This window comes from Variovorax sp. E3, from assembly GCF_016082275.1.
In the GTDB taxonomy this organism is placed as follows: domain Bacteria; phylum Pseudomonadota; class Gammaproteobacteria; order Burkholderiales; family Burkholderiaceae_C; genus Variovorax.
In genome coordinates this window covers 1-45455 of the sequence record NZ_MOWM01000052.1, presented here as the reverse complement: position 1 = coordinate 45455, position 45455 = coordinate 1, and the positions used below count along the sequence as shown (strand labels likewise).

The 45455-nt window shown below is 68.2% G+C and carries 41 protein-coding genes and 12 pseudogenes; 23 read left to right on the top strand and 30 right to left on the bottom strand.

The features are described from left to right. The 3 genes and pseudogenes from BMG07_RS19225 to BMG07_RS19215 form a co-directional block, all read right to left on the bottom strand. A partial coding sequence (locus tag BMG07_RS19225; RefSeq protein ID WP_198085898.1) for a lytic transglycosylase domain-containing protein occupies window positions 1-880 on the bottom strand: 880 nt, incomplete at its 3' end. A gap of 14 nt (window positions 881-894) precedes the next feature. Then, a pseudogene (locus tag BMG07_RS19220) lies at window positions 895-2890 on the bottom strand (DNA topoisomerase IV subunit B). A 57-nt stretch (window positions 2891-2947) separates the two neighbouring features. Continuing rightward, window positions 2948-3837, bottom strand: a pseudogene (locus BMG07_RS19215) (LysR family transcriptional regulator). Between the two features lie 50 nt (window positions 3838-3887). Here BMG07_RS19215 and BMG07_RS19210 point away from each other — a divergent pair. The 7 genes and pseudogenes from BMG07_RS19210 to BMG07_RS19180 all read left to right on the top strand — a co-directional run bounded on the left by BMG07_RS19210 (window position 3888) and on the right by BMG07_RS19180 (window position 10217). Then, window positions 3888-5140: pseudogene (locus BMG07_RS19210) on the top strand (MFS transporter). 110 nt (window positions 5141-5250) lie between these two features. Next, a complete protein-coding gene (locus BMG07_RS19205; protein ID WP_198085897.1) occupies window positions 5251-6474 on the top strand; it encodes an MFS transporter in 1224 nt (407 codons plus the stop codon). An 18-nt stretch (window positions 6475-6492) separates the two neighbouring features. After that, a complete protein-coding gene (locus BMG07_RS19200) occupies window positions 6493-6633 on the top strand; it encodes a hypothetical protein (protein ID WP_198085896.1) in 141 nt (46 codons plus the stop codon). Window positions 6634-6661: 28 nt separating this feature from the next. Continuing rightward, entirely contained in the window at window positions 6662-7234 is a 573-nt protein-coding gene (locus tag BMG07_RS19195) for a bifunctional 2-polyprenyl-6-hydroxyphenol methylase/3-demethylubiquinol 3-O-methyltransferase UbiG (protein WP_198085895.1), read from the top strand. A gap of 43 nt (window positions 7235-7277) precedes the next feature. Beyond that, window positions 7278-8204 (top strand): 4-hydroxy-tetrahydrodipicolinate synthase, encoded by a 927-nt coding sequence (dapA, locus tag BMG07_RS19190; protein ID WP_374221300.1) that lies wholly within the window; start codon window positions 7278-7280, stop codon window positions 8202-8204. A gap of 140 nt (window positions 8205-8344) precedes the next feature. After that, window positions 8345-9435, top strand: a pseudogene (bamC, locus tag BMG07_RS19185) (outer membrane protein assembly factor BamC). Window positions 9436-9440: 5 nt separating this feature from the next. Beyond that, window positions 9441-10217, top strand: a complete 777-nt coding sequence (locus BMG07_RS19180; RefSeq protein WP_198085894.1) for an MBL fold metallo-hydrolase — start codon at window positions 9441-9443, stop codon at window positions 10215-10217. An 85-nt stretch (window positions 10218-10302) separates the two neighbouring features. Here the strand turns inward: BMG07_RS19180 and BMG07_RS19175 are convergent, their stop codons facing one another. The 3 genes and pseudogenes from BMG07_RS19175 to BMG07_RS19165 form a co-directional block, all read right to left on the bottom strand. After that, the gene (locus BMG07_RS19175; protein WP_198085893.1) at window positions 10303-10590 is read right to left on the bottom strand and encodes a hypothetical protein; all 288 of its coding nucleotides are present in this window, start codon (window positions 10588-10590) and stop codon (window positions 10303-10305) included. 94 nt (window positions 10591-10684) lie between these two features. After that, window positions 10685-11187: pseudogene (locus BMG07_RS19170) on the bottom strand (hypothetical protein). Continuing rightward, a pseudogene (locus tag BMG07_RS19165) lies at window positions 11177-12324 on the bottom strand (JmjC domain-containing protein). Before BMG07_RS19165 ends, BMG07_RS19170 begins: the two co-directional pseudogenes overlap by 11 nt. A gap of 14 nt (window positions 12325-12338) precedes the next feature. On the opposite strand from BMG07_RS19165, the gene BMG07_RS19160 reads away from it, so the two are divergent. Further along, on the top strand, window positions 12339-12863 hold the full coding sequence (locus BMG07_RS19160) for a peptidylprolyl isomerase (RefSeq protein WP_198085892.1): 525 nt from the start codon (window positions 12339-12341) through the stop codon (window positions 12861-12863). 80 nt (window positions 12864-12943) lie between these two features. Here BMG07_RS19160 and BMG07_RS19155 read toward each other — a convergent pair whose 3' ends face one another. The 4 genes from BMG07_RS19155 to coaBC form a co-directional block, all read right to left on the bottom strand. Beyond that, entirely contained in the window at window positions 12944-13444 is a 501-nt protein-coding gene (locus BMG07_RS19155) for a glycine zipper 2TM domain-containing protein (protein WP_198085891.1), read from the bottom strand. 172 nt (window positions 13445-13616) lie between these two features. Further along, window positions 13617-14063 (bottom strand): dUTP diphosphatase, encoded by a 447-nt coding sequence (dut, locus tag BMG07_RS19150; RefSeq protein WP_081267218.1) that lies wholly within the window; start codon window positions 14061-14063, stop codon window positions 13617-13619. After that, window positions 14064-14540 carry a hypothetical protein gene (locus tag BMG07_RS19145; RefSeq protein WP_269759167.1) on the bottom strand — a complete coding sequence of 159 codons (477 nt, stop codon included), beginning with the start codon at window positions 14538-14540 and terminating at the stop codon, window positions 14064-14066. Next, window positions 14540-15763, bottom strand: a complete 1224-nt coding sequence (gene coaBC / locus BMG07_RS19140; protein WP_198085890.1) for a bifunctional phosphopantothenoylcysteine decarboxylase/phosphopantothenate--cysteine ligase CoaBC — start codon at window positions 15761-15763, stop codon at window positions 14540-14542. Before coaBC ends, BMG07_RS19145 begins: the two co-directional genes overlap by 1 nt. Before the next feature lie 123 nt (window positions 15764-15886). On the opposite strand from coaBC, the gene BMG07_RS19135 reads away from it, so the two are divergent. From BMG07_RS19135 to BMG07_RS44960, 8 genes and pseudogenes are all read left to right on the top strand, one after another. Next, the gene (locus tag BMG07_RS19135) at window positions 15887-17566 is read left to right on the top strand and encodes a CTP synthase (protein ID WP_198085889.1); all 1680 of its coding nucleotides are present in this window, start codon (window positions 15887-15889) and stop codon (window positions 17564-17566) included. Continuing rightward, window positions 17563-18420, top strand: coding sequence for a 3-deoxy-8-phosphooctulonate synthase (gene kdsA / locus BMG07_RS19130; protein ID WP_198085888.1), 858 nt, complete (start codon window positions 17563-17565; stop codon window positions 18418-18420). Before BMG07_RS19135 ends, kdsA begins: the two co-directional genes overlap by 4 nt. Then, on the top strand, window positions 18417-18707 hold the full coding sequence (locus BMG07_RS19125) for a DUF1330 domain-containing protein (protein ID WP_198085887.1): 291 nt from the start codon (window positions 18417-18419) through the stop codon (window positions 18705-18707). The genes kdsA and BMG07_RS19125 overlap by 4 nt, the downstream gene beginning before the upstream one ends. Before the next feature lie 29 nt (window positions 18708-18736). Then, window positions 18737-20020: a phosphopyruvate hydratase gene (gene eno, locus BMG07_RS19120; RefSeq protein ID WP_198085886.1), complete on the top strand. Its 1284-nt coding sequence runs from the start codon at window positions 18737-18739 to the stop codon at window positions 20018-20020. Window positions 20021-20039: 19 nt separating this feature from the next. Next, a complete protein-coding gene (gene ftsB, locus BMG07_RS19115; RefSeq protein WP_198085885.1) occupies window positions 20040-20318 on the top strand; it encodes a cell division protein FtsB in 279 nt (92 codons plus the stop codon). Between the two features lie 165 nt (window positions 20319-20483). Beyond that, window positions 20484-21073: pseudogene (gene pnuC, locus BMG07_RS19110) on the top strand (nicotinamide riboside transporter PnuC). Continuing rightward, window positions 21070-21741: an AAA family ATPase gene (locus BMG07_RS19105; protein ID WP_198085884.1), complete on the top strand. Its 672-nt coding sequence runs from the start codon at window positions 21070-21072 to the stop codon at window positions 21739-21741. Before pnuC ends, BMG07_RS19105 begins: the two are co-directional and overlap by 4 nt. A gap of 43 nt (window positions 21742-21784) precedes the next feature. Continuing rightward, window positions 21785-22749 (top strand): annotated as a pseudogene (locus BMG07_RS44960) (hypothetical protein). A gap of 29 nt (window positions 22750-22778) precedes the next feature. On the opposite strand, the gene BMG07_RS19095 reads toward BMG07_RS44960, so the two are convergent. The 7 genes and pseudogenes from BMG07_RS19095 to BMG07_RS19065 form a co-directional block, all read right to left on the bottom strand. Then, window positions 22779-23753 (bottom strand): MurR/RpiR family transcriptional regulator, encoded by a 975-nt coding sequence (locus tag BMG07_RS19095; RefSeq protein WP_198085883.1) that lies wholly within the window; start codon window positions 23751-23753, stop codon window positions 22779-22781. Next, on the bottom strand, window positions 23713-24756 hold the full coding sequence (locus tag BMG07_RS19090) for a C45 family peptidase (RefSeq protein ID WP_198085882.1): 1044 nt from the start codon (window positions 24754-24756) through the stop codon (window positions 23713-23715). The genes BMG07_RS19095 and BMG07_RS19090 overlap by 41 nt, the downstream gene beginning before the upstream one ends. 1 nt (window position 24757) lies before the next feature. Then, window positions 24758-25486, bottom strand: a complete 729-nt coding sequence (glnQ, locus tag BMG07_RS19085) for a glutamine ABC transporter ATP-binding protein GlnQ (protein ID WP_307867015.1) — start codon at window positions 25484-25486, stop codon at window positions 24758-24760. Further along, a pseudogene (gene glnP / locus BMG07_RS19080) lies at window positions 25483-26138 on the bottom strand (glutamine ABC transporter permease GlnP). The gene glnQ and the pseudogene glnP overlap by 4 nt, the downstream one beginning before the upstream one ends. 22 nt (window positions 26139-26160) lie before the next feature. Beyond that, window positions 26161-26910: a glutamine ABC transporter substrate-binding protein GlnH gene (glnH, locus tag BMG07_RS19075; protein ID WP_198085881.1), complete on the bottom strand. Its 750-nt coding sequence runs from the start codon at window positions 26908-26910 to the stop codon at window positions 26161-26163. A 349-nt stretch (window positions 26911-27259) separates the two neighbouring features. Beyond that, window positions 27260-28258, bottom strand: a complete 999-nt coding sequence (locus BMG07_RS19070; RefSeq protein WP_198085880.1) for an Hsp33 family molecular chaperone HslO — start codon at window positions 28256-28258, stop codon at window positions 27260-27262. 124 nt (window positions 28259-28382) lie between these two features. Continuing rightward, window positions 28383-28907, bottom strand: coding sequence for a gamma carbonic anhydrase family protein (locus tag BMG07_RS19065; protein ID WP_198085879.1), 525 nt, complete (start codon window positions 28905-28907; stop codon window positions 28383-28385). Between the two features lie 38 nt (window positions 28908-28945). On the opposite strand from BMG07_RS19065, the pseudogene BMG07_RS19060 reads away from it, so the two are divergent. Beyond that, a pseudogene (locus BMG07_RS19060) lies at window positions 28946-29757 on the top strand (ferritin-like domain-containing protein). Further along, window positions 29754-30440, top strand: a complete 687-nt coding sequence (locus BMG07_RS19055; RefSeq protein WP_198085878.1) for a pentapeptide repeat-containing protein — start codon at window positions 29754-29756, stop codon at window positions 30438-30440. Before BMG07_RS19060 ends, BMG07_RS19055 begins: the two are co-directional and overlap by 4 nt. Window positions 30441-30454: 14 nt before the next feature. On the opposite strand, the gene BMG07_RS19050 is transcribed toward BMG07_RS19055, so the two are convergent. From BMG07_RS19050 to BMG07_RS19020, 8 genes and pseudogenes are all read right to left on the bottom strand, one after another. Beyond that, window positions 30455-30937, bottom strand: coding sequence for a MaoC family dehydratase (locus tag BMG07_RS19050; protein WP_198085877.1), 483 nt, complete (start codon window positions 30935-30937; stop codon window positions 30455-30457). A 38-nt stretch (window positions 30938-30975) separates the two neighbouring features. Continuing rightward, window positions 30976-32108 (bottom strand): annotated as a pseudogene (locus tag BMG07_RS19045) (acetyl-CoA C-acyltransferase). A gap of 96 nt (window positions 32109-32204) precedes the next feature. Beyond that, the gene (locus BMG07_RS42415; protein ID WP_269759164.1) at window positions 32205-32393 is read right to left on the bottom strand and encodes a hypothetical protein; all 189 of its coding nucleotides are present in this window, start codon (window positions 32391-32393) and stop codon (window positions 32205-32207) included. After that, window positions 32390-32791 carry a TetR/AcrR family transcriptional regulator gene (locus tag BMG07_RS19040; RefSeq protein ID WP_269759163.1) on the bottom strand — a complete coding sequence of 134 codons (402 nt, stop codon included), beginning with the start codon at window positions 32789-32791 and terminating at the stop codon, window positions 32390-32392. Before BMG07_RS19040 ends, BMG07_RS42415 begins: the two co-directional genes overlap by 4 nt. 73 nt (window positions 32792-32864) lie before the next feature. Beyond that, a complete protein-coding gene (locus BMG07_RS19035) occupies window positions 32865-33857 on the bottom strand; it encodes a tripartite tricarboxylate transporter substrate binding protein (RefSeq protein WP_198085876.1) in 993 nt (330 codons plus the stop codon). A 37-nt stretch (window positions 33858-33894) separates the two neighbouring features. After that, window positions 33895-34869: a tripartite tricarboxylate transporter substrate binding protein gene (locus tag BMG07_RS19030; RefSeq protein ID WP_198085875.1), complete on the bottom strand. Its 975-nt coding sequence runs from the start codon at window positions 34867-34869 to the stop codon at window positions 33895-33897. Window positions 34870-34907: 38 nt separating this feature from the next. Then, window positions 34908-35819 (bottom strand): site-specific tyrosine recombinase XerD, encoded by a 912-nt coding sequence (gene xerD, locus BMG07_RS19025; RefSeq protein WP_198085874.1) that lies wholly within the window; start codon window positions 35817-35819, stop codon window positions 34908-34910. 67 nt (window positions 35820-35886) lie between these two features. Further along, a pseudogene (locus BMG07_RS19020) lies at window positions 35887-36860 on the bottom strand (tripartite tricarboxylate transporter substrate binding protein BugE). 118 nt (window positions 36861-36978) lie between these two features. On the opposite strand from BMG07_RS19020, the gene BMG07_RS19015 reads away from it, so the two are divergent. Then, window positions 36979-37884 (top strand): AEC family transporter, encoded by a 906-nt coding sequence (locus tag BMG07_RS19015; RefSeq protein ID WP_307867014.1) that lies wholly within the window; start codon window positions 36979-36981, stop codon window positions 37882-37884. 21 nt (window positions 37885-37905) lie between these two features. Here the strand turns inward: BMG07_RS19015 and BMG07_RS19010 are convergent, their stop codons facing one another. From BMG07_RS19010 to BMG07_RS18990, 5 genes are all read right to left on the bottom strand, one after another. Continuing rightward, window positions 37906-38670 (bottom strand): carotenoid oxygenase family protein, encoded by a 765-nt coding sequence (locus tag BMG07_RS19010; protein WP_198085873.1) that lies wholly within the window; start codon window positions 38668-38670, stop codon window positions 37906-37908. Continuing rightward, entirely contained in the window at window positions 38664-39362 is a 699-nt protein-coding gene (locus BMG07_RS19005; RefSeq protein WP_198085872.1) for a carotenoid oxygenase family protein, read from the bottom strand. The genes BMG07_RS19010 and BMG07_RS19005 overlap by 7 nt, the downstream gene beginning before the upstream one ends. 25 nt (window positions 39363-39387) lie before the next feature. Continuing rightward, complete coding sequence (locus tag BMG07_RS19000; RefSeq protein ID WP_198085871.1) at window positions 39388-40431, bottom strand: MerR family transcriptional regulator; 1044 nt, start codon at window positions 40429-40431, stop codon at window positions 39388-39390. A 104-nt stretch (window positions 40432-40535) separates the two neighbouring features. Beyond that, the gene (locus tag BMG07_RS18995; RefSeq protein WP_198085870.1) at window positions 40536-41288 is read right to left on the bottom strand and encodes a sulfite exporter TauE/SafE family protein; all 753 of its coding nucleotides are present in this window, start codon (window positions 41286-41288) and stop codon (window positions 40536-40538) included. A 37-nt stretch (window positions 41289-41325) separates the two neighbouring features. Then, complete coding sequence (locus BMG07_RS18990; RefSeq protein ID WP_198085869.1) at window positions 41326-42576, bottom strand: MFS transporter; 1251 nt, start codon at window positions 42574-42576, stop codon at window positions 41326-41328. Between the two features lie 88 nt (window positions 42577-42664). Between BMG07_RS18990 and BMG07_RS18985 the strand changes: the two genes are divergently transcribed. The 4 genes from BMG07_RS18985 to BMG07_RS18970 all read left to right on the top strand — a co-directional run bounded on the left by BMG07_RS18985 (window position 42665) and on the right by BMG07_RS18970 (window position 45405). Further along, window positions 42665-43513, top strand: coding sequence for a helix-turn-helix domain-containing protein (locus BMG07_RS18985; protein ID WP_198085868.1), 849 nt, complete (start codon window positions 42665-42667; stop codon window positions 43511-43513). 63 nt (window positions 43514-43576) lie between these two features. Continuing rightward, entirely contained in the window at window positions 43577-44311 is a 735-nt protein-coding gene (locus BMG07_RS18980; RefSeq protein WP_269759161.1) for a phosphatase PAP2 family protein, read from the top strand. Window positions 44312-44404: 93 nt separating this feature from the next. Next, window positions 44405-44647: an acyl carrier protein gene (locus tag BMG07_RS18975; RefSeq protein ID WP_198085867.1), complete on the top strand. Its 243-nt coding sequence runs from the start codon at window positions 44405-44407 to the stop codon at window positions 44645-44647. Continuing rightward, window positions 44644-45405: a beta-ketoacyl synthase N-terminal-like domain-containing protein gene (locus BMG07_RS18970; protein ID WP_307867013.1), complete on the top strand. Its 762-nt coding sequence runs from the start codon at window positions 44644-44646 to the stop codon at window positions 45403-45405. The genes BMG07_RS18975 and BMG07_RS18970 overlap by 4 nt, the downstream gene beginning before the upstream one ends. Window positions 45406-45455 lie beyond the last annotated feature (50 nt).

Below are 45455 nucleotides of genomic sequence, written 5' to 3'. Positions count from 1 at the left end.
TCGTGGACGAGACCGGCACTTCGGGCATGTAGGGAGAGGTGGGCACGTCGGAGGGCACCGGCAATGACGGCAATGACGGCAGGGGCGTGGGCTGCTCGGGCGGCATGTTGCCGCGGCCGACGGCGCCGCCCATTTCCATGCGCACGCGCCCCGGCGACTTGCCGCCGATGCGCCCCGTGGTCACGCCGGGCTTCAGGTACGCATACAGCTGCAGCACGGTCTGCACGTAGTTCTGCGTTTCCTTGTAGTTCGGGATCTTGTTGCCCGCGCGCTGCACGGCGCCCTCGCCCGCGTTGTAGGCCGCGAGCGCCAGCTCGATCTGGCCCGGGAACATGGCGATCAGGTCGCGCAGGTAGCGCGAGCCGGCGGCAATGTTGATGCGCGGGTCGAACAGCTTTTTCTCGATGGTCGTGCGCTTGTCGGCCGACACGCCGTAGCGCTGCGCGGTGGCGGGCATGAGCTGCATCAGGCCCATCGCGCCCTTGGGCGAGACGGCCTGCGCATCGAAGCCCGACTCGGTGGCGACCAGCGCCTGCAGCAGCTCGTAGTCGATGGCGTGCTTGCTCGACGCGTCGCGCAGCGCGGCCTTGGCGGTCTTGTAGCCGGGCGAGGCCTCGAACATGGCCAGCAGCGACTGCGAGGCGGCCGGCACCTTGCCGTCGATGCCGCGCACGCCGCGCCCCAGCGGAGAGATGCCTTGGGCGGTGTCGAAGCTCTGGCCGCCACGAAAGAAGATCTGGTAGCGCTCGTCGATCTTCTCGGAGGCGAAGTGCGCCACGCCCTTGCTGTCGATGTAGCCGTAGATGTCAGCGGCGTGCGCAAGTCCCTGCTGCGTGAGCAACAGGAAAGCCAATAGCAACGAACGCTTGAAAGCTGACATGCGTGGTGGAGAAATCAAACATCGATGTCGACATCGTCGGCGCGCAACTCCATGAGTTCGCGCCGCGCGGCCGCTTCGCCCTTGCCCATGAGCTTGGTGATCTCGCCCTGGGTGGACGTGAAGTCGAACCGCCCCAATTGGACCTGCATCAGGCGGCGGGTGTCTGGATTGAGCGTGGTTTCCCACAATTGTTCCGCGCTCATTTCGCCCAGGCCCTTGAAGCGGCTGATGCTCCAGGCGCCTTCGCGCACGCCGTCTTTACGCAATTTGTCGAGCGTGGCGGTCAGTTCGCCCTCGTCCAGCGCATAGACCTTGGAGGCCGGCTTCTTGCCGCGCGCGGGCGCATCGACCCGGAACAATGGCGGCTTCGCGACATAGACGTGGCCGGTTTCGATGAGCTTGGGAAAGTGGCGGAAGAACAGCGTGAGCAGCAGCACCTGGATGTGCGAGCCGTCCACGTCGGCATCGCTCAGGATGCAGATCTTGCCGTAGCGCAGGCCGCTCATGTCGGGCGAGTCGTTGGGGCCGTGGGGGTCGACGCCCACCGCCACCGAGATGTCGTGGATTTCGGTGTTGGCAAAGAGCCGGTCGCGCTCGACTTCCCAGGTGTTGAGCACCTTGCCGCGCAGCGGCAGGATGGCCTGGCTTTCCTTGTCGCGGCCCATCTTGGCGCTGCCGCCGGCGGAGTCGCCCTCGACCAGGAAGACTTCGTTGTGGCTGATGTCCTTGCTCTCGCAGTCGGTCAGCTTGCCGGGCAGCACGGCCACGCCGGAGCCCTTGCGCTTCTCGACCTTCTGGCCGGCGCGCTGGCGCGTCTGCGCGGCCTTGATGGCCAGTTCGGCCAGCTTCTTGCCGTAGTCGACGTGCTGGTTGAGCCACAGCTCCAGCGCAGGGCGCACGAAGCTGGACACCAGGCGCACGGCGTCGCGCGAGTTCAGGCGCTCCTTGATCTGGCCCTGGAACTGGGGGTCGAGCACCTTGGCGCTGAGCACGTACGAGGCGCGCGCGAACACGTCCTCGGGCAGCAGCTTCACGCCCTTGGGCAGCAGCGAATGCAGCTCGATGAAGCCCTTCACGGCGGTGAACAGGCCGTCGCGCAGGCCGCTTTCGTGGGTGCCGCCGGCGCTGGTGGGAATCAGGTTGACGTAGCTCTCGCGCACCGGTTGGCCGTCTTCGGTGAAGGCCACGCACCAGTCGGCGCCCTCGCCTTCGGCGAAGTTGTCGGCGTTCTTGTCGGCATGGCCGCTGCCTTCGAACAGCGGAATGACCGGGTCGCCGTTGAGCGTCTGCATGAGGTAGTCGCTCAAGCCGCCCTTGTAGAGCCACTGCTGGCTTTCCTTGGTCTTCTCGTTGGTGAGCGTGACGCTCACGCCGGGCATCAGCACGGCCTTGCTGCGCAGCAGGTGCGTGAGCTCGCCCATGGGCAGCGCGGCGGTCTCGAAGTACTTGGCGTCGGGCCAGGCGCGCACGGTGGTGCCCTGCTTGCGTTCGCCGGCTTCGAGCTTGCGGATTTCGAGCGCCTCGATCACGTCGCCGGCGCTGAAGGCCAGCTTGGCGACGGAGCCTTCGCGGTGCGAGGTGACTTCGAGCCGCTTGGACAGCGCGTTGGTCACCGACACGCCCACGCCGTGCAGGCCGCCCGAGAAGCTGTAGGCGCCGCCCGAGCTTGTCGAACTTGCCGCCGGCGTGCAGCCGCGTGAACACAAGCTCGACCACGGGAGCCTTTTCTTCGGGGTGCAGGCCGAAGGGAATGCCGCGGCCGTCGTCTTCGATGCTGACGGAGCCGTCGATGTGCAGCGTGACCTTGATCTTCTTGCCGTAGCCCGCGAGCGCCTCGTCGGCGGCGTTGTCGAGCACTTCCTGAATGATGTGCAGCGGGTTGTCGGTGCGGGTGTACATGCCCGGGCGCTGCTTGACGGGCTCGAGGCCCTTGAGCACGCGGATGGAGCCTTCCGAGTAGCCGGAAGATTCGGACGATGAATTGGGGGGAGTCTTGGGGGGAGTCGCCATGGGGGCGGATTGTAGTCAGTGGCCGGGAAATAACTGGATACCCATACAGGAAACGTCTTACGGCACGAACATGCGGGCGCCGAGAAAGTCGATGAAGGCCCGCAGCTTGGGCGACGGATGCCGCCCCGAAGGCCACAGCACGCCCAGGCCGATGCTGTGCGGCCGCACATGATCGACCAGCACGCTTTGCAGTTGGCCCGAGGCCAGCGCCTCGCGCACGCAAAAGTCCGGCAACAAGGCGATGCCGCGGCCGCGCAGCGCGAAGCACAGGCGGGTTTCCATGTTGTTGCAGATCATCGAGACGGGGGGCCGGGCCTCGGCGCCGTCGGGCGCGGGCTCCAGCGGCCAGACCTCCACCTTGCCGGTGGCCGGGTAGCGGTAGTGAAGGCAGGCGTGGGCCGCGAGGTCGGCCGGCACGAGCGGCGTGCCACGGCGCGCCAGGTAGTCGGGCGAGGCCACCAGCAGCTGCGAGAACTGGCCGAGCCGTCGCACCGAGAGCCGCGAATCGGCCAGCTCGCCGGTGCGCACCACGCGTCGAAGCCTTCCTCGATGACGTCGACCAGCCGGTCGCTGAAGTCGAGGTCGAGCTCGACCTCGGGGTACTCGCGCATGAAGTCGGCCAACAGCGGCAACACGAGCGAGCTGACCAGCGGCAGGCTCACGCGCAGCTTGCCGCGCGGCGAGCCGGCCGACTGCGACAGCTCCTGCTCGGCGGCCTCGATCTCGGCCAGCACGCGGCGGCTGCGCGCCAGGAACAGCGCGCCCTCGGCGGTGAGCGTGATGCTGCGCGTGCTGCGGTGGAACAGCCGCACGCCCAGCCGCTCCTCGAGCCGGGCCACGCGCTTGCCGACTGCGGACGCGGACACGCCGAGCGCGCGGCCGGCGGTGACGAAGCTGCGGGTCTCGGCCACCTGGACGAAGACGGTGAAGCCGCTGAGGGTGTCCATGAATGAAGGCTTCCATTGCGGACTTTCATGTCCGCATTGAGTGGAACTGTATCCCCCTTTTTCCGGAGTCGGCTTCTTCCTATCGTTGGCCGCATGTCATTCCCCAACGAAACCCCCACCCCTTCCAGGCCCGGCTCCCGCTGTCGGGCCTGCTCGCGCTGGCCGCCGCGAGCTTCATCACCATCCTCACCGAGGCCATGCCGGCCGGCCTGCTACCGCAGATCGGCGCGAGCCTGGACATCACGCCCGCACTGGTCGGCCAGCTGGTGACGGTGTACGCGCTCGGCTCGCTGGTCGCGGCCATTCCGCTGGTGGCGTTCACGCGCGGCTGGCGGCGGCGTCCGCTGCTGATGCTGGCGATCGGCGGCTTCGCGATCGTCAACACCGTGACCGCGCTGTCGCACAGCTACCCGCTGACGCTGGCCGCCCGCTTCTTCGCCGGCGTGTTCGCCGGCCTGCTCTGGGCGCTGGTGGCCGGGCACGCGGGGCGCATGGTGCCGCCGTCGATGCAAGGCCGCGCCATCGCGGTGGCCATGCTGGGCGCGCCGCTGGCGCTGTCGCTGGGCATTCCGGCGGGCACGCTGCTGGGCACGGGCGTGGGCTGGCGCCCGGCGTTCCTCGTGATGTCGGCGCTGTCGGTGCTGCTGCTGGGCTGGGTGCGCTGGCAGGTGCCCGACTTTCCCGGGCAGGAAGCCGGCCGCCGGCAAAGCGTGAAGCGCGTGTTCCTGCTGCCGGGCGTGCGGCCGGTGCTGGGCGTGATGCTGGCCTTCGTGCTCGCGCACAACATCCTGTACACCTACATCGCGCCGTTCCTGGTGCATGCCGGGCTGGGCGCGCGCGTCGACCTGGTGCTGCTGGTGTTCGGCACCGCGTCGCTGGCGGGCATCTGGGTGACGGGCGTGCTGATCGACCGCTGGCTGCGCGAGCTGGTGCTGGCGAGCACGGCCGTGTTCGGGCTCACGGCGCTGCTGCTGGGCACGGCGGCGGGGTCGGCGGCGGCCGTGTACCTGGGCGTGGCCGTCTGGGGGCTGGCCTACGGCGGCGCGGGCACGCTGTTCCAGACGGCTTCGGCGCAGGCGGCCGGCGAGTCGGCGGACGTGGCGCAGTCGATGGTGGTCACGGTGTGGAACATCGCCATCGCGGGGGCGGGCTGATCGGCGGCGTGCTGCTGCAGGGCGGCGGCGCGGGCGTGCTGCCGTGGTCGCTGCTGGTGCTGCTGGCGCCGGCGTTGTGGCTCACATGGCGGGCCTGCGCGCACGGCTTCCCCGGCGCGCGCGCTGTCGCCGGCGCGACAGCACCCTGACGCCGCGCGGCTTTGATGCGCCCACCGCATTGAAACCGCGCCGATAAATCATCAATGGCTTTGGCCGCCGGGGCGCCTGCCAAAGCAGCCAAGTCGCTACATTCGACGCCATGCAAGCCGCCGCCCGCCCCCTCTCGATCAAGCAAGTCCTGTTCTGCGGGGCGATGATCGTCACGCTCTCGATGGGCATCCGCCACGGCTTCGGCCTCTGGCTGCAGCCCATCACGCAGGCGCAGGACTGGAACCGCCAGACCTTCTCGTTCGCGCTGGCGATCCAGAACCTGTCGTGGGGCATCTTCGGCGTGTTTGCGGGCATGCTGGCCGACCGCTTCGGCGCGTTCAAGGTGCTGATCGGCGGCTCGGTGCTCTACGCACTGGGGCTGTTCGGCATGGCGCATTCACCGACGCCGCTGCTCTTTACGCTGAGCGCGGGCGTGCTGATCGGCGCGGCGCAGGCGGGCTCGACCTACGCGGTGATCTACGGCGTGATCGGGCGGCAGATTCCGGCCGAGCGGCGCTCGTGGGCCATGGGCGTGGCAGCCGCTGCCGGCTCGTTCGGGCAGTTCCTGATGGCACCCATCGAGGGCCGGCTGATCGGCCACCTGGGCTGGCAGACGGCGCTGGCCGTGCTGGCGGTGCTGGTGCTGGTCATCATTCCGCTGGCCTTCGGCCTGCGCGAACCCCGGACCGAGGCGCTGGCCGGGCACCGCGACCAGTCGGTGCTGCAGGCCGTGGGCGAGGCCTTCCGCTACCCGAGCTTCGGGCTGCTGATGGCGGGGTACTTCGTGTGCGGCTTCCAGCTGGCGTTCATCGGCATCCACATGCCGACCTACCTGCGCGACAAGAGCCTGCCGGCCGACGTGGCGGGCTATGCGCTGGCGCTGATCGGGCTGTTCAACGTGTTCGGCACCTACACCGTCGGGCTGCTGGGGCAGACGCTGGCCAAGCGCAAGATCCTGGCGGCGATCTATTTCGCGCGGGCGGTGTCGATCGCGCTGTTCCTGCTGGCGCCGATCTCGCCCATGAGCGTGTACGTGTTCTCGGCGGCCATGGGCTTCCTGTGGCTGTCGACCGTGCCGGCGACCAACGCCATCGTGGCGGGCATCTTCGGGGTGGCGCACCTGTCGATGCTCAGCGGCTTCGTGTTCCTGAGCCACCAGGTCGGCTCGTTCCTGGGCGTGTGGCTGGGCGGCTACCTGTACGACACCACGGGCAGCTACGACATCGTCTGGTACATCGCCATCGCGCTGGGCGTGTTCGCGGCGCTGATCAACCTGCCGGTGAAGGAAAGCGCCATTGCCCGGGTGCCCCGGCCGCTGGGCGCCGCCGGCTGATTGCGTATAAAGAGGGCCATGACTCCGCAGATGCGCCACCACATCGTTCACGCCGGCTGGCTGGCCGCCGCGCTGGCAGTGCTGGGCGGCGTGTTCGCGATGTACGTGCATCCGGACTTCCTGGTGACGCTGGTCGACCAGATCTGGTCGTGCTTCTGACCCCTCCTCTCTTTTCCTCCGATCGGCAATGACAGACGCTGCAGCAACCGCGCACGGCACGGGCGCGCCTTCCGCATGGATCGTGCGCTGGTCGCACCTGCTCGCACCGGGCGCCACGGTGCTGGACGTGGCCTGCGGGTCGGGGCGGCACATGCGCTGGTTCGCGGCACGCGGCCATGCCGCGACCGGTGTCGACCGCTCGCCCGAGGCCGTCGCGGCGGCGGGCGCCTTCGGCCAGGTGGTCGAGGCCGACATCGAATCGGGCCCATGGCCCTTCGCGGGCCGGGGCTTCGGCGGCGTGGTCGTCACCCACTACCTCTGGCGCCCGCGCCTGGCCGACATCGTGGCCGCCGTGGCGCCGGGCGGCCTGCTGCTCTACGAGACCTTCGCCGCGGGCAACGAAACCGTGGGCAAGCCCTCGCGCCCCGACTTCCTGCTGCAACCGGGCGAGCTGCTCGCCGCCTGCGCCGGCCTGCGAGTGGTGGCTTACGAAGACGGCTTCGAGCCCGAACCGGCCCGCTTCGTACAGCGTATCGCCGCCATCCGGGAAGCCGCAAGCGCCCCGGGCCAGCCGCCCCGCCGCCTCCTTAAGGGAAACTGAGGGGGGCGGCCCCCGTGTTTTCGCGGGCCCTGGAGTAAGTAGAATCGGCGCTTTCGTCCACCGACAAAGAGATTCCCCCTTGGAGCAACTGACAGGCAGCATCGTCGCGCTCGTCACGCCGATGCACGACGACGGCAGTGTCGACTACCCCGCCCTGCGGCGGCTCATTGACTGGCACATCGACGAAGGCACCGACTGCCTCGGCGTGGTCGGCACCACCGGCGAGTCGCCGACGGTCGATGTCGAAGAGCACTGCGAAATCATCCGTGTCTCGGTCGAGCAGGCCAAGGGCCGCGTGCCCGTCATGGCCGGCTGCGGCGCCAATTCGACCAAGGAAGCCATCGAGCTCGCCAAGTTCGCCAAGGGCGTGGGCGCCGACTCGCAGCTCCAGGTCGTGCCGTACTACAACAAGCCGACGCAAGAAGGCCAGTACCAGCATTTCAAGGCCATCGCCGAAGCCGTGGGCGACCTGCCCGTGGTGCTCTACAACGTGCCCGGCCGCACCGTGGCCGATATGGCGCACGACACCGTGCTGCGCCTGGCGCAGGTGCCCGGCATCATCGGCATCAAGGAAGCCACCGGCAACATCGAGCGGGCCCAGTGGCTCATTCGCGACCTGCCGAAGAACTTTGCCGTCTACTCCGGCGACGACCCGACCGCGGTCGCGCTCATGCTCTGCGGCGGCCAGGGCAACATCAGCGTCACGGCCAACATCGCGCCGCGCAAGATGCACGAGCTGTGCGTCGCCGCGCTGGCGGGCGACGTCAAGCGCGCCATGCAGATCCAGTTCGAACTGATGCCGCTGCACCGCAACCTGTTCGTCGAGCCCAATCCGATCCCGCTCAAGTGGGCCATGGCCAGGCTCGGCCTGTGCGGCGGCGCGCTGCGGCTGCCGCTCACCGAACTCGGCGAAGCGAGCCGTCCGGCGGTCGAGGGCGCCCTGCGCGCCACCGGCCTGCTCAAGAACTGAGCCCCACCCCCAACCCATTTCCGATCTGCCTTTTCCCTGGCCGCAACAAGGTTAAGCAACCTTTTGCCCGAACCGTGCTCTGAGATGGCGGGCACTGCGGCCCATAGATTGACCGAACCATTCCAACAAGGAAGACGACGTTGAAGAACCTTTCGCAACTTTCGCGATTTGCACTGCTGGCCACCCTGGTTGCCAGCCTTGCCGCCTGCTCCGTCCTCGAGGGCGACAAGATCGACTACAAGAGCGCGGGCAAGGCCCCGACGCTCGAAGTCCCACCCGATCTCTCGCAACTCTCGCGCGACAACCGCTACGCAGTCCCCGGCGGTGCCGTGACGGCCAACGCCTACCAGGCCGGCATTGCCAACGCCCCGGGCATTCCCACCGCCGTGAGCAACATCGGCGACGTCAAGATGGAGCGCTCGGGCACGCAGCGCTGGATCGTCGTCAACCGCACGCCCGACCAACTGTGGGAACCCGTGCGCGACTTCTGGCAGGAAAGCGGCTTCCTGCTGACCACCGACCAGCGCAACCTGGGCATCATGGAAACCGACTGGGCCGAGAACCGCGCCAAGCTGCCGCAGGACATCATCCGCGGCACGCTGGGCAAGCTGGTCGACTCGGTCTACTCGACCGGCGAACTCGACCGCTTCCGCACCCGCCTGGAACGCACGCCCACCGGCACCGAGATCTTCATCAGCCACCGCGGCATGCAAGAGGTCTACAACAACTCGCGCCAGGACCAGACCGTGTGGCAGCCGCGCCCGAGCGATCCTGAACTCGAGACCGAATTCCTGCGCCGCCTGATGGTCAAGCTCGGCGTCTCGCAAGAGCAGTCGAAGATCCTGGCCGCCACCACGCACCGGCGCGCACCGCCACCGTCGCCAAGGTCGGCAACCAGCCGGTCGTGCAGATCAGTGAAGGCTTCGACCGCGCATGGCGCCGTGTCGGCCTGGCCCTGGACCGCACCGGCTTCACCGTCGAAGACCGCGACCGCAGCGCCGGCCTGTACTACGTGCGCTACGTGACGCCGAACCCCGACAAGAAGGAGCCCGGCTTCTTCGGCAAGCTGTTCAGCGGCTCGAGCAAGGCGGAAGCGCCGATCAAGTTCCGCATCGCGGTCAAGAGCCAGGGCGAAAGCACCACGGTTGCCGTGTTGAACGAAGCCGGCGCGCCCGAAACCTCGGCCAACGCCGAGCGCATCGTCAAGGTCATCGCCGACGACCTGAAGTAACCCGCATGCTCCGCTTCCGAAGTCTCGGCAGCGGCAGCACGGGCAATGCCGCGCTGGTCGAAGCGACCAGCGGCGGCCGCACCTCTCGCATGCTGGTCGACTGCGGCTTCGGCCTCAAGCAGCTCGACCTGCGGCTGGCCCAGGCGGGCCTTGCCGCCAGCGACATCGATGCCGTCTTCGTCACGCACGAGCATGGCGACCACATCGGTTGTGCCCACTCGCTGTCGCGGCGCAGCCGCATTCCCGTCTGGATGAGCGAAGGCACGTGGCTCGCCACTGGCGGGCGCGATTTCGAAGGCCGCCTGAACCTCGCGCGCGACGACGCCGAGTTCGCGGTCGGCGACATCTGCGTGCAGCCCTTCACCGTTCCCCACGACGCGCGCGAGCCGCTGCAGCTGCGCTGCACCGACGGCAATCGCACGCTCGGTGTGCTGACCGATCTCGGCCATGCCACGGCCCACGTGCTGGCGCGCCTGAGCGGCGTGCACGCGTTGCTGCTGGAGTTCAACCACGACAGCGACCTGCTCGCGAACTCGGCCTACCCGGCCTTTCTCAAGCACCGCGTGGGCGGCAACTACGGCCACCTGTCGAACACCGCAGCCGCCGACATCGCGCGCGCGGTGCTGCACGACGGGCTGCGCCATGTGGTCGCGGCCCATCTCAGCGAGCAGAACAACCGGCCCGAGATCGTGCGCCGCCTGATGGCCGAGGCACTGGGCGGCAACGAGGCCGAGATGCTCACCGCCAGCGCGGCCGAGGGCTCGCCCTGGCTCGACGTCTGAGCCGCGCCGCCCTCTTCCTCACGCTGCGCTAATAAAAAAAGCCGCCTCATGGCGGCTTCTTTCATGGCGAATGCCAGGGCCTTGCTTATTGCTTGGGCGCTTCATTCTTCTTTGCGGCCTCGGTGGCTGCGTTCGCGGCGTCGAGCGCGGACGAAGCACCAGGTGCCGGCGTTGTCGATGCGGCCGGATCGGCGGCGGCGGGCACGGGTGTCGCGTCGGAAGACGGCGCGGGCGCTGGAGCGGGCGCGGGTTCGGTCACGGGCGCAGGAGGCGGCGTCACGACAGCCGGCGCTGCATCCTCCTTCTTTCCGCAGGCGACGAGCGCGGCAGCGGCAATCAGCGAGGCGATCAGGACGGACGATGACTTCTTCATGGAATCTCCTTTGGCAATGAAGGTCTGGAACGAAAAAATTCTAGACCTGCATCTCCGCGCGAATATGTCTCGCGGCCGGATTCGCGGCATTGGCTTACAAGCCGAGCGTCGATGCCGCGAAGGCGGGCCGCGCGATGCGCCAGCATTCGTCAATCGTCTCGCGCAAGGCGCGGCGCGCCTGCGCATCGGTGCCGCTCACGCCACGGCCGCGCTCGGGATCGATGCGATGCACGAACCACGTGGGCGTCCAGATGGCACTGGGCACTTCAGCGCCCGCGGCCTTGCCGGTGGCGCGGCATTCGACGATGTGGTCCCACATGCGGCGCCACGGCACGAAGCGCGCATGACCGCGTTCGAGCACGTCGAAGCGCTGCGCCAGCATCACGAAGCGGCGGCCGCTGCCCGACCAGGCCTGCAGCGCCTCGATGCTCGCGCGCTCGCCGAGCGGCCAGTCGGCGAAGTCGGGGTCGCTGAAGACGATCTCTTTCCAGCCCTCGCGCGCGGCGGCCGACAGTGCCGTGCGCAAGATTGCATCGAGGCCTCGCGGCCGTCGAAGCGCCCTTCGCTCAGTGGCTGTACGGCGTCGTCACTCGGCATGGAGCCAGCCTGACTCGCACCACTCGCCGAGCAGCGCCAGCGCGCCTTCGCTGGCACGGGCCAGCTCGCGCGGGCCCAGCGCGCGCTGGTCGGCCAGCCGGCGCATCAGCGTGGCATCGGCCCCGCCCGCGCGGAAGCTCTCGCCGTTGATGTAGATGTGCCGCGTGTCGTAGAGCATGCGCGTGCGCCGGTCGAGCGCCACGCGCTGCATGGCATCGGGCACGGGCACTTGGCCGCCCTCGCCGAACCACACGTTGGCCTTGGGCTCGGTGAGCGATTCGCCGAGCGCGCGGTCGACGGCGTCTGCATCGCGCAGCGCGGCCTCGATGGCCTTGCGCGCGAAGCCCTGCAACGCGGCGGGCATCTGCGCGGGCGCGTCGACGGCCGGCTGCGCGGGGTCGCGATAGCGCGCCAGCTCGGCCGGGCCCGCGTCTCCAGGTCTTCCGAATAGGCCTGCGCCATGCGCGCCAGCAGATCGGCGCCCAGCTCGCCCAATGCGGACGAGCGCAGGCCGATCGAGCAGGTCATGCAGTCGTCACCCACGGCCACGCCGTCGTGCGCGTAGCGCGGCGGCAGGTACAGCATGTCGCCGGGCTCGAGCACGAAGGTCTGCTCGGGCTCGAAGTTCTCGAGGATCTTGAGCGGCACGCCCGGCTGCAGCCGCAGGTCGCTCTGCTTGCCGATGGACCAGCGCCGGCGCCCCTGCGCCTGCAGCAGGAACACGTCGTAGCTGTCGAAATGCGCGCCCACGCCGCCGGTGTCGCTCGCGTAGCTGATCATCAGGTCGTCCAGGCGGGCGTCGGGCAGGAAACGAAACTGCCGCAACAGTTCGTGCACGCCCTCGTGGTGCAGGTCGACGCCCTGCACCAGCATCGTCCAGCCCGGCTGCTTGAGCGGCGGCAGGGCGCGGCGCGGCAGCGGGCCGTGCTTGAGCGTCCAGCCGGCCTTGCCATGCCGGATCAGGCGAGACTCGACTTCTTCCTGTTCGGCCAGCGCGAACAGCGCGCCGCGCTCGATCGGTGGCACCATGGCGGGAATGGCCTGGCGAACCAGCAAGGGCTTTTTCTGCCAGTACCGCCGCATGAACTGCGCGGCGCTCAGGCCGCCGAGCAACGGCAGCGGTTGATTAATCTCCATGGGAGAATTCTGCAATGGAAATCTCTGAACAATGCGTGGTCGGCTTGACCTGGACGATGAAAGACACGCTCGGCGACGTGCTGGACGTGCTCGAGGAGCCGGTGGAATTCATGGTGGGCGGCGACGATCTCTTCGACGTGATCGAAGCGGCCCTGCAGGGCCATGAGCCCGGCGCCCGGGTGCAACTGCAGGTCGAGCCCGAACAGGGCTTCGGCGACTTCAACGACCAGTTGCTCTTCCTGGAGCCGCGCTCGCTGTTTCCCGAAGGCACGGAAGAAGGCATGACCTTCGACGGCTCCGCGCTGCCCAAGGGCGTGAACCCCGACATCCCCAAGGACGCGATCTACACCGTGGCCGAAATCTACCCCGACCACCTGGTGCTGGACGGCAACCATCCGCTGGCCGGCATTGCGATCCGGCTCGACATCACGGTGCGCTCGGTGCGCGAGGCCACGGAAGAAGAAGTCGGCCGCGGCACGGCGGGCACGGGTTTCTTCAAGATCGCGCCCATGGCGCCGGGCAGCGAAACGCTGCACTGACGGCGGCGGGCAAGGCCCGACGCCCATGAAAAAGCCGGGCAGTGCCCGGCTTTTTCATGCCCCGAAGGGTGGTCGGATGCTCACATGCGCGAGATCTGGCCGTTGTCGATGCGCACGCGATCACCAATGCGCAGGTCGCCGGGGCTTTGCACGTCGAACGCGCGGTAGCCGCCGCGATCGGTCTGCACCGACACGCGGTAGGTCTCGTAGGCACGGGGGCCGTTCTGCTGGGCTTCGATGGTGTTGCCCAGCAAGGCGCCGCCGACGATGCCCAGCGCGGTGGCCGCGGCACGGCCGTTGCCGCGGCCGAACTGGTTGCCCACCACGCCGCCGATGACGCCGCCCGCGACAGCGCCGCCGCCGGTCGTGCCGGTGCCGGCCGTTTCGCTGCGCAGCACCTCGATGTTGGCCACATGGCCGTATTCCACGTAGGAGGCTTCGCGGTACTGGATTGCCTGGGGCGGGGCCTGGTAGGGGTAGCGCGAGGTCTGGTAGACCGGCGCCGGCGCCACGCACGCCGAGAGCGTGGCCACGGCCAGCACGGAAGCGGTGACGGAAACGAAGCGCATTGAAATCTTCATGTTGAGAGGCTCCTCGGATAGAACGGTGCAGGAAGGAATGCACCTGCGCGTGTCTAACGCCGCAGCCATCGCCGCGATGACGCAAAACACACGTTGAAACCTTCGAGGCAAACCGGGTCCGGCGGGTTCCGTTCTTTACCGCTCGGACACTCAGTTTCCCTTCAGGATCGGCTCAGTGCTTGCCGGTGGAGCCGTAGCCGCCCTCGCCGCGTTGCGTGGGTGCAAATTCTGTGACCACACGAAACTGCGCCTGCACCACCGGCACGATCACCAGTTGCGCGAGCCGCTCCATCGGGTTCAGCACGAAGGGCGTGTCGCTGCGGTTCCAGGCGCTGATCTTCAGCTCGCCCTGGTAGTCGCTGTCGATCAGGCCCACGAGGTTGCCCAGCACGATGCCGTGCTTGTGGCCCAGCCCCGAGCGCGGAAGGATCATGGCCGCATAGGCCGGATCGGCCAGGTGGATCGCGATGCCGGTGCCCACCAGCTGCCAGCCGTTGGGCTCCAGCGTGATGGGGGCATCGAGGCAGGCCCGCAGGTCGAGGCCGGCGCTTCCGGGGGTGGCATACGCGGGCAATTGATCCACCATGCGTGGATCGAGGATACGGACGTCGACTTTCACTTACTTGCTGCCTTGCTTGTGTTGCTGTTCTCGTTGCTTGCGGGCTGCTTCTTCCAGCACCTGCTGCCATTTGGCGACGCCGGGGGTGAACTTCACGCCCTTCAATCTCTTGCCGAACCACACGGCCACGCCCAGGAGGAGCAGCAGCACGCCGAAAGGCACGCCCGACGCCCACAGGACGAGGAACACCAGCGCGCCGACGACGCCCATCACCTTGAGCACCACCGGGTCGAACCCGCCGGGCTGGGCCTTGGGCATTTCGCCGTCGGGGAACTGGTTCGGCTGCTGCTGTTGTTGCTGCTGCATGGCCGTCGTCACGGGGCCCTGTTGGCCGGGCGAGGTCGTGATGCCGACATCCAGCCCCGGCTCGCCCTCCTTGGCCGCGCGCCTGGGCAGCGCGGCCTGCGCCGACAGCCGCTCGACATAGCGGGCGAAGTCGCCGTCGGGCGGCGTGTTCCATTGGGGATTCAGGTTCATCAGACCCTCCAGTCGGGAAGCCGCGCGGCAATTTCGGTCATCAGTTCGCGCGCCAGCGTGAGCTTGGGCGCGCGCGGCAGTTCGCGCACGCCGTTGGCGTCGACCAGCAGCAGCGCGTTGTCGTCCTGCCCGAAAGTCAGCGGGCCGATGTTGCCGACCAGGAGCGGAATGCCCTTGCGCTCGCGCTTGGCCTTGGCGTGCGCGGCGAGGTTCTCGCTCTCGGCGGCAAAACCCACGCAGAAGAGCTTCTTGGCCTGGGCCCGCTCGCTCTTGGCGACCGTGAGCAGGATGTCGGCGTTCTCCACGAACTCCAGCACCGGCGTCTTGCCGCTGCCGTCCTTCTTGATCTTCTGGTCGCTCTGGGTGGCCGGGCGCCAGTCGGCCACGGCGGCAGTTGCTACGAAAATGCTAGCAAACTCCGCTGCACGGGTGGTGGCTTCGAGCATGTCCTGCGCCGACAGCACGTCGACGCGCGTCACGCCGCGCGGGGTCGGCAGGTGCACCGGGCCGGCCACCAGCGTGACCTCGGCGCCCGCCTCGCGGGCCGCGCGGGCAATGGCAAAGCCCATCTTGCCGGACGAATGGTTGGTGATGCCGCGGATCGGGTCGAGCGCCTCGAAGGTCGGCCCGGCCGTGACCAGCACCTTCTGCCCCGCCAGCAGCTTGGGGCTGAAGAAGGCGGTGATGTCTTCGAGCAGTTGCGCCGGCTCGAGCATGCGCCCGTCGCCGGTCTCGCCGCAGGCCTGCCAGCCGCTGCCCACGCCCAGCACGGTGGCGCCGTCGGCCGACACCTGCATCAGGTTGCGCTGCGTGGCCGGGTGGGCCCACATCTCGCGGTTCATGGCCGGCGCGATCAGGAGCGGAATGCGGTCCATCGGGCGGGCCAGGCACATCAGGCTCAGCAGGTCGTCGGAGCGGCCCTGCACCAGCCGCGCGATGAAGTCGGCGCTGCACGGCGCCAGCACGATCGCATCGGCCTCGCGGCTCAGGTTGATGTGCGGCATGTTGTTGGGCTCGCGCGTGTCCCACTGCGAGGTGTAGACGGTACGCCCCGAAAGCGCCTGCATCGTGACCGGCGTGATGAACTGCTCGGCCGCCTCGGTCATCACGACCTGGACGGTGGCGCCCGCCTTGACGAACAGGCGGCACAGCTCGGCCGACTTGTAGCACGCGATGCCTCCGGTGAGGCCCAGGACGATGTGTTTGCCGGCGAGATCTTGCATGGCCCGTATTGTTGCTCATAGGCCATCGAACAATCGGCAACAAGCCCTTGAGCGCAGGTGTCGCGAAGGGCACACCTATAATCGCAATTTCCCACTGCCCGGATTCACGTATCCGGAACTGGCATGACCAAATTTGTCTTCGTCACCGGTGGTGTCGTATCTTCCCTTGGCAAGGGAATCGCCTCCGCCTCGCTCGCCGCGATCCTCGAATCGCGCGGCCTCCAAGTCACCCTCATCAAGCTCGATCCGTACATCAATGTCGACCCCGGCACGATGTCGCCCTTCCAGCATGGCGAGGTGTTCGTCACCGATGACGGCGCCGAGACCGACCTCGACCTCGGCCACTACGAGCGCTTCATCAACACGCGGATGCGCAAGGCCAACAACTTCACGACCGGCCAGATCTACAAGACCGTGCTCGAGAAGGAACGCCGCGGCGACTACCTGGGCAAGACGGTGCAGGTCATTCCGCATATCACCAACGAGATCCAGGAATACATCAAGCGCGGCGCCGGCATCGGCACGGCGCACGAGGTGGACGTGGCCATCGTCGAAATCGGCGGCACCGTGGGCGACATCGAGTCGCTGCCCTTCCTGGAAGCCGTGCGCCAGATGAGCCTGCGCATGGGCCCGAACAACTCGGCCTTCGTGCACCTGAGCTACGTGCCCTGGATCGCCGCCGCCGGCGAGCTCAAGACCAAGCCCACGCAGCACACCGCGCAGAAGCTGCGCGAAATCGGCATCCAGGCCGACGCCCTGCTGTGCCGCGCCGACCGCCCGATTCCCGACGACGAGCGCGCCAAAATCTCGCTGTTCTCGAACGTGCCCGAGTGGGGCGTCATCTCGATGTGGGACGTGGACACCATCTACAAGGTGCCTCGCATGCTGCACGAACAGGGCCTGGACGGCCTGATCTGCGACAAGCTGCGCATCAACACCCCGCCCGCCAAGCTGCAGCGCTGGGACGACCTGGTCTATGAAGTCGAGCATCCGCAGCAGGAAGTGTCGATTGCCATGGTCGGCAAGTACGTCGACCTGTCGGACAGCTACAAGTCGCTGAACGAAGCCCTGCGCCACGCCGGCATGAAGAACCATGCGCGCGTGAAGATCGACTACATCGACTCCGAGACCATCACCGCGCAGGACGTGTCGCGCCTGGCCAAGTACGACGCCATCCTGGTGCCCGGCGGCTTCGGCCAGCGCGGCGTGGAAGGCAAGATCTCGGCCGCCCGCTTCGCCCGCGAAGGCAAGGTGCCCTACCTGGGCATCTGCCTGGGCATGCAGGTGGCCACCATCGAATACGCCCGCCACGTGGCCGGCCTGAAGAACGCCAACAGCACCGAGTTCGACCCCGAGACGCCCACCCCCGTGATCGCGCTGATCACCGAGTGGAAGGACCGCGACGGCACCGTGAAGACGCGCGACGAAAAGTCCGACCTCGGCGGCACCATGCGCCTGGGCGCGCAAAGCTCCGACGTCACGCCCGGCACGCTGGCCCACAGCATCTACGGCGACGTGGTCACCGAGCGCCACCGCCACCGCTACGAAGCCAACGTCAACTACCTGGACGAGCTGCGCAGTGCCGGCCTCGTGATCTCGGCGCTCACGCAGCGCGAGCACCTGACCGAAATCGTCGAGCTGCCGCAGGACGTGCACCCGTGGTTCATGGGCGTGCAGTTCCACCCCGAGTTCAAGTCGACCCCGTGGGGCGGCCATCCGCTGTTCAACGCCTTCATCAAGGCGGCGCTCGAGCACAAGGACAAGGGCGCCGGCAGCACCAAGACGCTCAAGGCCGTTGCATGAAGCTTTGCGGGTTCGACATCGGGCTGGACAGGCCGTTCTTCCTGATCGCCGGGCCTTGCGTGGTCGAATCGGAGCAATTGCAGATGGACACCGCCGGCACGCTGAAGGAAATCACTTCGGCGCTCGGCATTCCGTTCATCTTCAAGAGCAGCTTCGACAAGGCCAACCGCTCGTCGGGCACCAGCTTTCGCGGCCCGGGCCGCGACAAGGGCCTGGAGATCCTGGCGAAGGTCAAGCGCGAACTCGCCCTGCCCGTGCTGACCGACGTGCACACGCATGAAGACATCGCCGAGGCCGCCAAGGTGGTCGACGTGCTGCAAACGCCCGCCTTCCTGTGCCGCCAGACCGACTTCATTCACGCGGCGGCCCAGTCGGGCAAGCCGGTGAACATCAAGAAGGGCCAGTTCCTCGCGCCGCACGACATGAAGAACGTGATCGACAAGGCACGCGCGGCGGCCCGCGAAGCCGGCCTGCCCGAAGACAACTTCATGGCCTGCGAACGCGGCGCCAGCTTCGGCTACAACAACCTCGTGTCGGACATGCGCTCGCTGGCCATCCTGCGCGAAACGCGGGCGCCGGTGGTGTTCGACGCCACCCACTCCGTGCAACTGCCCGGCGGCCAGGGCACCAGCTCGGGCGGCCAGCGCGAGATGGTGCCGGTGCTGTCGCGCGCCGCGGTGGCGGTGGGCGTGGCCGGTCTCTTCATGGAGACCCACCCCGACCCGGACAAGGCACTGAGCGACGGCCCCAACGCCGTGCCGCTCAAGCACATGAAGGCCCTGCTCGAGACGCTGCTGGCGCTCGACCGGGTCACCAAGAAGAACCCCTTTCTAGAGGACAGCTTTCAGGCATGAGCAGCGGATACGTCATCGCCCACGTCGAGGTCACCAACCCGGCGCAGTACGAGGAATACAAGAAGTGGTCCAGTGCCGCCATGCAGGCGCACGGCGCCGAAGTGTGCGTGCGCGGCGGCCAGGTTCAAGCGCTGGAGGGCGACTGGGCGCCCTCGCGCATCGTCATCCTGAAGTTCCCCAGCTTCGAGAAGGCCAAGGCCTTCTACGAAACGCCCGAGTACCTGAAGGCCCGCGAAGCGCGCGCGGGCGCGGCGGTCATGCGAATGATCGCCGTCGAAGGTTTGTGAACCCGTTTTATTAGAGGAAAGAGAAGAAGATGAGTGCAATCGTTGACATCGTCGGCCGCGAAATTCTCGACAGCCGAGGCAACCCCACCGTCGAATGCGACGTGCTGCTCGAATCGGGCACCATGGGCCGCGCGGCCGTGCCCTCGGGCGCATCGACCGGTTCGCGCGAAGCCATTGAACTGCGCGACGGCGACAAGAGCCGCTACCTGGGCAAGGGCGTGCTGAAGGCGGTGGAGAACATCAACACCGAAATCTCCGAAGCCGTGCTCGGCCTGGACGCCAGCGAACAGGCCTTCCTCGATCGCACCATGATCGACCTGGACGGCACCGACAACAAGGCCCGCCTGGGCGCCAACGCCACGCTCGCCGTGTCGATGGCCGTGGCCCGCGCCGCGGCCGAAGAGTCGGGCCTGCCCCTGTACCGCTACTTCGGCGGCATGGGCGGCATGCAACTGCCGGTGCCGATGATGAACGTCATCAACGGCGGCGCGCACGCCAACAACAGCCTCGACCTGCAAGAGTTCATGATCATCCCCGTGGGCGCCAAGAGCTTCCGCGAGGCCGTGCGCTACGGCGCCGAAGTGTTCCATGCGCTCAAGAAGATCCTGGGCGACCGCGGCATCAGCACGGCGGTCGGCGACGAAGGCGGCTTCGCCCCCAGCGTCGAGAGCCATGAAGCGGCGATCCTGCTGATCCTGGAAGCCATCGACAAGGCCGGCTACACGGCGGGCGAGCAGATTGCCCTGGGCCTGGACTGCGCGGCCAGCGAGTTCTACAAGGACGGCAAGTACGTGCTGTCGGGCGAAAACCTGTCGCTGTCGGCCGAAAGCTGGACCGACATGCTCGCGACCTGGGTCGACAAGTACCCGATCATCAGCATCGAAGACGGCATGCACGAAGGCGACTGGGACGGCTGGAAGCACCTGACCGAACGCCTGGGCAAGCGCGTGCAGCTGGTGGGCGACGACCTGTTCGTCACCAACACCAAGATCCTGCAGGAAGGCATCGACAAGGGCATCGCCAACTCGATCCTGATCAAGATCAACCAGATCGGCACCCTGACCGAGACCTTCGCCGCCATCGAGATGGCCAAGCGCGCGGGCTACACGGCCGTCATTTCGCACCGCTCGGGCGAAACCGAAGACAGCACCATCGCCGACATCGCGGTGGGCACCAACGCCGGCCAGATCAAGACCGGCTCGCTGTCGCGCTCGGACCGCATCGCCAAGTACAACCAGCTGCTGCGCATCGAAGAAGACCTGGGCGACATCGCCTTCTACCCGGGCCGCGGCGCGTTCTACAACCTGAAGTAACGCACTGGACGCCTCGCGCATGCGCGCCCGCCTCGTTCCACCGATCATCCTGCTGCTTTTGCTGGGCGTCCTGCAGTGGCAGCTGTGGAACGGGCGCGGCAGCGTGCGCGACGTCACGCAACTGCGCACCAAGCTGGCCGACCAGAAGGAAGCCAACGCCAAGGCCGCGCTGAACAACGAGCGCCTGACTTCCGAGGTCAACGACCTGAAGGACGGGCTCGAAATGGTCGAGGAACGCGCGCGGGCGGAACTCGGCATGGTCAAACCGAACGAAGTGTTCGTACAAATCGCGCATTAGGATGACCCCCAGTCTTCGCGCACTTCGTGTCGCTTCGCCAACCCCCTTGCAGGGGGCGACACCTGCGGCCCGGCAAAGCCGGTTCCGCGGTGTCTCACGAACAGACTGCGATGGCGCCCCCCGGGGGCAAACCTGATTCTCGAGCTTCTCTCGGCCCCCGCATTCCTGCTCTGGGGCTCTCCTGTCAGCTGGCTCGAACTCGTGGCCGCGCTGATCGCGCTGGCCATGGTCGGCTGCAACATGCGCGAGATCCACTGGGGATGGCCGCTGGCCATCGTCAGCTCGCTGCTCTACGTGGCTGTGTTCGCCAAGGCGCGCATCTACGGCGACGCCTCGCTCCAGGTCTTTTCGCTTGCGTCGCCCTGTGGGGCTGGACGCAATGGCTGCGCGGCCACCGGGCCGACGGCAGCGCGCTGCATGTCAGCCGGCTCTCGCCGCGCGGCATCGCCCTCACCCTGGCCGCCTGCGCGTTCGCGTGGCCGGCCGTCGCCCTCTTCCTGCGCCGCTTCACCGACACCGACGTGCCGTGGTGGGACGGCTTCGCCACCGGGCTGAGCGTGGTCGGGCAGTTTCTGCTCGGGCGCAAGTTCATCGAGAACTGGCTGATCTGGCTGGCCGTGAACGTGGTCAGCGTGGGCCTGTTCATCCACAAGGGCCTGTGGCTCACCGTCGGCCTCTATGCGGTGTTCGCGCTGCTCAGCGTGGCCGGCTACATCGCTTGGCGGCAGCGCTTGCCCGAGGCGGTGCGCGCATGACGCCCAACCTGCCGACCGGCTGCGTCATTGCGCTGCTGGGCGCCGAAAGCACCGGCAAGACCGAGCTGGCCCGCGCCATCACGCAGCGCCTGCGCGACCGCGGCACGCCGGTGACGCTGGTGGGCGAATACCTGCGCGAATGGTGCGAGCGCGAAGCCCGCACGCCGCGCCCCGACGAGCAGCAGGCCATCGCCGACGAGCAGACGCGCCGCATCGACATGGCCGCGGCCTCGGGCGTGGTGGTGGCCGACACCACCGCGCTCATGACGGCGGTCTACAGCGAGCAGCTGTTCGCCGACACCTCGCTCTACGCCAGCGCCCTGGCCGCGCAGCGGCGCTACGCCATCACGCTGCTCACCGCGCTCGACCTGCCCTGGGTGGCCGACGACATGCGCGACGGCCCGCACGCGCGCCAGCCGACCGACACGCTGGTGCGCGCCGCGCTCACGGGTGCGAAGCTCTCGTTCGCCGTGGTGCACGGCAGCGGCGGCGAACGGCTCGCGAGCGCCTGGAACGCGATCAACGCGATCGCCGGCAACGAAGGCCGCACGCGCGCGCGCGGCCGGCTCGAAGCCAAGCCCGCCTCGTGGTCATGGCCTTGCGAGAAGTGCTCCGACCCGGAATGCGAACATAAGCTCTTCAGCGACCTGATCGCGCGCCGCGAATAAGCACGAAGCGGCGCGCGCCCTCCATCCCTTCACCGGAGACCCGATGCCCCTTTCGACCGCCGCGCGCCTCGCCCCTTTCACGGCCCTCATCGCCCTGCTGCTGCTGGCCGCCGGCCATGCCGCCGCCGCCCCCGTCGCGGCCACCGTCGAGAACGGCACCACGACCACCGCCTGCGCCGAGGAAGACAACGTCTCGCTGACCTTGCGCGGCGACGGCATCCGCCACATGCGCATCGAGGCGCTGCAGCCCGACTACCTCGACAAGATCGGCAACGACGTCACCGCGCCCGATTTTTCAGGCTGCAACTTCGACGGCGGCGCCCACCCCACCGACCCCGCCCACCGCTTCAAGAAGCGCACCGTGGTGCTGCTGGACAACGCCGAGTGGCGCATCGTCGGCATGACGCTGCCGAGCTTCTGGCGCCCGCAGAGCGTGCCCGTCACCGTGGGCCAGCGCAGCGATCGCGGCTTTCACCTGCTGCAGGTGTTCAAGAAGGAGAACGGCAAGCGCTCGAGGCCATCGTGCTGTATCCGTCGGACGGCTACTGGCGGCTCAAGCCGCTGCCGGACCCGCGCTTCGGCGACGGCGTGTACGGCTCGTCGTTCCTGCTCGGGCCGGTCGAGGCGGCCGCGCGGCCGGTGGTGAACATCGCGTCGATCCGCATCGTGCCGAAGCCGCTGGCGATCCATGTGCGCTTCACCAACGGCGGCAGTGCCGTGGCGCGTGTCGACGAAATCAGCCGCACGCGCACGGCGCTCGACGTGACGCTGTCCAAGCCCACGGCGGCCGCACAGCCCTTCGCGGTGCTGCGCTCGATGTACGTGACGCCGGACAACGCCGACGTGAGCGAGGTGCGCTGGCAGGCCTCGCCCCAGGCCGCGCAGCAGGTGCTGCCGCTGCCCGAGGTGAAGACCCTGCAGGCCACGCAGGTGCGCTTCGGCCGCAGCCTGCCGTCCAAACACAACACCAGCGCACCGGACATCATGTTTGGCGGCTTCGACGATTGAACGCTGAGCGCGCGCCTCGAGGCGCAGCGCTACTCGATGCCCAGGTCTTCGATGAATCGCTCGCGCCTTTGCAGCGCCTTCAGTGCCTTCTTGCCCAGATCGGTGGCGACCAGGTTCAGAAGGCCTTCGCAGAAGATGACGTACGCGCCCATCGAATTGCTGAAGAAAGTGCTGCCGTGCGGCACGAAGAAAGAGTGCTTCGCGGAGGCCGCGAGCGGTGACGCGCGGTGGTCGGTGATGGCAACGACGACCACGCCAGCCTTGGCGGCAGCGGCCGCCGTCTCTGCGATGCTGCGCGTATAGGGTTCGACGCTCGTCACAACCACCAGATCGCCGGGCTGCAACTGGGCCAGCCCCTCGGCCACGCCCAGCCCGTGCGGATCGAGCAGGGCCACGTCGCCGCGCACCATCGCCAGCCCGTAGGCCAGAAAACTGGCCAGTGCGCTGAACTGCCGGAGACCATGCACGCGAACCCGCGGCGCCGTGGCCAGCAGCCGGGCCGCCTGCCGAAGCTCGTCGGCCGAGAGCTGCGCGAGGAACCCTTCGGTGTTGGCGATGGAGTCCTTGGCGATCTGCACCATGGTGTCGATCTCCGGGCGCTTTCCAGGCCCGTCCGACTGCGAGCGCTCCGAGGCATGCGCGACCAGGCGTCCGGCCTGCTCGCTGTAGAAATGGCGGTGCCGGGACGCCAGCCCGTCGCGGAACACGGTCTGAAAATCGACGAAGCCGGCATAGCCGAGACGGGTCGCCAGGCGCGTCAGCGTCGACGCGTTCACCCCCAGGGATTCGGCGAGTTCGGTGATCGTGCGCACAGCGACCTCTTCCGGCCGCTCGACCAGGCGTGCCAGCACGCTGTGAGCCTTGCCGCCCATCGAAATCAGCGCATCGCCGCGCCCCAGACGCACCGTCAGCGCACGCAGCGCCTCGACGGTTCGAGGCGGCGAAGCGCCGTCGGCCTCGGCGTCAGGCGGGGTGGGCTCGCTGGGGTTTTTCGATGTTTGCATGGCCGTCGATCATATGGAAGCGCGGCGGCTGCGCCGGGTGCTCGTACACCTGCCATTCGATGCACGAAGGGCCGATGCGGATGTCCGCGGTCGCCATCGTGTTCTCGCCGTCGCTGTCGGCCGGATCGGCGCGCAGGATCGGAAACGACGCATCACCGCTGTCGGCCAGCAAACGCAGCGGATCGCCGTCGGCCAACAAGACATCACCGCGCGATTGCCGGTGCCGTGACGAGCCGGTGACGATCTGCGGCAGATCGCTCAGCAAGGGATGCAGCGCGTGGTTGGCATGCAGCTTCCGGCCTGTGATCTTTGCAACTGAACAGGCTTCGGAGCTGAACTCCACGCTGAGCAGTTCGGGCGCGGCCCGGTGCGCCACGGTGAGGTGGAAGCCGCCTGCACGCTCGTTCGACGCCAGCAGCGTGCACACCTCGTGTTGGCTGGTCGCTTCGAGCAGCGCCCGCGTGAGAACCATGCGTGGAACGCCGGGCCGCACCTCCAGGCATCGCAGGTTGTTCACCGTCATCGCAAGGCCGCCCTCGGTCACGGCAAAGGTGTGGCCCGGCAGCGATCCCGGATAGACGAATGAGGCAAAGGACGCCCCGCCTTCCACCGCGCACACGGCGATTGCGCAATGCCCCGCGAAGGCCGGGTCGCCGTCCTCGTTGTGGGTGATGCGGCGCAGTGCGCCCGCTTCCTGCACCGTGGTGCATCCGTCTGGCGCCATCGCCCACAGGTCGCCGCGGCTGTTCCACAGGAACACGTCTTCGAACGGCAGCTCCAGCCCGGCGGCCAGGCCCTGCAGCTCGTCCCGGATGCGCGGAAAACGCGCGCGCACCAAACTGGCCATCGCTTCGGCCGCGGGCGTGCCGCGATGGCGCATCACGGTCGCCCAGGCGGGCGAATGTCGCGCGTATTCCTGCATGGCCTCGGCGCCGAAGCGGCCGAGCATGCGCCCCGTCTCGAAGGGCGACCCTCCGGCCTCAAGGTAGTTCAATGTCGGCATGTCACTCCACGTGCTGAAGAAAATCGCGCAGGCGCTGGTTCGGCGGGTTGTCCAGCAACTGCGCCGGCGGTCCGTCGACCGTGATGTGGCCGTGCTCCATGAAGATCAGCCGTGTGCCGACCTTTCGGGCGAACTGCATCTCGTGGGTCACGACGACCATCGTCATGCCTTCCTCGGCCAGCGACTGCATGACGCGCAGCACCTCCTGGCGCAGCTCGGGATCGAGCGCGGAGGTCGGCTCGTCGAACAGCATCAGCTTCGGCCTGACGGCCAGTGCGCGCGCAATGGCAACGCGCTGCTGCTGCCCGCCGGAGAGTTCGCTCGGATAGTGGTGCATGCGCTCGGCGAGCCCCACTTTCGCGAGCAGTTCCGCCGCCAGTGCCTGCGCCTGCGACCTGGAGGCGCCGCGCACCTGTCGCGGCCCGAACGCGACGTTCTCCAGTGCCGTCATTTGCGGAAACAGGTTGAACTGCTGGAACACCATGCCCGCCTCCTGGCGGATCTCGCGCGCCACGGCATTGCCGCCGCGCACGCTCAGGCCGCCCACCAGCAGGTCGCCGCCATTGATCTGCTCGAGCGCGTTGATGCAACGCAGCAGCGTCGACTTGCCCGAGCCCGAGGGTCCGATCAGCACGACGACCTCGCCCGGGCAGATCTGCAGGTTCACGCGATCGAGCACCACGTTGGCGCCGAAGTGCTTCTCGACGTTCTTGAATTCGACGATGTTCACAGGATGCGCATCCTTTTTTCGACAGTCCGCAGGCCCAGCGTGAGCACGCCGATCAGCAGGAGGTAGATGGCGGCGACCGCGGTCCAGATCTCGATGGCCCGGAAATTGGACGCCATGATTTCCTGCCCCTGGCGGGTCAGTTCGCCGACACCGATGACGATGAAGAGCGAGGTGTCCTTGAGGCTCACGATGAATTGGTTGCCCAGCGCCGGCGTCATGCGCCGAAACGCGACCGGACCGACGACGAACGCCAGCACGCGCCAGCGCGGCAGACCCATTGCCAGCCCCGCTTCGCTCAGGCCCTTGGGCACCGAGAGGAACGCGCCGCGCACGATCTCCGCAATGTAGGCGCCCGAGTTGATGACGATGGAAGCAACGGCCGCCGTCATCGGGTCCACGCGCACGCCCAGCAGGCCCGGCAGTGCGAAGTAGATGAACATGACCTGCACCACGATAGGTGTGCCGCGCACGAGACCCACATAGGCAAAGCCGAGGCTGCCGACAAAGCGGTTCCGTAGGCACGCATCAGGCCGAACAGCACACCCAGCAGCGTGCCCCCCACCAGGCCCGCCACGGTGATGAACACCGTCAGGCGAGCGCCCCTTGCCAACGCCGGCAATGCGCCGGCGATCACTGACCAGTCGAAATCCATGAATGGCTCCGTGCTCGTCCGCTCAGGGCTTCGGCGGCTCGGTCTTGAACCACTTCCGGTAGATCGCGGCGTAGCGGCCGTCCGCCTTGATCTTTGCCAGCGCCCCGTTCACCTGGGCCACCAGCGGGCTCCCCTTGGGAAAGCCGATGCCGTACTGCTGCGCCATCATCTGCGGACCGACCGCCTTGGCCTTGCCCGCGCCGGCGGTGGCGATGTAGTAGAGGACGTTCGGCGTGTCGTGCATGGCGGCCTCGACGCGGCCGGTCATCAGTTCCAGGTAGGCGTTGTCGATGTTCGGGAACTGGCGCAGTTCGGTGCCCGCGAAATTGGCCTTGGCGTAGTCGGCGGCAGAGGTGCCTGTCTTGATGGCCAGCGTCTTGCCCTTCAGGTCCGCCACACCGGCGATCTTGCTGGCCATGGGCACCATGAGGATGAATCCGCTGTCGTAGTAGCCGTCAGAGAAGTCGATGACCTTCTTGCGCTCTTCCTTGATGGTGATGCCGGCCAGCGCCACATCGACATTTTTGGTCTGCAGCGCGGGGAGGATGCCGTTGAAGTCCATCGGTTGCAGCTTGTATTCGAGCTTCAGATCCTTGGCGACGGCATCCCACAGGTCGATGTCGAAGCCCACGTACTTGTCGCCCTCCTTGAATTCGAAGGGGACGAAGGCGGTGTCGACGGCAACGAGCAAGGGACCGGCCGCCGTGGCGGGGGCGACGACCGACGTGGCAACGACCGCAGCCGCGAGCAGTCGGAGAACGAGTTTCTTCATGACAATCCTTCCGGAGTAAGAGCTCACCGAATTGGTGCAATTGAATTTGCGTAAATATCAAATTCGCAAATCCATTTGCATAATGTGTGCCATGCCGTACCGCCAGGCAAGCTCGGGTTTGCCCTGAGCGCCTGCGACGCAATGGAAAGGTGCGGAAGGATTGGAAGAAATCGGCCGCGTCAGCGCGGCCGGTGGCAGCGCCCGAGCGCTCGAGCCATTACGAGCCATCTCATGCCTGCGCAGGCCCGGGCCGGCTGTTCGACCGGGCGCTGGCGGCAGGCTTTGCGCACGAGCGACTCGCCGCAATGATGATCAAGGTGCTGCGCTGACCCGAGCGGCCAGCCGACGCTTACTGAACGACCGGGCTGCTCGGAATCTGGTCCGTCGGCGGCCTGAAGATCTGCGCCGTGTCGATCGCATCGAAGCGGTACTGCTTGCCGCAGAAGTCGCAGCCCACCTCGATGTCGCCGCGCTCGGCCAGGATGCTCTCGGCCTCTTCCACGCCCAGCCCGCGAATCATCTGCGCCACGCGCTCGCGCCCGCAGGTGCAGGCGAAATGCGGGCCCAGCAGGCCGGCCTGCGGCTCGAAGCGCAGCAGCTTTTCTTCCCAGAACAGGCGGTGCAGGACGGTCTCGACGTCGAGCGTCAGCAGCTCGTCGCGCGTCAGGCTCGACGCGAGGATCGAGATGCGGTTGTAGTCCTCGTTCAGGCCGATCTGGTCTTCGTTGGCCTGGTCGTGGTCCTTGTCCGCGGTGCCCTCGAGGTTGCCCTCGCCCTTCACCGGCAGGCGCTGGATCAGCAGGCCCGCGGCCACCTTGTCGTCGGCGGCCAGCACCAGCGTGGTGTCCAGCTGCTCGCTCTGCAGCATGTAGTGCTGCAGCACGTCGCTGAGCTTGCCGAGCTTTTCGCCTTCGTCGTCGAACAGCGGCACCACGCCCTGGTAAGGCGTTGCGCCGGGCAGCTTGTCCTTGGGGTCGAGCGTGATGGCGCAGCGGCCCTTGTTGTTCACGTTGACCATGTCGGGCAGGCGCGCGTCGGCCGGCAGATCGCCGATGACCTTGGCGGTGGCGCGCAGGCTCAGGTCGGGCTTGGCCTCGGCCACGGCCACCTTCACGGGGCCGTCGCCGAAGATCTGCAGGATCAGCGCGCCGTTGAACTTGATGTTGGCCTGCATCAGCGTGGCCGCCGCCGTCATTTCGCCGAGCAGTTCGGCCACGGGCGGCGGGTACGGGCCGGTGGCCGTGTTGGAGGCGCGCCGCGCAAGAATCTCCTGCCACGCATCTGTCAGGCGCACGATCACGCCGCGCACCGGCAGGCCATCGAACAGGAATTTGTGCAGCTCGCTCAAAACATCATCTTTCGTTCAATCAGGCTGCCTTCGCGTGAAATACCGCGGAACCGGCTTTGCCGGGCCGCTGGTATTGCCCCCTGCAAGGGGGAAGGAGGCCACACGAAGTGGGCAAGCCTGGGGGTTAGCTAATTTTCTTGAGGCCCTTCGCGAAGCGATGGGCGTTTTCTACGTAGTGTTCTGCGCTTTGGCGCAACTTGGCAGCGGCCGCGTCGTCGAGCGTGCGCACCACCTTGGCTGGCGAACCAATGATCAGCGAGTTGTCGGGAAACTCCTTGCCCTCGGTCACGACGCTGCCGGCGCCAACGATCGAGTTGCGGCCGATCTTCGCGTTATTCAAGACCACCGCCTGGATGCCGATCAGCGAGTTGTCGCCCACGGTGCAGCCGTGCAGCATCACCTGGTGGCCCACGGTGACGTTGTCGCCGATGGTCAGCGGGCAGCCGATGTCGGCATGCAGCACCGACAAGTCCTGGATGTTGCTGTTGCGCCCGATGGTCAGTGTCTCGGTGTCGCCGCGCAGCACGGCGCCGAACCACACGCTCGCGTTCTCGGCCAGCTTGACGTTGCCCATCACCTGCGCGCTGTCGGCCACCCAACTGCCTTCGCCGAGCGTCGGTGCAACGCCGTCCAATTCATAAATCGCCATCGTGGTTGTCTCCGGGGGGCAAAACTAGAATTGTAGGGATGCACCCCCGATTGAGCGCGCTGGCCGCGCTGCGACTGACCGATCCTGAACAAAAGGTGGCGGCAACGCGCGCCATTTCTTTGAACGGCGCTACCGATTCCATAGCAACCGAGCCGATCCGCACACCCGGCGACGACACCGGCGTGCCCGGCCGCCCCGACAAACCCGAGCGCGTGGCCGCCACCGCCGTGCAGAAGCGCTCGCCGTTCACGCCCGAGGGCCGGGCCGCGCTGATCCATTCGATCTGCCACATCGAGTTCAACGCCATCAACCTCGCGCTGGACGCCGTGTGGCGCTACGACGGCATGCCCGAGGCCTACTACCGCGACTGGCTGCGCGTGGCCGATGAAGAGGCGCTGCACTTCACGCTGCTGCACACCCACCTGCAGGGCATGGGCTACCGCTACGGCGACTTCCCCGGCCACGACGGCCTGTGGAACATGTGCGAGAAAACCAGGGACGACGTGCTCGGCCGCATGGCGCTGGTGCCGCGCACGCTGGAGGCGCGCGGCTCGACGCCACGCCGCTGATCCAGGGCAAGCTCAAGCGCGTGAACACGCCCGACGCGCTGCGGGCGGTGGAAATCCTCGACATCATCCTGCGCGACGAAGTGAGCCACGTGGCCATCGGCAACCATTGGTACCGCTGGCTGTGCGAGCGCGCCGGCATCGACCCCGAGGCCACCTACCCCGCGCTGGTCGCGCGCTACGACGCGCCGCGCCACAAGCCCCCTTTCAACCTCGAAGCCCGCAGCCGCGCCGGCTTCAGCGCCGAAGAACTGCGCGCACTGACCGAATCCCGCCCCGAATGACCCTGCTGATTTCCGACCAGACCTGGTCGCGCCCCGACCTGCTGGCCTGCCTGCAGGACCGCAAGGGCGCCGAGCCCCTGCACTTCGAACGCTGCGATTTCGACGGCGCCGACCTGTCGCGCCTGGACCTGCGCGGCGCGCAGTTCACGCTCTGCAACTTCGCCGAGGCCGCGTTCGACCGCACCTTGCTGTCGGACTCCCGCTGGGCCGGCTGCCGCGCGCGCCAGGCCGACTTCGGCCTCGCGGACCTGACGAACGCACGCTTCCAGGACTGCGACCTGAACAACACGCAGTGGGCGCGCGCCAAGATGGCCTCGGCCTTCTTCACGGGCGTGAAGCTCACGGGCGCGCACTTCGGCGAAGTGTCGGCGCTGGGCATCGGCTTCAAGGACTCGCTGCTGGTTGACGCGCACCTGCGCGGCATGTCGTTCCGCAAGCAGACGCTCGAACAGCTCGACTTCTCCGAAGCCGACCTGTCGGGCTGCGATTTCCGCGAAGCCGTGTTCGAAGGCGGCAGCCTGCGCAATGCGCACCTGAAGCTCGCGCGCTTCGAAGGCGCGGACCTGCGCGAGGTCGACCTCGGCGGGCTGCGGCTCGCGAACGCGGCGCAGTTCAAGGGCGCGACCATCTCGCACCGGCAGGCCGCCTCGCTGGTCGAGGAACTGGGCCTGCGGGTGGTCTGAAACTCAGCGCAAGCTCAGGCCGCCGCGGGCCTGGCGTGCACCACCAGCTTCGGCGTGAAGTTCTGGAGCACCTCGCCGCGCTGGTTGAGCGTCTGGCAGCGCATCGTGACCATCGCGCGGCCGGGCTTGGAGCGCGAGGGCACGATGTCGATCACCTCGCCCGCCACGTGAAGCACGTCGCCGGGACGCGTCGGCTGCGGCCATTGCAGCTCGCCACCCGAGCCGATGATGCCGTCGGCCAGCGGAATGCCGCTTTCGACCAGCAGCTTCATGGTGAGCGCCGCCGTGTGCCAGCCGCTGGCCGCAAGCCCGCCGAAGAAGGTGCGCCTGGCGGCCTCTTCGTCGGTGTGAAAAGGCTGCGGGTCGAACTGCCGCGCGAAGGCCAGGATCTGCGCCACGTCGAGCGCGTGCTCGCCGCTCTGGAAGCGGTCGCCGACGGACAGGTCTTCGAGGTAGAGCTTGCCGCGCTTGCCGCCGGCTTCAGGGGTTGCCGTCATCGGTTCTCCTTGGATGGTCTTCACGCATTCTCGGGCGTTCAGACGCGCTCGAGGATGGTCGCGATGCCCTGCCCGCCGCCGATGCATTGCGTGGCCAGCGCATAGCGGCCCTTCTCGTGCGCCAGCAGCGACGCCGCCTTGCCCGTGATGCGCGCGCCGGTCGCGCCCAGCGGATGGCCGATGGCCAGGCCGCCGCCGTCGAGGTTGACCTTGGCCGGGTCCAGCCCCAGGTCGCGAATGCAGGCCAGCGCCTGCGACGAGAAGGCCTCGTTGAGCTCGATCACGTCGAGGTCGGCCGCGCTCAGGCCAGCACGCGCCAGCGCCTTGCGCGTGGCGGGAATCGGGCCGATGCCCATGATGGCCGGATCGACGCCCACGGTCGCGAACGACTTGATGCGTGCCAGCGCCGGGAGGCCATGCTTCGCGGCGAACGCGTCGCTCGTGACCAGCACCACGGCCGCGCCGTCGGTCAGCGGCGACGAGGTGCCGGCCGTCACCACGCCGTCAGGCCGGAACGCGGGCTTGAGGTTCGCCAGCGCCTCGGCCGAAGTGCTCGGGCGGATGCAGCCGTCGGCATCGACGATGTCGCCCGAGGCCAGCCGCACCGGCACGATCTCGCCGGCCAGCCGGCCTTCGGCGCGCGCGGCGGCGGCCTTGCGGTGCGATTCCACCGCGAAGGCCTCCTGGTCGGCGCGGCTCACGTTCCAGCGCTGCGCCACGTTCTCGGCCGTCTCGCCCATCGAGATGTAGGCGTCGGTGTGGGCCAGCAACTCGGGGCTGGGCGAGAAGTTGAAGCCGCCCTGCGGCACCGCCGTCATCGACTCCACGCCCACGCACAGGAAGGCCTCGCCCATGCCCGCCTCGATCTGTGCGGCGGCGATGTGGACGGCCTGCATCGACGAGCCGCAGAAGCGGTTCACCGTCATGCCGCCCACCTCGTGCGGCAGGCCGGCCAGCAAGCCGACGATGCGCGCGAGGTTGTTGCCCTGCGAGGCCTCAGGGTAGGCGCAGCCAGGACGATGTCTTCGAGCAGCGCGGGGTCGAGGTCGGTGCGCTTCAGCAGGCCCTGCACCACGCCGGCGGCCAGCGTGTCGGGCCGCACGTCGGCCAGCGCGCCCTTCTTCGCGAAGTGGAAAGGGGAACGGGCATAGGCGGAAATGACGGCTTTCATGAGGTGCTCCATCGAATCAAAAAACCTACCATCCAATCGGTAGGCTATCAGGTCAAAAAATAGGCACACCGAAGCGTGCCTGCGTGGGCCCGGCGCTCAGCCGGGCAGTGAACTCCTGAGGTGCGCGATGGCGTCGTCGAAGTCCTCGACGCGCCCCGTCATGCGCGCCGACAGCAGCGCGCCCTGGCAGACCGTGAACACATAGGCCGCCAGCGAAGCGACCGGCGCCGCCCCCTTCTTGCGGGCCGGCGCCAGCGCGCCGAGCACGCCGGTGAGCCACGTCACCTGTGTATTGCGCAGGTCCTGCACCGCCTGGTGCAGTTCGGCGTTGATGGCATCCCAGCCGGGCGCAGCGCCCCGGCCGGACACATGCCGGAACCCGCCTTCAGCGTGTTGCGGTACATGCGGAAATACGATTCGAGCGCGTCCTTCGGCTCGCGCGCGCGGGCCGCGTCCCAGTCCTTGAAGCTCTGCGTGGCGGCGCGGATCACCGCGATGCCGAGCGCTTCCTTGCTCGGGAAGTGGTGGTACAGGCTGGCCTTGCGCACGCCCACCGCGTCGGCCACGTCCTGGAAGCTGAAGCCCAGGTAGGAGCGCGTTTCGATGAAGCCGCGCGCCACCGCGAGGATCTGCTCGCGGGTGCTGCCGGTGGCAAGGGCGGGTGCGGCTGTGGTGTTGGCCATCTACCTACTATAAGGTAGGGAAAATCAAAGCACAAGCCGGAGTGTCATGCAGGCGTCAGGCCGCCCGGCCGGGTCAGTCGGCCTTGATGCTCGCCGCCTTGACGATGCGGCCGTTGCTTTCGAACTCGCTCGCGATTTCCTTGGCGAACGCGGCCGAGGTGCCGCCGGTCGGCACGTTGTCGGTGGCCGTGAGCTTGGCGCGCAGCTCGGGGCTGGCCAGCGCCTTGTTGATCTCGGCGTTGTAGCGCGCCACCAGCGCGGGCGGCGTGGCGGCCGGCGCGAACACGCCGAACAGCGAGTTGATGTTGGCCGCCTTGTAGCCCAGCTCGCCCAGCGTGGGCACCTGCGGCAGGCTTTCGAGGCGCGTCGGCGCGCCCACGGCCAGCGGGCGCAGCTTGCCCGACTGGATGTGCGAGGACAGCGTCGGGCTCGCGTTGGTCGACAGGATCTCGAACTGCCCGCCGATGGCGTCGTTCAGCTGCTGGCCGCCGCCCTTGTAGGGCACGTGCGTGATGTCGACACCGGCCGTCGCGCGCAGTTGCTCCAGCACGATGTGCCCCAGCGACGCCGAGCCCGAGGTGGCCCAGCGCACCGCGCCCGGATGCGCCTTGGCCTCGTCGACCAGCGCGCGGAAGTCCTTGGCCTTGCTGGCCGGCGTGGCGATCAGCAGCACCGGCGAATACATCACGCTGGCCACCGGTGCCACGTCTTTCAGCGGATCGAACGGCAGCTTGCCCAGGTGCGGGCTCAGCACCAGCGGGCTGATGGCCGAGAAGCCCAGCGTGGCGCCGTCGGGCGCGGCCTTGGCGACCGCGTCCATGCCGATGGCGCCGCTCGCGCCGGCCCGGTTGTCCACGATCACCGTGATGCCCATCTGCGCCGCGAGCCGGTCGCCCAGCGCCCGCGCGACCACGTCGCTGACGCCGCCCGCCGGGTAGGCGACGATGAGCCGCACGGTCTTGGGAACGGCCTGCGCGTAGGCACCGGAGGCGGCGCACAGCGCGGCGGCGGCCAGGAGTCGGGTCGCCGTGCGGCGCGAGGGCTTCGAGGAAGCAAGGAAATTCATGGTGATGTCTGTAGCTCGGGTCGTCTGCGTGATGGCGTCAGTCCAGCTGCAGCTTGCGCGCCTTGATCAGCCTGGACCACTTCTCATTGTCCGCCTTCACGAAGGCCGCGAACTCGACCGGGCCAAGCGAATGCACCTCGGCGCCCGCTGCCGCGAACTTGGCCTTGATCTCCGGCTGCGCCAGCGCCTTGGCCAGCTCGCCCGACAGGCGATCGACCACGTCCTTGGGCATGTTGGCGGGACCGACCAGCCCCTGGAAGCCGACCGCTTCCATGCCCGCGAAACCCAGCTCCTTGACGGTCGGCACGTCGGGCAGTTGCGCATCGCGCACCGGGCCGGTCACGGCCAGCGCCTTGAGCTTGCCGCCCTTGACCTGCGGCAGCAACACGCTGCCCGCGTCGATGAGGATCTGCGTCTGCCCGCCGAGCAGGTCCTGCACGGCCGGCGCGCTGCCCTTGTAGGGCACGTGCGTCATGTCCAGCCCCGTCACCTGGTTCATGAGCTCGCCGTTCAGGTGCGTCGACGTGCCGTTGCCGCCCGAGGCGAAGTTGACCTTGCCCGGCTGCCCCTTGGCCCACGCGACGAACTCCTTGAGGTTCTTCGCCGGATGGTCGGGCCGCGTCACCGCGATGTAGCTGCCCTGGCTGATCTGCCCGATGTAGGTGAACTGCCTGATCGGGTCGTACGGCGGCTTGCTCTGCAGGTACGGCGCGATCGCGAACGGGCCGGTGTTGGCCAGCAGCAGCGTGTAGCCGTCGGCCGGCTGGCGCGTGAGCTCGGTGGCCGCGATCATGCCGCTGGCGCCGGGCTTGTAGTCGACCACCAGTTGCTGCTTGAGCGCTTCCTGCAGCGGCACCTGCACCGTGCGCGCGGCAAAGTCGATGCCGCCGCCGGGCGGGTAGCCGACGATCAGGCGAATCGGCTTGGCGGTCGGAAAGCCCTGCGCGAACGCGGCGCCGCCGGCGGCCAGCAGCGCGGCCGCGACCAGGGTGGTGGCTGTCTTCTTTTTCATGAATGGTGTCTCCTTGTTCTTGGAAAAACCGCGCGTCCTCATCCGCGCGGGTGGTGCTGCGCATGCAGCTGCTTCAAGCGCTCGCGCGCCACGTGCGTGTAGATGGTGGTGGTCGAAATGTCCGCATGCCCCAGCAGCAGCTGCACCGCGCGCAGGTCGACGCCGTGGTTCAGCAGGTGCGTGGCAAAGGCGTGGCGCAGCGTGTGCGGCGACAGCGGCACATGAATGCCCGCCGCGGCCGCCTGCTTCTTCACGATGACCCAGAACATCACGCGCGTCATGCCCGCGCCGCGCGCGGTCACGAACAGGTCGGGCGTCTGCTGGCCGTCCAGGATCAGGGGTCGCGCGTCTTCGAGGTAGCGCTCGATCCAGCGCCGCGCCTCGGCCCCGAAGGGCACCAGCCGCTCCTTGTTGCCCTTGCCCAGCACCCGCAGCACGCCGTCGTTCAGGCTCATGTCGATGGCCTTGAGCGCCACCAGCTCGCTCACGCGCAGGCCGCTGGCGTACATCAGCTCCAGCATCGCGCGGTCGCGCAGGCCCAGCGGCGACGCGACGTCGGGCGCGGCCAGCAGGTCGTCGACCTGCTTCTCGGACAGCGTCTTGATGGCGCGCGGCATCTGCCGCGCGGGCGCCAGGCGAATGCTCGGGTCGGCCGTGACGCGCCGCTCGCGCAGTGCCCAGCGAAAGTAGCGCTTGAACACCGTGAGCCGGCGGTTGGCCGAGGTGGCCTTGCCCTTGTTGGAAAGCCGCGCGCCCATGTAGGCCTGCAGGTCAGTCTCCTGCGCGGTGTTGATGGCGGCGCCGCTGCGCTGTGTGTGCAGCCACTGCGCGAAGAGCGCAAGGTCGCGGCGGTAGGCGGCCAGCGTGTTCTTCGACAGCCCGTCCTCGAGCCAGAGGGCGTCGATGAACTCGTCGATGTCGGGGGTGGGTGCGGCGGCGGCCTCGGTCATGCGTTGCAAGATAACAAAAGAAAAAGCCGCCCGGGGCACGGGCGGCTTCGGTCGGGCGCAGGCCCGCTCAGTCGAGCTTGAGGTTCTGCTTTTTCACGACCTGCTTGTAGACCTCGTACTCGGCCTTGATCTGCGCGGCGAACTGCTCGGGCGAGTTGGCCACGATCAGCGAGCCCGTGTCCTCGATGCGCTTGCGCACCGCCGGTTCTTCCACGGCCTTCTTGCGCCGGCGCTGATCTTGTCGACCACGTCCTTCGGCAGGCCCTTGGGGCCCAGGATGCCGTAGTACGCCATGCGGTTCACCGGTTCCAGGCCCACTTCCTTGAAGGTCGGCACGTTGGGCAGCGCGGCCAGGCGCTGGGGCGCCGACACCACGATCGGGATCAGCCGGCCGCTGGTGATGAAGGGCATGGCCGAGGGAATGTTGTCGAACATGATCGGCACCTGGCCGGCCACCACGTCGTTCAGCGCCGGGCCCGCGCCGCGGTACGGGATGTGCGTGACGAAGGTGTTGGTCAGGCTCTTGTACAGCTCCATCAGCAGGTGGCCGATGCCGCCCGTACCCGACGAGGCGTACGAGTACTTGCCGGGGTTCTTCTTCAGTTCGGCCACGAACTCGGCGTAGTTCTTGGCCGGGAAGCTCGGGTTCACCGCGATGATGTTCGGCGTGGCCGCGATGTTGGTGATCGGCGTGAAGTCGTTGATCGGGTCGTACGGCGTCTTCGGGTTGATGGCCGGGTTGGCCGCCGTGCTCGACACGGTGGCAATGCCCAGCTTGTAGCCGTCGGGCGCGGCGCGCGCGGTTTCGGCCGCGCCCACGATGCCGCCGCCGCCGGCGCGGTTGATCACCACCACGGGCTGACCCAGCACCTTGCCCAGCGGATCGGAGATCACGCGCGCCACGATGTCGGTCGTGCCGCCCGGTGCGAAGGGAACGCTCAGTTCGACGGGCTTGTTGGGGTACCCCTGTGCAAAGCTCGGGCCCGCAACCGCGACCAGCGCGGCGGCGCCCACAAGAGCGCTCCATTGACGACGTTGCATCGAAAACTCCTTGACTTGACTTGGATGTCGTAAAAAACGAAAGCCCGGATGCTAGCGGCTCGCGGGCCGCTCACGTGCTGTGGATTACCCATGGTCCATCCGGTTTATCCTCGAAGCGGTGAACTACGCGCAGCTGCTCTTCCCCGACTTTTCCCTCATCGCCATCGGCTGGCTCCTGTGCCGCTACACCGCCCTGGACCGCCGCGTGTGGGACCAGGTCGAGAGCCTGGTCTACTACTTTCTTTTTCCCGTGCTGCTGTTCCACTCGATCGTGCGCAGCCCGCTGGACTTCGGCGCCACGTCGAACCTGCTGACCGCGGGCCTGTGCATCGGCGGCTGCGGCATCGCGCTGGCCTATGTGCTGCCCTTCGTTCCGGGCCTGGGCTCGCACATCGACCGGCGCGACCACGCGGCCAGCGCGCAGGTCGCGTTCCGCTTCAACTCGTTCATCTGCCTGGCGCTGGCCGAGCGGCTCGCGGGCTCCGAAGGCCTGCTGCTGATCGCGGTGCTGATCGGCGTGTGCGTGCCCATCTTCAACATCGCGGCGGTGTGGCCGATGACGCGGCATGCGCAGACCGGCTTCGTGCGCCAGCTCGTTCGCAACCCGCTGATCGTCGCGACGCTGGCCGGACTGCTGGCCAACGTGCTGGGCCTCACGGTGCCGAGCTGGGCGACGCCGACGCTCACGCGCATCGGCGCCGCGTCGCTGGCGCTGGGGCTGCTGGCCGCCGGCGCGGGCATGAAGTTCTCGACGCTGGGCACCGGCAAGGTGCTGGCGGTGTCGATCCTGTCCATACGCCACCTGATCCTGCCGCTGGTCGCGTGGGGGCTGGCACTGGCGCTTCGGCTCGACGCGATGCAGGCCTCGGTGCTGATGGCCTTTTCCGCCGTGCCGACCGCGTCGAGCGCCTACGTGCTGGCGGCACGCATGGGCTACAACGGGCCGTATGTGGCGGGGCTGGTGACGCTGTCGACCCTGCTCGGGGTGGTGAGCCTGCCCTTCGCGCTGGCGCTGCCGAGGTAGGCAGCGCCCTTTCGCGGCCAGCTAGACGTTGGGGCGCCAGTTGCCGTGGAAGCCGAACGGCACGCGGTGCGGCAGCCGCGCCGTCGCGACCGGCGCCGCGCCGAGGTTGCACGCATCGAGCACCAGCAGGTCGCTGCGCTTCTCGCGTTCGCGCCACACGACCGCCAGCAGCCAGCCATCGCCTTCGGCGGCATCGGCCGAGCGCGGCACGAACACCGGCTCCGACACCACGTCGCCTTCCGGCAGCGTGTGCAGGCTGCGCTCGCCCGTCTCGAAGTCGAAGCGCGCGAGGCTGTCGAACAGAACGCTCTCTGCGTCGCCACGCGCGCGGGCCGTCGCGTGGCATGTGTAGAAACCGTACCGGTTGCGGCGGCCGGCGTAGCGCTCGTCGATGCGCGGGAACTCGGCCACGAGGTCGTCAAGATATTCGCGCCGGAACCCGGTGCCCGGGCTGGCCAGATCGAAAGTCCAGCGGCACAGGCGCGCGGCCATCGCGTGCGGATCGCCCGGGCGGCCTTGCGCATCGGGCAGGCCCGGCGCGGTCGCCGACTGCATCACGTAGGCAACGACGGCGTCGCCGTCGTCCCAGGCATTCATGACGTGGAACACGTGGCAGGCCTCGGCCTCGAACCAGCGCATCGCGGCGGCATCGGCGCCGCGGCGCATCACGCCGACGTGCGTGCGCTTGTCCGCGTCCCATGCGAGCAGCGGCTTGCCTTGCATCGCGCGCTCGACGCTGGTCGTGAGCGGCATGACGGGAAAGAGCACATGCCCGCGCGTCACCATGAGTCGTGCGCCATGCTGGCGTAGGGGGCGTCGAACGATTGCAGTCCCGTGACTTCGCACGCGCTGTTCATCACGCCGTAGAGCATGCCGGGCGTGCCCGGGCCTTCGGGCGAATAGGCGAAGAAATGCAGCTCGCCGGTCTCGGGATCGACCTTCGGGTGCGCGGTGCAGCGCGCCGTCAGCCGGTCGCCGAAGCTCTGGTGCCCCTTCGAGGCCAGCGTGCGTGCATCGAGTTCGAAGGGCTGGTGCGACTCCTCGAGCGCGAACAGGCGCCCGCCGTGCCACAGCATGTTCGTGTTGGCCGTGCCGCTGTTGCGGCCGACCGCGGCAGGGTCGCTGGTCGCGGGGTTGCCGAAGGAGCCGAACAGCGCGCGCCCGGCCTCGTTCTCGAGCTGCCACTTGGGCGTGCGGGCCCAGCGGTTGCTGTACGCGACCTTGGCGCCATCGATGTGGAACGCGTGCACCATGCCGTCGCCGGTGAACCAGTGATAGTTGTCGTCGCGCGGCGCGTACCGCGGGCTCGGGCCGACGCGGTAGAGCGTGCCCGAGAGTCCGGGCGGGATGGCGCCGACGACGTCGAGCGCCGCGATGTCGTGCTCCTCGGTCAGCGCTGCGTAGTTGCCGCTGAAGAAATAGGCGTTGCCGGCCTGCGTTGGCGCGGCCGTTTTTGTTGTTGTCGTTGCTGCGGTCACTGGATCCTTGGGGTCGTTGAGTCGTTCAATGAGAAAGAGGTGCGGCGAGCCGCGCGATGGCCTGCTCGACATAGGCCGCGAGCGGCGCGTCGATGCCCGAGCCGGTGCGCAGCGCGGCGTCCGTGCGGAATGCGTGTTGCAGCTTCGACTGCAATGCGGCATCGCCGCCCGCCTTCGCGAGCGACAGCGCCCGCCAGCGCGCCGCCAGTGCCTGCACCGCGGGAGCTTCGGGTGCGGCGCCCTGCAGCATCTGCTGCCGCACTTCGGCGATGAGCGGCGGCCACGCGTCGGTCTGTTCGACGTAGTGCTTCGCGAGCAGCGCCATCTCTTCGGTATCGCAGTACGGCGCGTACAACTGCAGCCGCGCCCAGGCCATCGCATGCGAGATGAACTTCATGCCCGCCTGGTCGACGCCGGTCAGCGAATGCAGCGCCGGCTCGTTCCAGTGCATGGTGTAGAGCTTGATGAGCAGGCCCTCGTCGCCGCCGGCTTCTTCGAGCAGCAGCGCGATCCAGCGCCGCGCCAGGGCTTGCGCCTGCGTGCTTTCGGGCGATGCGCCGGCCGCGACCAGCGCGTGCAAGGTGGAGGTCAGCGCGGCCCGCTCGGGCGCGACCGCTTCGGCCAAGCCGTCGCGCCGGGCGTTGAGCCGGCCGAGTTCGTCGTCGCTGAAATACTTGCCGCCCGCGACCATGCTCTCGAGCGCCGCGAGCCAGTCGTCGATGGCGGGTTCCTGGCTGGCCTGCAGCTGCCCCTGCAAGGCCAGCAGATGCGAGCGCAGCGACGAGGCCTGCGCAATCTCGCGGTCGAGTTGCGACACCTGCTGCGCGACGATCTCCGACAGCCCGCCGCGCGCGTTGTCGTCGAGCAGGCCGTGGATTTCCGCCAGCGACAGGTCGAGCCGCCGCAGCGCCTGGATGCGGTAGAGCCGCGCGACGTCCTTGCGGCCGTAGAGGCGGTAGCCGCCGCTCGATCTTTCGGACGGCGCGAGCAGGCCGATATCGTCATAGTGGCGCAGCGCGCGCACGGTCAACCCGGTGCGCCGGGCGAGTTCGCCGATCTTCAGAAACATGCCTTCCCTCTCCAAGTTGAAGGCATCGTAGACCGTGCCGCAACGAGAGGGTCAAGCGAGAATTCGAAGAAAAAACGGGGTGCCCGCGCACGCCCCCGGTGGCGTCAGGAGCGCTGCAAAACAGCCGGCACGGCCGACGCCAGCATCGCCACGCCCGAGGCGGTCAGCAGGCTCAGCACCAGCTTGCGGAACGCCGCCTCGCTGATGCCCACGTACAGCCGCGCGCCGAGCAGCACCGGCACCGCGACGGCCAGCGCCACCACGCCCAGCAGCGGCACGGTCGGGCGCGTGATGCTGCCGCTGGCCAGGTGGATCGCGAAGGCCACCATCAGCATCGACAGGTTGAAGTTCTGGATCACCGCGCGCTGCGTGTCGCGCTGAAAGCCGCGCAAGGTGCACCACAGCGTGGGAATGGTCCCCGAGAAGCCGCCGATGCCGGCCATCACGCCGCCGATGGTGCCGGCCACACCGTCGGCCACGCGCCCGCCGAAGGTCACTTTCGGCAGGTGCTGCGACATCAGCATGGCCGGGCACCACAGCACCAGCAGCACGCCCAGGCACAGCTTGAACACGACGAGGTCGAGGTGCGGCAGCAGCCACACGCCGAAGGGCACGCCGACCAGCCCGCCGAGCACGAAGGGCCAGAGCACGCTCTTGTCGAAGGAGCGGCGCACCGTGAGCGCCGCGATCACCTGCCCCGTCAGCGCGCCGAACAGCGCGAGCAACGCGGCCAGTTGCGGCTCCAGCGTCCAGGCCCAGACCGACATGGCCACCAGCCCGAACGCAAAACCCGACAGGCCCTGCACAAAACCCGCCAGCACCGCGCCGGCGATCACATAGACATACAAGGCTTGCATGCGGCCGATGATATCGGCCGCATCGCGGGCGACAGCCTCAGGCCGAGACCGGCACCAGCGCCGTGCGGCGCACGCGGCGCACGTTGAACGCGCTGGCAATCAGCACGCCCTGCACCACCGCCAGGCCGACGATCACGCTCGTGTACTGGCCATGGTCCATCAGCCGGCCGAACACCAGCGGCGCCACGGCCTGCCCGATGTCGAGCCCCGCGTACACCACGCCGTAGACGCGGCCCGTGGCATTGGGCGGGGTCGACTTCTTCACCAGCAGGTCGCGCGACGGACCGGCGACGCCCGAGACGAAACCCATCATGCCGAACAGCACCGGCACCACGATCGGCGGAAAGTCCGCGAAGGCCAGCACCAGCGCCAGCGCGGCGGCCACGCCGAAGCCCGCGCCCACGATGCGCTCGCAGCGCGACGGGTCCGACGCCAGGAAGCCGCCCACCACCATGCCGGCCGCGCTGGCCACCATGTAGACCGTGAGGCACACGGCCACCAGCGCCACCGGCACCGCATGCAGATGGCCCGCCGCCACCGGCGCGAAGGTCTGCACCACGCTGATCACGGCGGCGTAGAAGAAGAAGAAACCGAAACACATCCACACGGCCGGAATGCGCAGGAAGTCGAACTCGCCGCCGGCCGGCGCGGGCTCGCCCTGCCCCGTGGCCTTGTGCACGGCGGCCGCGTCGAGCGCCAGCACGCTGCGGTACACCCACAGCACCAGCAGCACCACGAGGGCCACCACGCCCGCCGAGGCCAGCGCCACGCGCCACGAATAGGCAATGGCAATCGGCACCACGAAGGCCGGCGCCAGCGCCCAGCCCAGGCTGCCGGTGATGCCGTGCACGCTGTAGGCGTGGCCCAGCCGCGTGGGCGCGACCTTGCGGTTGAACAGCGTGTAGTCGACCGGGTGGAACACGCCGTTGCCGATGCCGCCGATCACCGCGCACACCAGCAGCATCCAGTAGCTCTGCGCCATCGCGTAGCCGAAGGCCGCCAGCCCCAGCCCCGCCAGCCCGACGAACAGCACCGGGCGCGGGCCCAGCTTGTCGACGATGAAGCCCGAGGCCGCCTGCACGATGCACGAGACCACGAAGAACACCGTGAGCACCGCGCCCAGCTCCACGTAGCTCACGTTGAACGCGTCCTTGAGCCAGGGGAACAGCGGCGCCAGGATGAGCTGGCTGAAGTGGCTGACCGCGTGGGCCAGGCCGACCAGCCCGATCAGCTTGGCGTCGGTGCGCAAGGTCGTGGGCGGAACGGCGGCGGAAGATGAAGAGGACATGGATTGCTACAAAAACCGGGGCGGGCTCCGATGCTATGCGCCGGCGACGCGGCAGAATGGCGATACAGCGACAACATTTGTCGAAACCATGCCAAGCGCCGTCTCCCCCTCCCCCGCGACCGCCCCGGCCAACAGCGTCGGCCCGCTCACGCCGCACCTCTACGCCCCCGACGCGGTGCGGCCGCTGCGCGCCAAGGAGCATTTCCTGAGCGCCGATACGCTGGTCGAGCTGCACGAGCACCCGTGGCCACAGCTCACCTTTTCCACGCGCGGCGTGATCCGGCTCAGCACGCAGGACGGCAGCTACATCGTGCCGCCCTCGCGCGCGCTCTGGGTGCCGGCCAACATGCCGCACAGCATCACGCTGATCGAAGACGCGGAGCTGCGCACCGTCTACCTGCACGCCTGGATCGCGCCCACCTGGGAAAAGTGCGAGGTGCTCGAGATCAGCCCGCTGCTGCGCGCGCTGATGCTGGCGCTGGACACCACGCCCGACGGCCTGCCGCCGGCCGACGCGCATGCGCCGCAGCGCGAACGCATGATCGCGCCGCTGCTGGTCGACGAAGTCGAGCGCGCCACGCAGATCCGCATCGACGTGCCGCTGCCCACCGACAAGCGCCTGCGCCAGCTGTGCGAGGTGCTGCTGCGCAACCCGGCCGACCGCGCCACGCTGGCCGAGCGCGCCGCCACCATCGGCGCCAGCGAGCGCACGGTGGCGCGCCTGTTTCGCGACCAGCTCGGCATGAGCTGGCAGCAGTGGCGCCAGCAGGCCGTGATGGCGCATGCGCTGCCGCTGCTGGCGCGCGGCATGGCCGTGAGCCAGGTGGCGGCCGCCAGCGGCTACGCCACCGACAGCGCGTTCTGCGCCATGTTCAAGGCCGCCACGGGGCGCTCGCCGACCTCGTTCCAGCACCGCAAGCGCGCCGTCGCCACCTGAGCCCGCGGGGCATCGCCGGCCGTTTCGCGGCACTCTGGCAAGATCGGCGGCAGACACACCACCATGCACTCACCGATCCCCCTGCAGATGGCGCCCCAGGCCCCGCCGCCGACGTGGACCGCCGACATCTGGCTGCGCATCCGCCGCCACTTCCTGCTGAAGGCGGTGGGCACCACGGCCTTCACGTGGCTGTTCTTCATCGGCTACTTCCACCTGCTGCGCAACCCGGCCTTTCCGATCACGGTGATGCCGCTGACGCCGCTGGACCACCTGATTCCGTTCCAGCCCTACACCCTGGGCGCCTACCTGTCGCTGTGGTTCTACGTGGGCATCGCGCCGGGGCTGCAACTCACGTTCCGCGAACTGGTGGTGTATGGCCTGTGGATCGGCGGGCTGTGCCTGACCGGGCTGGGCCTGTTCTATTTCTGGCCGACCCAGATCCCGCCGCTGGCCATCGATGTCTCGGGCTTTCCGGGGTTCGCGATGCTGCAGGGCGTGGACGCGGCGGGCAATGCCTGCCCGTCGATGCACGTGGCGGTGTCCATCTTCACCGCCATCCGCATCGCGCATGTGCTGCGCGAGGCCGGCACGCCGGCCTTGTGGCGGGTGCTGAACTGGGCCTGGTTTGCCGCCATCGCCTACTCGACGCTGGCGGTCAAGCAGCACGTGGTGCTCGACGTGGTGGCCGGCGCCCTGCTGGGCATGGCCTTCGCGCTGCCCTCGCTGTACTGGCGTCCGGGGAAGCGTTTTCCGGGGGATATCCCTCACGTGGGAGCGGATATCATCGGTCATCACTGACCACAGGCCGAACGAGGAAGGGATCGATCCAATGGCATGCCCCACAAGGGTGGCAATCGATCAGCGGCAGCACATGACGACAGGCATCGCACGATGAGTTCGCTGAAGGAATTGCAGGACCTGATCCACGAGAAGTACGGCATCGAACCGTCAAAGCTCGACCCCCATGCCTCGATGCGGGAAACCGGCGGACTCGATTCGCTGGCGCTCGCCGAATTCCTGTTCGCCATCGAAGACCACTTCGGCATCACCATGCCCGACGAGGACGCGAACATCGACACCCTGGCCGATCTCGCGGTACTGGTCGACAAGGTCCGGGCCGCGAAAGCCGCGTGAACCACCAGGTCGCCGTCACCGGTCTGGGCGTCGTGGCGCCGCATGGCGATGCGCCGGACGCGCTGTTCCAGTCCCTGCTGCAGGGCCGCTCGGCCATCCAGAGCGTTTTTCCCGAACTGCCCAAGCCGGCCGCGGCCGCCACGGTGGCTTTCGACGAGACGCGCTGGTTCACCAAGCTGCAGCTCGCGGGCGTCGACCGCGTGAGCCAGCTGGCCGTGGCCGCCGCCGACCTCGCGATGCGCGACGCGGGCCTTGCCGCCGGCGATGCCGACCCCGAACGCATCGGCGTGTTCGCCGGCTGCGGCATGGGCGGCGCGGCGGCGCTCGAAGCCGCCTACCGCGGCAACGGCCGCGTGTCGCCGCTCACCATTCCGGCCTTCATGCCCAACGCGCCGGCCGCCCACGTGGCCATGCGCCAGGGCGTGCAGGGCCCGGTGCTCACTTACTCGGTCGCCTGCGCGTCTTCGGCGGCGGCCATTGCCGAAGCGGCCAAGGCGGTGCAACGCGGCGAGGTCGACATCGCCATTGCCGGCGGCAGCGAGGCGCTGATCGTGCCGGGCGTGGTGCTGGCCTGGCAGGCCATGCAGACGCTGGCCACCTTCCAGCCCGGTGAAGCGGCCGGCGCGGTGCGGCCCTTTGCCACCGACCGCAGCGGCTTCGTGCTGGGCGAAGGCGCGGCCTTCCTGATTCTCGAATCCGCCGAACGCGCCCGCGCGCGCGCGCCCGCAGCTACGCCACGCTGGCCGGCTGGGGCCTGAGCAGCGACGCCACCCACCTCACCAAGCCCGACGCGCCGGGCCAGGCCCGC

What these genes read in the sequence shown, in the direction of transcription:
- BMG07_RS19205 (WP_198085897.1), top strand. Translation starts at nt 5,251, where the DNA reads ATGCAAGCCGCCGCCCGCCCCCTCTCGATCAAGCAAGTCCTGTTCTGC.
- BMG07_RS19200 (WP_198085896.1), top strand. Translation starts at nt 6,493, where the DNA reads ATGACTCCGCAGATGCGCCACCACATCGTTCACGCCGGCTGGCTGGCC.
- BMG07_RS19195 (WP_198085895.1), top strand. Translation starts at nt 6,662, where the DNA reads ATGACAGACGCTGCAGCAACCGCGCACGGCACGGGCGCGCCTTCCGCA.
- BMG07_RS19180 (WP_198085894.1), top strand. Translation starts at nt 9,441, where the DNA reads ATGCTCCGCTTCCGAAGTCTCGGCAGCGGCAGCACGGGCAATGCCGCG.
- BMG07_RS19175 (WP_198085893.1), bottom strand. Translation starts at nt 10,590, where the DNA reads ATGAAGAAGTCATCGTCCGTCCTGATCGCCTCGCTGATTGCCGCTGCC.
- BMG07_RS19160 (WP_198085892.1), top strand. Translation starts at nt 12,339, where the DNA reads ATGGAAATCTCTGAACAATGCGTGGTCGGCTTGACCTGGACGATGAAA.
- BMG07_RS19155 (WP_198085891.1), bottom strand. Translation starts at nt 13,444, where the DNA reads ATGAAGATTTCAATGCGCTTCGTTTCCGTCACCGCTTCCGTGCTGGCC.
- BMG07_RS19145 (WP_269759167.1), bottom strand. Translation starts at nt 14,540, where the DNA reads ATGAACCTGAATCCCCAATGGAACACGCCGCCCGACGGCGACTTCGCC.
- coaBC (WP_198085890.1), bottom strand. Translation starts at nt 15,763, where the DNA reads ATGCAAGATCTCGCCGGCAAACACATCGTCCTGGGCCTCACCGGAGGC.
- BMG07_RS19135 (WP_198085889.1), top strand. Translation starts at nt 15,887, where the DNA reads ATGACCAAATTTGTCTTCGTCACCGGTGGTGTCGTATCTTCCCTTGGC.
- kdsA (WP_198085888.1), top strand. Translation starts at nt 17,563, where the DNA reads ATGAAGCTTTGCGGGTTCGACATCGGGCTGGACAGGCCGTTCTTCCTG.
- BMG07_RS19125 (WP_198085887.1), top strand. Translation starts at nt 18,417, where the DNA reads ATGAGCAGCGGATACGTCATCGCCCACGTCGAGGTCACCAACCCGGCG.
- eno (WP_198085886.1), top strand. Translation starts at nt 18,737, where the DNA reads ATGAGTGCAATCGTTGACATCGTCGGCCGCGAAATTCTCGACAGCCGA.
- ftsB (WP_198085885.1), top strand. Translation starts at nt 20,040, where the DNA reads ATGCGCGCCCGCCTCGTTCCACCGATCATCCTGCTGCTTTTGCTGGGC.
- BMG07_RS19105 (WP_198085884.1), top strand. Translation starts at nt 21,070, where the DNA reads ATGACGCCCAACCTGCCGACCGGCTGCGTCATTGCGCTGCTGGGCGCC.
- BMG07_RS19095 (WP_198085883.1), bottom strand. Translation starts at nt 23,753, where the DNA reads ATGCAAACATCGAAAAACCCCAGCGAGCCCACCCCGCCTGACGCCGAG.
- BMG07_RS19090 (WP_198085882.1), bottom strand. Translation starts at nt 24,756, where the DNA reads ATGCCGACATTGAACTACCTTGAGGCCGGAGGGTCGCCCTTCGAGACG.
- glnH (WP_198085881.1), bottom strand. Translation starts at nt 26,910, where the DNA reads ATGAAGAAACTCGTTCTCCGACTGCTCGCGGCTGCGGTCGTTGCCACG.
- BMG07_RS19065 (WP_198085879.1), bottom strand. Translation starts at nt 28,907, where the DNA reads ATGGCGATTTATGAATTGGACGGCGTTGCACCGACGCTCGGCGAAGGC.
- BMG07_RS19055 (WP_198085878.1), top strand. Translation starts at nt 29,754, where the DNA reads ATGACCCTGCTGATTTCCGACCAGACCTGGTCGCGCCCCGACCTGCTG.
- BMG07_RS19050 (WP_198085877.1), bottom strand. Translation starts at nt 30,937, where the DNA reads ATGACGGCAACCCCTGAAGCCGGCGGCAAGCGCGGCAAGCTCTACCTC.
- BMG07_RS19040 (WP_269759163.1), bottom strand. Translation starts at nt 32,791, where the DNA reads ATGGCCAACACCACAGCCGCACCCGCCCTTGCCACCGGCAGCACCCGC.
- BMG07_RS19035 (WP_198085876.1), bottom strand. Translation starts at nt 33,857, where the DNA reads ATGAATTTCCTTGCTTCCTCGAAGCCCTCGCGCCGCACGGCGACCCGA.
- BMG07_RS19030 (WP_198085875.1), bottom strand. Translation starts at nt 34,869, where the DNA reads ATGAAAAAGAAGACAGCCACCACCCTGGTCGCGGCCGCGCTGCTGGCC.
- xerD (WP_198085874.1), bottom strand. Translation starts at nt 35,819, where the DNA reads ATGACCGAGGCCGCCGCCGCACCCACCCCCGACATCGACGAGTTCATC.
- BMG07_RS19010 (WP_198085873.1), bottom strand. Translation starts at nt 38,670, where the DNA reads ATGGTGACGCGCGGGCATGTGCTCTTTCCCGTCATGCCGCTCACGACC.
- BMG07_RS19000 (WP_198085871.1), bottom strand. Translation starts at nt 40,431, where the DNA reads ATGTTTCTGAAGATCGGCGAACTCGCCCGGCGCACCGGGTTGACCGTG.
- BMG07_RS18995 (WP_198085870.1), bottom strand. Translation starts at nt 41,288, where the DNA reads ATGCAAGCCTTGTATGTCTATGTGATCGCCGGCGCGGTGCTGGCGGGT.
- BMG07_RS18990 (WP_198085869.1), bottom strand. Translation starts at nt 42,576, where the DNA reads ATGTCCTCTTCATCTTCCGCCGCCGTTCCGCCCACGACCTTGCGCACC.
- BMG07_RS18985 (WP_198085868.1), top strand. Translation starts at nt 42,665, where the DNA reads ATGCCAAGCGCCGTCTCCCCCTCCCCCGCGACCGCCCCGGCCAACAGC.
- BMG07_RS18980 (WP_269759161.1), top strand. Translation starts at nt 43,577, where the DNA reads ATGCACTCACCGATCCCCCTGCAGATGGCGCCCCAGGCCCCGCCGCCG.
- BMG07_RS18975 (WP_198085867.1), top strand. Translation starts at nt 44,405, where the DNA reads ATGAGTTCGCTGAAGGAATTGCAGGACCTGATCCACGAGAAGTACGGC.